Here is a 55662-nt window from a genome sequence, read left to right as displayed (position 1 = left end):
ATCACCATCGACACGTCATGCGCATGGATACCCTGCAATTCGAACGAGATGATGGCGCCCTTGCCGGGCGCGTCGCCGAAGATGCGCAGCGAGTTGATCGCCCGCAGGCGCTCATGCGCGTACGCCTTGAGGTCCGCCTCATGCGCGGCGATGCGCTCGCGGCCGACCTTCTCCATATAGTCGAGCGCGGCGCCCAGGCCGATCGCCTGGACGATCGGCGGCGTGCCGGCCTCGAAGCGGTGCGGCGGCTCGTTGTAGGTGACGATGTCTTCCGTCACTTCCTCGATCATTTCGCCGCCGCCCATGAAAGGCCGCATCTCTTCCAGCCTGTCCTTCTTGCCGTAGAGCACGCCGATGCCCGATGGGCCATAGACCTTGTGGCCGGTGAAGACGAAGAAATCGCAGTCGAGGTCCTGCACATCGATCGGCATGTGCACCGCGCTCTGGCTGCCGTCGACGAGGACAGGAATTCCACGCGCATGCGCGATGCGCACGATCTCCTTGATCGGCGTCACCGTGCCCAGCGCATTGGACATATGGGTGATGGCGACCAGCTTGGTGCGGTTGCTCAGGCGCTTTTCGAATTCCTCGATGTGGAAGGCGCCGAGATCGTCGACCGGCACCCAGACGAGCTTCGCGCCCTGCCGCTCGCGGATGAAATGCCACGGCACGATGTTGGAGTGGTGCTCCATGATCGAAAGCACGATCTCGTCGCCCTCGCCGATCCGCGGCATGCCCCAGCCATAGGCGACGGTGTTGATCGCCGATGTGGTGTTGGAGGTGAAGACGATGTCATCGGTGCTCGGCGCATTGAGAAACCGCCGCACCGACTTGCGCGCATTCTCATAGGCATCCGTCGCGGCGTTCGACAGGAAATGCAGGCCGCGATGCACGTTGGCGTATTCCTGGGAATAGGCGTGCTGGATGGTGTCGAGCACCACCTGCGGCTTCTGCGCCGAGGCGCCGTTGTCGAGATAGACCAGCGGCTTGCCATAGATCTGGCGCGACAGGATCGGGAAGTCGCGGCGGATCGCCTCGACGTCGTATGGTATGGTTTCGATCTTCTGGTCCATCTCGAAGTCCTTGTCGGCCGAAGCCGCGATCCTTCCAGCACCCCTCATCCGTCTTGGCGCTTCGCGCCAATCCACCTTCTCCCGCAAGGGGAGAAGGATAGGCGCTAGCCGTGCGTCGAAAACCAGCCGTCGAGCCGCGCTTCCAGCGCTTCGACCAGCGCCTCGTCGTCCAGTTCCTCGATCACTTCGGCGACGAACGCCTTCACCAGGAGACCCCGCGCCGACTTCTCGTCGATGCCGCGCGCCATCAGGTAGAACAGATGGTCGTGGTCGATCTCGGTGACGGTGGCGCCATGGCCGCAGACGACGTCGTCGGCGAAGATCTCCAGCTCCGGCTTGGTCGAGAACTCGCCGTCATCCGACAGAAGCAGCGTGTTGCAGGCCATCTTGGCGTTGGTCTTCTGGGCGTATTGATGCACATTGATGCGGCCCTGGAAGACGCCGCGCGCCTTGCCGGTCACCACGTTGCGGATCACTTCGGTCGACGTGGTGTGCGGCACGGCATGGTCGAGCACCATGGTCACGTCGGTGTGGGTGTCGCCGGCGAGAAGATTGATGCCGCGCAATTTGAAGTCGGCGCCCTCGCCTGTCGTCCTGACGACGACCTCCTGGCGAACAAGCTTGCCGCCGGCGTTCATCACGAACAGCGTCAGCTTGGCGTCCTTGCCGATATGCGCCTTGAACTGGGCGAGATGCGTGGCCGTGTCCGGCTGTTCCTGCACGATCAGCCAGGTCACTTCCGCACCGTCGCCGACCACGAGCTGGCTGACCGAAGAGGCGAGCGCCACGTCGCCCTCGCCTGCCTGGCGCTCGACGACAATCGCCTTCGCGCCGGCGCCGACACGCGCCAAGAGCCGCACATGCGACTGGCCGCCGGCCTGCAGGTTCTGCAATTCGATCGGCTTTTCCAGCTCGGCCCCGTCGGCGATCTCGACGAAATAGCCGTCGGCGACGAAAGCCGTGTTCAGCGCGCCGATCGCGTCGTCGCTGCCATAGGGATCCAGGCCGGGCGCCACGCTGCCGTCGGTCAGCTTTTCCGACAGGCGCTGCACCGTGACGCCTTCGATCTCCGGCAGCTTCGTCTGCGAGACGCCGTTCAGCACCGGCAGCACGGCCGAGCCTTCAAGAACCGGCGCAAGCGCCTTGACGACGGCGCCGGCCTCGAAAGCCGGCACCGACGTCAGCAGCCGGCGCAGGTCCGTATAATGCCAGGATTCGACGCGGCGCGTCGGCAGGCCGTGCTTGATCGCCTCGATCGCATCGTCGCGCTTGACCATCACCGCGCCGTCGCCGGGCAGCAGCGACAGCCGTTCGCCGAAGGCGTCGATCAGCGCCGTCTCGGCCAAGGTCCGCTGGGGCTGTGCATGCATGTTCATGACTTTTGCCTCGACCGCTCCCATGTCACGCGGCTTGCCCGATCACGCCGGCATAGCCATTGGCCTCGAGATCGAGCGCCAGCGACTTGTCGCCCGACTTGATCACCTGGCCCCTGTAAAGCACGTGCACCGTATCAGGCACGATGTGCTCGAGCAGGCGCTGGTAGTGGGTGATGACGACGATGGCCCGGTCCGGCGAGCGCAGTGCGTTGACGCCGTCCGAGACGATCTTCAGCGCGTCGATGTCGAGGCCGGAATCGGTCTCGTCGAGCACGCAGAGTTTTGGCTCCAATAGCTTCATCTGCAGGATCTCGGCGCGCTTCTTCTCGCCGCCCGAGAAGCCGACATTGAGCGGCCGCTTCAACATGTTCATGTCCATGCTGAGCGAGGCGGCGGCGTCCTTCACCCGCTTCAGGAATTCCGGGATCTTCAACGGCTCCTCGCCGCGCGCCTTGCGCTGCTCGTTCATCGCCACCTTCAGGAATTCCATGGTCGCGACGCCCGGTATCTCCATCGGATACTGGAAGGCGAGGAAGATGCCGGCGGTGGCGCGCTCGGCCGGATCCATTTCCAGGATCGACTGGCCGTTATAGAGGATGTCGCCTTCAGTGACCTCATAGTCCTCGCGGCCGGCGAGGATATAGGAAAGCGTCGACTTGCCCGAGCCGTTCGGCCCCATGATGGCGGCGACCTCGCCGGCTTTCACCGTCAGATTCAGGCCGCGGATGATCTCGGTGCCGTCGTCGACGATGCGGGCGTGCAGGTTTCTGATCTCAAGCATTGTTCTTTTCTCTAGTTAACTCGCCAGGGGGTGAGGGCAAACTTCCCCTGATCGTCCAAGTGGATCCATTCACCGAACTCCATAGCCAAATCGATCACGTTGTGCACATAACTGTGCCGGACCTTAAGATCGCCGGATTTGCTCGCCTCAACGGGATCGACTTGGGTACGAAGCCTACGGCCATTTAGAAAAATTGATCCATCGACAAAGTAGAAGAACGTCATCCTGAAGTTGCCGGTGTAGTCACCACCAAACCGCTCTGCGGCTTGTCCGTGATCATAGTCGAAACCTAGCGATTTCAACCTATCGTACCAAGTAAGACAGGTTCCCTTTGCAGGCAGATAGTTGCTGACAAGGTGCAACGTATCCACGTCAAATCTATCTTCCCGCTTGGTAGCGGATTTGGTAGCCACGCTGGATAAACCACCCAGTGTACCGCTCACGTAGTCGGGCCATTCCCGCCATTCCCCCCACCACGAGGTGCTGTGAAAATAGCTTAGCTCAGATGCGTCTACGTCTGACCGGAAAGCGCAGAATTGACGCCAAATTTCCATGAAAATCCGTTCCCGGCCTCCGAAATCCGAGGCAGGTCTTCCAGCCAGGGACGAAAACCACGCAGCCATAGGAGATTCAACGTCTTGCTGAACCCCTTCCGAGTTTTGCAGTGCCGCCGTTTTACGGCCGAAGAGTTTCACCCCACGCTCCCCTCTAGGCTGATTCCGATCAGCTTCTGCGCCTCGACCGCGAACTCCATCGGCAGCTGCTGGATGACGTCCTTGACGAAGCCGTTGACGATCAGCGCGATCGCCTCTTCCTCGGGGATGCCGCGCTGCATGACATAGAACTTCTGGTCCTCGGAGATCTTCGACGTCGTCGCCTCGTGCTCGAACTTCGCCGTCGAATTCTTGGCTTCCATGTAAGGCACGGTGTGCGCGCCGCACTGGTCGCCGATCAGCAGCGAATCGCAATTGGTGAAGTTGCGCGCGTTGGTCGCCTTGCGATGCGCCGAGACCTGGCCGCGATAGGTATTCTGTGAGAAGCCGGCGGCGATGCCCTTGGAGATGATGCGGCTCGACGTGTTCTTGCCGAGATGGATCATCTTGGTGCCGCTGTCGACCTGCTGATAGCCGTTCGACACCGCGATCGAATAGAACTCACCGCTGGAATCGTCGCCGCGCAGGATGCAGCTCGGATATTTCCAGGTGATCGCCGAACCGGTCTCGACCTGCGTCCACGAGATCTTCGAGCGGTCGCCGCGGCAATCGCCGCGCTTGGTGACGAAATTGTAGATGCCGCCCTTGCCCTCGGCGTCGCCGGGGTACCAATTCTGCACCGTAGAATATTTGATCTCGGCATCGTCGAGCGCGATCAGCTCGACCACCGCAGCGTGCAGCTGGTTCTCGTCGCGCTGCGGCGCCGTGCAGCCCTCGAGATACGAGACGTAAGCCCCCTCCTCGGCGATGATCAGCGTGCGCTCGAACTGGCCGGTGTTCTTCTCGTTGATGCGGAAATAGGTCGATAGCTCCATCGGGCAGCGAACGCCCTTGGGCACGAAGACGAACGAGCCGTCGGTGAACACTGCCGAATTCAGCGTCGCGTAGAAATTATCGGAGGTCGGCACGACCGAGCCGAGATATTTTTTCACCAGCTCCGGATGCTCGCGGATCGCTTCCGAGATCGAGCAGAAGATGACGCCCGCCTGCGCCAGTTCCTTCTTGAAGGTGGTGACCACCGAAACGGAATCGAACACGGCATCGACCGCGACGCGGCCCGATTTGTAGAGGTTGTCGCTGGCTTCCTCGAGCTCCGAGGCATCGGTCTTCTGCACGCCGGCCAGGATTTCCTGCTCCTTGAGCGGAATGCCGAGCTTCTCGTAGACCTTGAGCAATTCGGGGTCGACCTCGCTCAGCGACTTCGGCCCCGGCGTGCTCTTCGGCGCGGCGTAGTAGTGGATGTCCTGGAAATCGATCTTCGGATAGTGGACGCGCGCCCAGGTCGGCTCTTCCAGCGTCAGCCAGCGGCGATAGGCTCCCAGACGCCATTCCAGCATCCAGTCCGGCTCATCCTTCTTGGCCGAGATGAAGCGAATGATGTCTTCGCTAAGGCCCTTGGGGGCCTTGTCCATCTCGATCTCTGTCTGGAATCCATATTTATACTGGTCGACGTCGATCTTTCGAACCCGATCGATCGTCTCCTGCACAGCAGGCATAAGCGTTCTCCATCCACGCCGGGGTCAAGGCCCGGCAGTTTTCAAACTATGGCACCGCCGAAATCGCGTCCCAGGGAGGGACTCGCGGCGGAGTAAGCTCCATATAGTGCGTGTCCGCCGGAAATTCACCCGGCCAGGACAAAACGCACGGCTCTACCAGGCCCTAAAGCCTGAATTCTTGTTCAGGCAGCGGAAATCCGAGAACCGCAAGGCGTTTCTCGCTCCGATGCTCCGCCGTCAGGCGGCTTCTTCCTTGCCCGCGCGGCGGGCGACGATGCCGGCCAGTGCCGCCCGGAACGCCGCGATATCGTCGGCGCCGGTCGCACGGCCGATCGAGACGCGCAAGGCGCCCAGGCTGTCGCCATGCCCCATCGCCTTCAGCACATGGCTTGGCCCGACCTTTCCCGACGAGCAGGCTGAACCCGCAGACAGCGCGACGCCGGCGAGATCGAAAGCGATCTGCGCCGTTTCGGCCTTGATGCCGGGAATAGCGAAGAATGTCGTGTTGGCAAGCCTGAGAGCGCCATTTCCGAAGATTTCCGCGTCCGGCGCGAGGTCGCGCACGATCGCCTCGACCTCGTCGCGCCGGCTCGCGATAGCGTCCATGTCGGGGAGACCGGCCAGCGCGACACGCGCCGCGGCGCCGAAACCGGCGATCCCGGCGACGTTTTCCGTGCCGGCGCGGTGGCTCTTCTCCTGGCCGCCGCCATTGATCAGCGGGCGCGGCATCATCAGGTCGGATGCGGCCACGATCGCGCCGACGCCCTTCGCGCCGCCGATCTTGTGCGAGGACAGGATCAGATAATCGGCATAAGGAATTGACATATCGAGCGGAATCCGCCCGGCAGCCTGCACGGCGTCGACGACCAGCACCCCGCCGGCGGCCTTGACGATCTCGCCGATGCGCCCGATCGGCTGGATAACGCCGGTCTCGTTGTTGGCGGCGTGGATCGCCACCAGCGGCAGACCAGCGGCCTTGTCATGCGCGCCGAGCGCGGCGGCCAGCGCCTCGAGATCGGCAATGCCGTTCGGGTCGACGCCGATCTTCGTCACCCGCGCCGCCGCGAAGCGTCCACCATTCAGGATGCAGGGATGGTCGGCTTCGGAGACGAAGAGATGGCTCATACGGATCGATCCGCGTCCCATCTGCCAGTCGGGCGTAAGCAGCGTCGAGGTGGCTTCGGTGGCGCCGGACGTGAAGACGATATGCTCAGGCCTGGCGTTGACCAGCCGCGCCACGTCGCGGCGCGCGTCCTCGACCAGCCGGCGCGAGGCCCGCCCTTCCGTGTGGACCGATGACGGGTTGGCAGCATCGAGCGCGGCGACCATCGCTGCCCGCGCTTCCGCAATGAGCGGCGCGCTGGCGTTGTAGTCGAGATAGGCGCGGATTGCGGCCATTTTCGCTCAGTTCGTCCTTCCGCCGACTATCCCGCGAGGATAGCGCGTTATTTCCTTGAAATTGCAAGGCAAGCCGTCCTATTTACCCGGCTTGCGGCGCGGGCGGCCGGACCATAGGGTTTCGGCCTCCCAGTTTTGAACAATTCTAAACTAGCTTCTAGGAACACGCTCGCCCGGCGTCAAGGCCACAGAAGATGTGGGGCCGCGGGTGAGTCGGGATCAGGAAAGTTCCGGGCGAGCGCATTCATATGCCATGTGGAGTATTTTATGCCTGAGGTCATTTTCGCCGGTCCGGCTGGTCGCCTGGAGGGACGTTATCAGCCCTCGAAGGAAAAGAGCGCCCCGATCGCCATCGTGCTGCATCCGCACCCGCAATTCGGCGGCACGATGAACAACAAGATCGTCTACGACCTCTTCTACATGTTCCAGAAGCGCGATTTCACCACGCTGCGTTTCAATTTCCGCGGCATCGGCCGCAGCCAGGGCGAGTTCGACCATGGCACCGGCGAATTGTCGGACGCGGCCGCCGCGCTCGACTGGGTGCAGTCGCTGCATCCGGATTCGAAGAGCTGCTGGGTCGCCGGCTATTCCTTCGGCGCATGGATCGGCATGCAGCTCCTGATGCGCCGCCCCGAGATCGAGGGTTTTATTTCGGTCGCGCCGCAGCCCAACACCTACGACTTCTCGTTCCTGGCGCCCTGTCCGTCGTCCGGCCTCATCATCCATGGCGATGCCGATAAGGTGGCGCCGCCGAAGGATGTGCAGGGCCTGGTCGACAAGCTGCACACACAAAAGGGCATCACCATCACGCAGAAGACGATCCCGGGCGCCAACCATTTCTTCGCCAACGATTCCGAGCTGCTGATCCAGGAGTGCGCCGACTATCTCGACCGTCGCCTGGCGGGCGAGCTGGCCGATCCGAGACCGAAGCGGCTGCGCTAAGCGCGGAAGGCCGCCAGTCAGGGCGTCTTAAGGAATCTGGGTTTGATCGACTCCGGCCTCGACCGTATTGGCTGTCGAAGCCCTGCCTCTTGGCGCGCGGAACGGTCCTAGTCGGAATGTCCGCTTGCGCACCGGCAGCTTCGAACCGGTCTGGCCGAAGATGAAGCCGAGCCGGGCAAACACCAGCCCCGATAGCACCGCGAACGCCAGCCCGAGCCCGAAGCCCGCGACCGTGTCGCTGGGATAATGCGCACCGACGAAGATGCGTGTCGAAGCGATGCAGGCGGTGATCGCCAGCGCGATATACCAGCGCCGCGGGAACAACAGCAGCAGGATGCCGAAGACGGCGCCCATCGTCGTGGCATGGCCGGACGGGAAACCGGCAAAGCGCGCGTCCATGGCGAAAGGATGCAGCGACAGGACGCCGAAGCTGTCGAAATAAAGCGGCCGGGCGCGGCCGATTCCGTATTTCAGCACGTTGACCGCAAGACCGGACAGGCCGACGGCGCATAGCACCAGGAACGCGAAACACGTCCAGTTGTAGACGATCATCCGGCCATGCCGGGACAGGCCGCGCCAATCCGTCAGATTGGCGGCGACGAGGCAGAGTGCCGCTGGAATGAGATACCAGCCGCCGAGGCCAAGCTGCGTGAAGAAATCGGTGAAGCGCGCAAAGCCGGAGGACCATTGGCCGCGCATCTCGCCCGCGCTGATATCGAGGCGCAGGAAAGTCGCAACGGTGAGCAATATCCAGGCTATGAGCCAGACGCTCCACAGAATTCGCGGATAGCGTGCCGGCCGCACGGCAAAGCGTCGCCTCACGATCGACATCGTGTCGCGGAAATTGCCGAGCGAGCGGCGGTAGAGGGCAAGGGGCGGCGCGGCGGACATGGCTGGGCGCTTATAGGGACATTCGATGCCCGACGCTATTCATCACGGCGCCACCCGGTAAAGCCCGAGCGACAGCTTGTCTCCCGACGAATAGTTGATGCCGTCAATTTCGGTCAGCCGCTTCGCCGACTTGCCTTGAGCGGTCAGCACGTCGGTAAGCTTCTGCTCGTCCTTGATCGGCGCCAGCCCAAGCGCGCAGGATGGATCGGCGAGCAGATGTTGCCCCACGCCCTCGATGTCGGTCAGCACGGTCTTGGTGCCGACCAGGAAGACCAGGCTCGGCTCCTGGAACTTCGCCGAGGCAAGCACCGTGGTGTCGCAAGGCCGGTTGGCGTCGACAGCGGCCTTGACGGCGGGGCTGAGCCAGATCGGTTTCAGCGACGGCGCGATCACGCCGAACAGCAAGCTGAAGGTGATGCCGGCGCCGACCGCGATGGCCGCGATGCGCGGCAGCGGCACCTGCAACTGCCTGGGGAAGGCAAGATAGCCGGTGACCAGAGCGGCGATCGCCGCCGGTATGCTCCACCAGGAGAAAGTCTTGGCGAGGTAAAGTGGCGCGCCGACGCAGACCACGGCAAGACCGATCGCCACCACGGCGAGGCCGAAGGCCGTCGCCCACCACAGCCATGTCTGCCAGCGCTTCAGCGGCGCGTTGGCCTTGTCCGCCGGCAAGGTGAGCAGCCAGCCGACCAGAAGCGCCATGCCCGGATAGGCCGGCAACACGTAATGCGGCAGCTTGGTCGGGATCGCCTCGAACACCAGCCAGAACGGGATGTACCAGGCCAGGCAGAAGCGCAGCCGCGGATCGTCCCAAAACCGGTTGATAGCCTGGAGCCCGGCGCCGACCGCAATCAGCCCGAAGGGCCAGATGAACAGCGAATAGGTCAGCATGTAGAAGCCGGGCGGCAGGCCGTGCGATTCCTCGCCTTGCGCCACCTTGTTCAGCATGTCCTTGCCGACCGCTTCCTGGAAGAAGGCCCCGCCGCTCTTCCAGGTGATGAGGATAAGCCACGGCAGCACGATCGCCAGCACGATGCCGACGCCGCGCACCAGCTTCATCTTGAGGAGCCAGCGCCAGTCGCGGTCGAAGGCAAAGAGGGCAGCCGCGGTCAGCAGCGACAAAAGCGGTGAAACCGGGCCCTTGATGAGGATGCCGAATCCTTGCGCGATCCAGAAAATCCACGGCAGATGCCCGGGAACCGGATCGTTGCGCTTGGCTGCCCAATACACCTGCGCCAGCGCGCCTTGCGCTATCACGCAGCAAGCGAGAAGCATGGCATCGGTCTTGGCGTCGCGCCCCTCGAAGGCGGTGGCGAAGATCGCCGCCATCATTAGGCCGGCGGCCAGCCCGGCATTGGCGCCGAAGAGTTTTGTCCCGGTCCAGCCGATGCCGACGACAGCGAGCGCGATGCCCAGCATCGAGACCAGGCGATAGACCCAGATCGGCGCCGCGGCCCCCTCGCCGCTCAGCGCGACCGCCGCCGACTGCAGCCAATAGATGCCGATCGGCTTCTTGTAGCGCGTGACATCCTGCAGGCGGATATCGACATAGTCGCCGGTCTCGACCATCTGCTTGGTCGACTGGACGAAACGGGATTCATCGCGGTCGACCGGCGGCAGGCTTGCCAGCCCGCTGACGGTCATGACGATGCTGAACAGAAAGAGGATGAGGGTGTTCCTGTTCATCGCGGGAGCTTTTCCGATCTGAAACTGCGGGATGGCCCCGTCGCGGTGCATGGCGCCGTGTCTTTGCGCGGCGCCTCATTACGCCAGCAAAAAGGGCGAAGCAAGGATCGCGACGTCACCCGGGGCAGACGCAAAACCGGAAACCACTTTTGCTGATCGCGTGTTTGTTGGTTGAAGCGCGATCGGACGCAAAACCGGAAACCACTTTTGCTGATCGCGCTTGGATGCTAAACGCGCGCCTTCATATCAAGCATGGCCAAGCGCCCGGCGACCTCCAGGAAGAAAAAATGTCCGCCTTCAAATCCGATTTCCTGCGCATCATGAGCGAGCGCGGCTTCATCCATCAGATTTCGGATGAATCCGCCCTCGACCAGCTCTTCGCCAAGGAAACGGTGAGCGCCTATATCGGCTTCGACGCCACCGCCAAAAGCCTGCACGCAGGATCGCTGATCCAGATCATGATGCTGCATTGGCTGCAGCAGACCGGCCATCGGCCGATCGCGCTGATGGGCGGCGGCACCTCGATGATCGGCGACCCGTCCTTCAAGGACGAGGCGCGCAAGCTGCTCACCCCGCAGGACATCGACGACAATCTCGTCGGCATCCGCCGCAATTTCGCGCCTTACCTGAAATTCGGCAGCGGCCCGGGCGACGCGGTCATGGTCAACAACGCCGACTGGCTGATGCAGATCAACTACGTCAATTTCCTGCGCGATGTCGGCCGGCATTTCTCCGTCAACCGCATGCTTGCTTTCGATAGCGTGAAGCTGAGGCTCGATCGCGAACAGTCGCTGTCCTTCCTCGAATTCAACTATATGATCCTGCAGGCCTACGACTTCGTCGAGCTCTACAAACGCGTCGGCTGCCGGCTGCAGATGGGCGGCTCGGACCAGTGGGGCAATATCGTCAACGGCATCGACCTCGGCCACCGCATGGAGGGCGTGCAGCTCTTCGCCATGACCACGCCGCTGCTCACCACCTCCTCCGGCGCCAAGATGGGCAAGTCCGCCTCGGGCGCGGTCTGGCTCGATGGCGACATGCTCTCGCCTTACGAATTCTGGCAGTACTGGCGCAACACCGAGGACGCCGATGTCGGGCGCTTCCTGAAGCTCTACACGACCCTGCCGCTCGACGAGGTGGCGCGCCTTGAAAAGCTCGGCGGCTCGGAGATCAACGAGGCGAAGAAGATCCTCGCCACCGAGATCACCGCCATGCTGCATGGCCGCGAGGCGGCCGAGACCGCAAGCGAGACGGCGCGCAAGACCTTCGAGGAAGGCGCGCTCGCCGACACGCTGCCCGGTATCGAAGTAGCCAAATCGGACCTCGAAGCCGGCATCGGCATCCTGGCGCTGTTCGTAAGCGCTGGTCTGGCCGGCTCGAACGGCGAAGCGCGTCGGCATGTCCAAGGCGGCGCCGTACGCGTCAACGACCAGCCGCTGACCGACGACCGGCGCGTCGTCACGCTTCAGGATCTCGGCCCTGAAGGCTTCGTGAAGCTTTCGCTCGGCAAGAAGAAGCACGTGCTGGTGCGGCCGAACTGATCGGCCGAACCTTACTGCGCAGTTTGGGACGGTTGCTGCCTGTACTCGAAGATCGAGCGGAATATGCCTGGCGCGACCACCGATAGCGGATTGATGTTGAGCGTCGGCTTGTTGGCGTTGCCGCGCAAACGGTAGGTGACGCCGATCAGGCCGCGGTCGCGTCCGTTGCCCAGCAACGGCCCGAACAGCGGCAGTTCGCCGAAGATGCGGTTGAGGCCATAGACCGGCATGAAGGTGCCGGTCATGTCCATGTTGTTGTTTGGATCGTAAAGCGTGCCCTGGAAGGTCGTACCGATGCGCGGGCCGCGCAGCAGGCCGTTCGCCAGTTTCAGATAGCCGGAGCCCTTGTCGATCTCGGCAAAGCCACGCTCGAACTGCACCCTGGACGTGTCGATGTTGCTTTTGACGGCTTGGTTCAGGCTGCGTGTATCGCCAGCCGGCGTCGTCGACACGATCGAGGCCAGCTTGGGCTCGTTGACGACATAGAAGTTGCGGGCATCCACCTGTCCCTTCATCGGCCCGTCGCCGGCGCCCGAGAGCGACAGCGTGATCGCGCCGCCTTCCATATGCTCGTAGACATTGAGGAAACGCAGGATCGCGCCGGCATCGGCAGACTTCACCCTGAGCACGCGGCCGCCTTCGCTGGTGGTGTTGTTGATCGTGATCGCGGCGCCCGAGCTTGCCGCGGCGGTGACGTTTAGCCCATTCACCCGCGATCCGGCGGCGCTGTACTCGAGCTTGAGGTTGGAGAGCACCTCGTCATGAAAACCGGTCAGCGATGTCACATCGGCGCTCACCGAGATCGCGTCGCTGCCGGCGCCCTTCGTGGCTGTATCGACATCCGAGGTGAACTGTTTGATCAGCGAGCGGGCGTCGAGCGACGCGCCGCTGACATCGACAGCGTAGCTCTTGCCTGAACGCTTGACCGAAACGGCGATGTCGTCGCCTCTGTTCAACGCGACTTTGCTGAAGCGGGCCGCGGACAGCGAGCCGTTGACCAGCGTCACATTGCCGTCGATCGAGAAGCTTTTTCCGTCGAGAGCGAAATCGGTCAATGTGGTGGTGCTGCCGGACTTCGCCATGTCGAAAGCGACCTTGGCGGGAATGCCGGCGCCCTTGCTCCAGCCCGCCCACGGAATGTCGAGCCTGGCATTGGTCAGGTCCGCCGAAACCTGCTGGGCGCCCTCGCCGCTCTTGTCGATCGCCACCTTGATGGTTCCCGACAGCAGGGCCGACAGTCCAGGCATGCTGGCGTTGCGCGTCTTGTCGTCGAGGACCAGCGTAACCTTGCGGCTTCGCGCCGGCCCGTCGTCGGCGAGCGGCTCGACGAGATCGAGGTCGGCCGGAATGCCGTTGAGCTTGGCCTCGGCGGAAATCACCGCCTGCTTTGGCCCGACGGTGATCGAGCCATCGGCGTCGGTCACGGTCTGGTCCTCGAAAGGCTTCGCCAGCGACAGGTCCCGATAATCGAGCGAAACCAGCCAATCTAGCTTCGAGGTGTCCATGCCCTTGGTCAGCGGAATGTCCGCTCTGACATGGCCGGTGACGGTGCCGGACAGGTCTTCCGGTGCCAGTCCGACATGGCGCATGGCATTGATCGGCTCATAGGAGGCCAGTTCGGCGATCGCCGGCGCCTCGCCCGCCACGTCGATGTCGAGCCCCCCGATCACAATCGGTCGGTTTGCATTCTTGACCGTCAGCGTGCCGCCGCTTGCCGCCACAGTGCGGCCGCTCGGCATATAGACGCTGCCCGAGGAGAGCGCGATATCGACATCGTTACCATGGAACGCAACCGCGCCGACGGCGTCGCGGACCGGCGGGATGCGCCCGGCGGTATCGAAGCGCGATCCTTCGATCTGGAAACGGCCGAATACTTCATCGCCGGTAAGCGGCACGCCGTTGCCGAGGCGCCCCGGCGCGACCTGGAACTGCAGATTGGCGTCGGTCACCGTGCCGCCGAACAAGTTGCCCAGCACCCAAAGCCGCGCGTTGCGGGCCGAGAACCACGGCCACAATTGCTTGACATGCGAGACTGGCATGTCATGCACGTTGAGCGACAGCGATACCCCTGGCGGGCCGTGGTCGATGAAGGCGACGGTGGCCGCGCCCAGCACCTCGCCCGGTCCGCCGGAGCGCACGCCGATCTGCTCGGCAACGAGCTTGCGGCTCTTCGGCTGGTAGACACCGGCGATACGGGCCAGGAACTGAAGCGCCGGTTCCTGCGATTCCGAAGGCGCCAGCGTCGAGCCGTCGCTGGTGAGATCATAGCGGTAGGCGGGCTCCTCCCCCGCAGCTGCCGGCTTCGGCCCGATCGATCCGGCAAAGTTGAAGCTGGAGCGGCTGCTCCTGATCAGCAGCCGGTCGACCGAGATCTTGTTTGAACCGGCCACCAGCGTGGCATCGGCTTCGACATCGGTCGGCAGCAGCCCGCGCTCGCCCAGGTCGAGCACCGAACCGTTGAGGGAGAGCGAAGCCGCGAGGCGCGACGGGTTGTCGCCCGACGCTTCCGAGCCCGAAAGCTTCAATGCGATCGAACCCAGCTTGGCGCCATCGGCCGGGGCGGCCTCGGTCGAACTGCCCTTGCCGGGGGCGCCTTCTATCTCGAGATTGGCGTCCAGCGACGAAATGCGCCTTGCCGTCGCATCGCGCGTCGCCGAGGCGGTCAAAGTCGCGTGCCGGCCATCGACATCGGCATCGTAGGAAACCTGCATGCGTCCCGCGCCTGTCTGCGCGACGGTCGCCGAGGCGATGGTCACGCGCTTGACCGGTCCGGCGTCCGGCAGCTTGAACTCGACATTGCGCAGATCGATCTGTCGCATCGAGTCCTCGCGCACGGCATCAAGCGCGCCGTTGACGCCTGAAAACACCGCCGCCGACACTTTCTCCGGGTCGACAAGGCCATCCGCGTTGCGCAGCGCCGCCGTCCAGTCGCTGCCTCCGGAGGGCATGGCCCCCACCACGATATGGGCATCGGAAAATCTGGCGCTCGTCAGCCGGACGTCGCCCGAAAGCAGCGGCAGAAGGCGCATGCCGAAACGTACGCGTCCGATATCGGCCATCGGCTTGCCGTCGGCCGTCTTCAGGCTGACATCGTTCACCTGCAGGGCGACGAAGCTCGACCCGTCGAGCGTCAGCCGAGCCGGGCCGACGGCGACGTTGACATCGATGCCGGCCAGCTTCTCGATGGCTGTCTCCGCCTCAGTCCGCAGGCGCTCCGTGCCGATGCCGGAGGCGCCGAGGACATAGACACCCGCCGCCGCCAGAAGCATGAGCGCGCAAAACCCGGCAAACACCCGGCCGAGGACGCGGAAACGCCGCCGCACGGCTGCCCGGCCGAGCGGCGGCACGCTGCACGCGGACGGAAGCCTCGCCAGGTCGGTGATCTCGTCACGCCTGAACCTGATCTTCTCGTGCTGCGGTTCTTCCTGATCCAAGCAATATTCCGTTGTGACGAACTCGTCGTGGACGAATCCCCGCCTCACGTTATATCGATGATGTCCCGCGCGTAACCGCAAACAAGGGCATCGATATGGCTGACCTCGAGGTGGGCGACGCAGCGCCGCAATTCGATCTTCCGCGTGACGGCGGCGGCTCTCTCAGCCTCGCGGCGTTCCTGGGCAAGCCAGTTGTACTTTACTTCTATCCGCAGGACGACACCACAAGTTGCACCGCCGAGGCCATCAGCTTCTCGCAGTTGAAGCCGGAGTTCGAGAAGGCCGGTGCCGTGGTGATCGGGCTGTCGCCTGATAGCGCGAAGAAACACGACAAATTCAAGGCGAAGCACGATCTCACGGTCGATCTCATCGCTGACGAGGAGCGCAAAGTGATCGAGGCCTACCGTTTGTGGGTCGAAAAGACGATGTATGGGCGCAAATATATGGGTGTCGAGCGCGCCACCTTCCTGATCGGGAAGGACGGGCGGATCGCCCGTATCTGGCGCAAGGTTCGCGTCAAGGGCCATGCCGAGACCGTGCTGGAAGCCGTTCGCGCGCTCTGAGCGTCGCCAAAGCCGCCAAAGCAATCGACAATTATGGTCGTTACTCGTCAGATGCCTCAGGCTTCGGCTGCCGCCGTGTCCTCCAGGATTTCGAACGATGGCTCACCTGATCGGCCAGCGCGGCAAGATGGCCACGCAAGCCGCGCGCGCCCATCATGGACGACAGCGTGACTGATTGCGTGGCAAAGCGCCGCTTGAAATCCTCGCCGCCGCAGAGAAAATCAATCGTGGCAAGGCCGCGGTCGAACGACCATTGGATATAGTCCATCATCAGTACCATACCCGGCGAGGCGCGCTCGTATTCGGGATCATAGGTGGTGACGAAAGCCATCATCGTGCCGTGCTGCTCGAAATTGATCGAGACGGCGACGATCGTGTTGTCAAGCTCCAGCACGAAGATGCGCAACAGCCCGAGGTCGGCCAGCACCGAAATAAGCGCGGCGAGAACCGGCGAGCCTTTGTCGAACAGATCCGAGGCACGACCATGGCGAGCGAGCCAGAGGCGCTTCAGCGTCGCGACGCGCTCGAGCACCGGTTCGCGCGGGTCCTCCGCATCCAGCAGCCGGAAACGCAATGCACCGCTTTCTTCCATGAACTTGCGGCCGCGACGATAATTCTGCCGGCCCTTCTTGGACAACGTCTCGAACCATTCCGCGCCACCCAGCCAGGAGCCAGCAACACGATAGCTAAGTTCAGTGCGGTGGTTGGGCCGAAGCGCCTTGCCATGAGCCGGTTCCAGCAGGGCATGAACACCGGCATCCGGTAGCAGTCGGTTGAGATAGATCAGGTCGAAGCCACCCTGGTCAAAAACATACTGCCAGAGGCGGAAGATCGCCCGCGGGTCGCTGTCAGGTGCAACCAGCGCGTCGCCATAGTCACTGTGATCCTTCGCCGCCCATTCGAGTACGCGGATGCCGGAACGCCTGAAGGTCGCGAGCGCTATCACGCCATCGAGCCGGTCGCCGTTCCAGGCAAGCCCAATCCTGAGCGCGCGCCGCTCCTGCTGCGGGGTGGTGCGCCACCAGGCCGCGATCCAATCCGGGTGCTGGAAGACAAGCCCGCCAGCCCGCTGCCAGAGCGCGCTCCAGGCCGGTGCGATCTCGGCAAGGCGCGCCGCCGTTGTCACGACTTCGAAGGTGCGTGTCCGCGGGATTGCGAGAACAACAGGAGCGTTCATGGCCGTGTCCCCTCCGAGGCTCGCGAGGTGCGTGACCGTGGCTTTCCGGGCCGGATGCGCCTGGCGATATGTCCCCACATCCGCCTCAGCGGCATGAGGTAAAGGCCTGCAAGCGACTGATAGTCGCGCACATCGCGATCGACCAGTCCGAACTTGAAGTCCTCGTCAGGCCTCGGCACACACAATGTTCCGAAGAGCCGGTCCCAGAACGAGAAGAGCAGCCCGAAGTTCTTGTCGTAGTGGCGCGGATCGACGCTGTGATGCAACTGATGCCAGTGAGGACACAGGATCAAATTGTTGAGCGGGCCGAACGAGATCTTGAAATGCGTGTGCCTGACGAAATCCATCATCAGGATGTTACGCATGACATAGACGTTGACGCCAAAAACGGTCAGTTCGACAAGGTTCAGCGAAATCAGCGACCAGATGCCGAAGCAGAGCCCCACGACGATGCCGTCCCAAGCTCGGTTCATCAACTCGTCGAGCGGATGGACCCGGTCCTTGGTGATCCCGACCATCACCTCGGCCGAGTGATGCACCTTGTGCAGTTCCCAAAGCAGCGGATAGCGATGCTGGGCGACGTGATAGAGGTAATAGGAAATGTCATAGGCCAGGAGCATGCTGACGGTGAAGATCAGAACCGTCACCGGCCCTGCCGGCCCCTGGGTCAGAGGCGGCTGGAAGTGGAACAGTGTCGAAAACAGCCAGTTGGTCCCGTACCCCACCACCGTGACGAAGACGATTCCGGCGGGCAGCATCAGGAAAGGCATCAGGGCCTTCTTCGTGATCCAGAACAGCAGGTCGGCCTTCGCGGAAGGATGGGTGATGACCTCACGCGGGATGGCGAACTCGAAAAACTCCTTCCAGCTCTTCTCCTCGACCGCGCGCCAATAGGCCACAAGCGCGCTGACAAAGGCGGTCAGCAGCAAAAGCCCGGTCGCCAGCAGACTGGTGCCCGAAATCTTGTCGAGGATCTTGCCAACCAGATCGCCCAGCATTCCCACCGCCACGATGAATCCCAAATACCAACACGCCTTTACTCGAAAAACGTCAACTAAACGCAATCGAAGACAGTTAAGAAACCCGAGCCTTGCTCTGCGAGCTACAGGCTGCTCCTGGCAGAACTTTGGTGCTCATCGCCAACGCGACATGGCGTCCGCGTCCTAAAGATTTTCGCGCTACCTCATGCCCGTACTGCGTGCATCCGGCGCCGCGCGGTCGACACGGCAAAACTTTGTTAACCCTAATAATGTGTAATCAGGCTTGTCGTTGGTCCCGTAACGAAAGCTTGGTCCCCGTGAAACCAACCGGTCAGTCAGCTGTCTTCGGCAGGCGTAAGGAACCGCACACGGTCATCATCGCCAGGGGCAACGAGATAAGGCATTTCACCATCCGCCCCTGGCTCGCCGCCTTCATCGGCTCGGCTCTCGCGGCGATCGCCATCGGCTATCTGCTCGCGACTTCCTATCTGGTGTTGCGCGACGACCTGATCGGCGCCACGACGGCAAGGCAGGCGCGCATGCAGCAGGCCTATGAGGACCGCATCTCGGCCCTTCGTGCCCAGGTCGACCGCATCACCAGCCGCCAGCTTCTCGATCAGCAGCTGATGGAGACCAAGGTCAGCGAGCTGCTGGCCCGGCAGACCCAGCTCAGTGAGCGGCACGGACGGCTTGGGCCGATCCTCGAGCGCGCCGAGAACGAGGTCGGCGACACGCCCGTGACGGGCTCAACGGCACCCAAGCCCGACGAGCACGCCGAAGTCACAGGCAGCCTTTCGCAGGCGCCGACCTATTCCGTCGCATCCTTGGACGCCGGCGATACAAGGCCCTTCTCGCTCTGGTCGACACGGTCCGATCCGCTTGACGGCGAAACGGCGGCCGATCGCGCCGACAAGCTGTTCGTCTCGATCAATGCTTCGTTGAAGGCCATCGAGGGCCAGCAGCTTTCGCGCATCGCCACGCTTGCCGACAACGCCTACAAGAATGCCGATGCCATAGCGCAGGCACTGGAAGCGGCCGGCCTGCCCGTCGACGGCGAACTGAACAAGAGCGATGTCGGCGGCCCGCTGGTTCCGCTTGATCCCACCATGGGTTTCGACAGCAAGGTCAAGGAGTTGGACGAGGCGCTCGATGCGCTCGACCAGATCAAGAAAGAGGCGCGCAAGCTGCCGCTCGCCAATCCCGCCCCGGGTCGCACGGTGACCAGCCCCTTCGGCGTGCGCACCGATCCGATCCTGGGCAGCGCCGCCCTGCATACGGGAATGGATTTCAGGGCGCCGATCGGCATGCCGGCCAAAGTCACCGCCGCCGGCGTCGTCACAAGAGCCGGCTGGGCCGGCGGCTACGGCCGCATGGTCGAGGTCGACCACGGCAACGGCTTTGCCACACGCTACGGACATCTGAGCCAGATCGATGTGAGTGTCGGCCAAAAGCTCGCCGCCGGCGACGTCATCGGCAAGACCGGCAGCAGCGGCCGCTCGACGGGTCCGCACCTGCACTACGAAGTGCGCCACGATGGCGAGGCGGTCGACCCGCTGCGCTTCCTCACCGTTGGCAAGAAGGTCGCGCAGTACCTTTGACCGGCTGATCCAAACCGGCGCCGTGCCCGATCTCGATCATCCGATCGACAATCCCGGCATCGATACCGGCCGCCGCACCGCTCGCGCCGGCCAGTCAGGCTTTGACATGGATATCCCGCGGGAATCTCGTCAGCGTCTCGTTGCCGGTATCGGTCACCAGAATGGTTTCGCTGATCTCGATGCCCCAGCCATCCATCCACATGCCCAGGATGGAATGAACGACATTGCCGGGTTGGAGCACCGTCTTGTCGCCCGGTCTCAGGCTGATCGTATGCTCGCCCCAATCCGGCGGATAGGCCACGCCGATGGAATAGCCGATACGCGATTCCTTCTTCAGCCCGTGGCGCTCTATGACTTTGCGCCAGGCAGCTTCGACCGCTTCGGCGGTCATGCCCGGCCGCACCGTATCGAGCACCGCATCCATGCCCTCGATCACCGCCTTTGCCGTGTCCGCGACGCGGGTCGGCGTCTTGCCGAGCTGCATGGTCCTGGCGAGCCCGGCGGCGTAGCGGCGGCAGACGCCGGCAAGCTCGAGCGCGATCGTTTCGTCCTTCCCGAACCGCCTGTCGCTCCACATGATGTGCGGTGCGGACGCGTTTTCGCCGCCGAGGATCGTCGGCGGCAGCGCCGTGATGTCGCCAGCGAAATCCGGGCTGCCGGCAATCTGCGCCGCCTGGATGCCGGCGATCGCATCGCATTCGCGCACGCCCGGCGCGATAACTTCGAATGCTCGCGCGACGGCTGCTTCGGCCAGCATCGAGGCCTTGCGCAGATAGGCGATTTCCGGCGCCGATTTCACCGCGCGGATCCAGTTCACGAGCAGGTCGGCGTCGTGCCATTTCGCATTGGGCAATCCGGCGACGAGCCGCGCATGTGCCTTCGGCGAAAAATAATAGGCTTCGAGCTCGACGCCGATATGGCGGCTGCCCCAGCCCTTGGCGATGATCCACGTCGCGATCCAGTCCATGGGATGCCGATCGGCGCGCTGAACGTGGTCCTCCGGAAATCCGACCACGTTTTCCGGCTTCATCCAGGCCGTCAGCAACCCGCCGGCCGCATCCATGGCGCGGCCTATCCAGACCGGCTCGGCATCCTCGATGGGAACAAGCACGACCTGCGGCGTGTAGAACGACCAGCCGTCATAACCGGTGATGTAATGCTGGTTGGCGACGTCGTTGACGATCAGGAGTTCGATGCCGCGCTTGGCCATCTCAGCGCGGATTTTTCCGAGCCGCTGCTGGTATTCTTCGCGGGCAAAAGGCAGTTCAATCATCTTTTCTCCTCATCGGGATCGATCTGGTCGGGACGAAGCCCTGTCGTCCACCATTGCGGTGGTTTTGACCGGCGACAATCGGCCAGGACGATGCATGGGCAGGGCCTAGCCGAACGGGGAGCGATTGACTCGAAGCAAGTTGTAGGATGATATGTATCACCCGATATCCAGACATGAACCTTCATGACCGTTCATCGCCTCTCGCCGGAAATCCTCAGCGCCATGGAAGGTGCCGTCGGCCGAAACGGCATTGCCGTCGAGCCGGCCGGAATGGCGAAATATCTGGGCGACTGGGCGGGCGACTATCAGGGTAACGCTCTTGCCGTGCTGCGACCTGGTTCGGTAGCCGAGGTGCAGGCGCTGATGCGCCTGTGCAATGAGCTCGGACTCGGCGTCGTTCCACAGGGCGGCAACACCGGCCTGGTCTCAGGCGCGATCGACAGCAAAGGCGGCGGCCTGGTTGTCTTAAGCCTGGAGCGGCTGAACGCCATCCGGCAGATCGATGCGGATAATTTCACGCTGCGTGCTGATGCAGGCTGCGTGCTGCAGACGATCAAGGACGCCTGCGAGGCGCGGGATTGCCTTTTCCCGCTCGCGCTCGGTGCGCAAGGCAGCTGCCAGATCGGCGGCAATGCGGCCACCAACGCCGGCGGCGTCAACGTGCTGCGCTACGGCATGGCGCGCGACCTGATCCTCGGCCTCGAAGTGGTGCTGGCGGATGGCGAGCTGTGGAACGGCTTCTCCGGTCTGCGCAAGAACAACAGCGGCTATGATTTGAAGCAGCTTTTCATCGGCTCGGAAGGCACGCTGGGCATCATCACCGGTGTCGAGGTCAAGCTGTTTCCGAAGCCGGCCAAGACAGAGACCGCCTATCTCGGCCTGGCCTCGTTCGAAGCGGCCGTCACGCTCTTCAACCGGGCACGCCGCGACTGTTCGGACCTGATCTCCGCTTTCGAGATCATCGGCGCCGAATGCATCGAGCTTGCCCGGCTGGTCGACCCCACAACGAGAGCGCCGGTCCCGGCACCCGTCCAGGTGCTGATCGAATTGTCGTCCAGCGCCGCCATCGATCTCAACGGCCTGCTGGCCGGGTTCCTCGGCGATGCGGTGGAGAGCGGCCTGGTGACCGACGCGGTTCTCGCCGCGAGCACCGCGCAGGCCAGGAGATTTTGGGCGATCCGCGAAGGCCTGGTCGAAGGCCAGGCCAAGCGCGGCTATCATGTGCGCACCGACCTGTCGGTGAAGATTTCCGACATCCCGGCCCTGATCGAGCAGGCCCGCCGCTTCGTCGCAAACGATCATCCCGGCTGGATTCCCCTCGCCTACGGCCACGCCGGCGACGGCAACATCCATTTCAACGTGCTGCCGCCGGCCGACCTTGCCGAGGCCGAGACTCGTGCGCGTGGCGCCGAGGTTATCGCCGGGCTCTATGAAATCGCCGCCGGCCTCGGCGGCTCGATCAGCGCGGAGCACGGCATCGGCCGCAGCCGCCGCAAGGAGTTCTGGGCCGGCCTATCGCCGACGCATCGCCGCATGGTCGCGGCGCTGAAGAACGCCCTCGACCCCAAGGGCGTGATGAATCCCGGCTGTCTGTTGCCCGCGACGGAGACTTTTCCATGAAGCAGAGACTGGCCGCCATCGGCACCGTCGAGACATTGCCGCACCGGGTCGCCGCCTTCCTCAGCCGCGAGATCGAATCCGGCGAGTTGAACCCCGGCGCGCGCCTGCCGACCGAGCAGGAACTGTCCGAAAAATTCGGCGTCAGCCGCAACGTGGTGCGTGAGGCGATCGCCCAGCTCAGGGCCGACGGCATGATCGAGGCCCGGCAAGGCATCGGCGCTTTCGTGCTGGCCCCCGAGCAGCGGGCGGCGATCCGCATCGACCGCGAGGCGCTCAAGGACACGCACAACATGGAGCGGCTGTTCGAGCTGCGCTGCATCCTCGAGGCCGAATCGGCAGCGCTTGCCGCGGCGCGGCGCAATCAGGGCCATCTCGATTCGATCAAGGCTGCGCTCGACCGCATGGGCGGCGAGGAGCGTTGGGAAGAAGGCAGCATCGACGCCGATCTGCTCTTCCACCGCGAGATCGCGCGCGCCACCGGCAACAGCTACATCCATACCTTCATCTCGTTCGTCTGCGAGCAGATCCGCCACTCGATCCACTACGCGCGCATGACCAATCCGCTGCACGATCTCGTCGAGATCAATGTCGGCGAGCATGTGCGTATCTTTGAGGCTCTGGTGGCGGGCGATCCGGCGGCGGCGGAAGCGGCGATGCGGGCGCATATCGTTGGCGCCGCCAACCGCGTCGGCGTCAAGCTGCCGCTCTCGAAAGCCAATGGAGCGAAATAGCCATGCCGACGAGCGTCACCCGCATCTCCGATGTCTGCCTGCTGGTCGAAAACATCGAAAGGACGGTCGACTTCTACGTTGAAAAGCTCGGCTTCCGCCTGCGCCGCCGCGCTGAAGGCTTCGCCGATTTCCATGGCGAGGGCGTGACGCTCGCCGCTTGGGAGCTCGACCACATCAACCGGCATACGGGCGTGTCCAACCTGAGATCGCCGCGCCATGCGCACAAGGTCTGCGTCGCCGTGCAGCTCGACACGCCGGCCGATATCGACTGGCTGCATGGCGAACTCAGCGCCAAGGGCGTGCCCTTCTACGGCCCGCCCGAAAACTACGTCTGGAACGCGCGCTGCGCCTATTTCACGGACCCGGACGACACGCTTTGGGAGCTTTACGCTTGGCTCGACGGCGGCCCTGGCGACTACCACGACGAACAGCCGTAGACGACGCCGAGCCGAAGGGAACGGCGCCTGGAGAAGAGACGAGAAAAGTCTGCAACAGGAGCGAAAAATGAGTGGGAACAGGGACTTCGAATTGAATCGCCGCGCTTTCGTGAAAGGCGGCATGGCTGCCGTGGCGGCCGTATCTGCCGGCATGCAGCTGGTGCTGACGCCCGGCGCCAAGGCCGCCGGCAAGGTCGTCATCCAGTATGACTGGCTGATGTCCAACGGCCAGATCGGCGATATCGCGGCCGTCGCCAATGGCTACTTCAGGGACGCCGGGCTCGAGGTCGAGTTCAGCCCCGGCGGTCCGAATGCGTCGACCGTGCCGCCGGTGATCTCGGGCGCCGCGCAGCTTGGCCAGTTCTCGGAAACGCCGCAGCTCTATTCGGCCCGCGCCAGCGGCGTGCCGATCAGGATCATCGCCTGCGGCTTCCGCACCGGTCCTTATGCATTGACGTCCAAGCCCGCAAAACCGATCCGCGGCGTGGCCGATCTCAAGGGCAAGAAGATCGGCATCCAGCCGACGGCGCGCTTCGTCATCGACGAGATCCTGGCCAAGAACGGCATCGATCCGTCGGAGGTGACCATCGTCAATGTCGGCTTCGACAAGGCGCCGCTGGTTCGCGGCGATGTCGACGCGATCGGCGGCTGGATTACCAACACGCAGGCGCTCAGCGTCGTCGGCGACGACCGCATCGACCTCTTGACGCGTGACCTCGGGCTGAGCTCCTACGCCGATGTCTATTTCGCGACCGACGCGGCAATCGAAAAGGATCCTGAGACACTGGCGAAGTTCATCGGCGCCGTCGGCAAAGGCTGGGGCTGGGTCCACGCCAACCCGCAGGAGGCGGTCAAGAAGATGGTCGCAGCTTATCCCGAAATGGATCTCGGCTGGGAGGAAAAGACCGTCAACCTGGTGCTGAAACTCTCCTTCGACGGCGCAACCGCCAAGGATGGCTGGGGTACGTTCGACCCGGCCTCGATCGAGGAGCAATTGGCGCTGCTCGACAAGGTTGGCCAGTATCCGAACGGCCGCCCGGCGACCGCCGATGTCTACACCACCAAGATACTCGAACTCTCGGCCGCCGACCGGCCCAAGCTCGACGCGCCCGCCGCGTGATGCCGGACGCGATCGAAGCGCGACAGCTGGATGTCGGCTATGGCGGCGGCCGGAAGACAGCCGTCAAAGTGCTCGCCGGCCTCGACCTCACCGTCGCGGCCGGTTCCTTCCTGTCGATCCTGGGGCCGTCCGGCTGCGGCAAGTCGACCTTGCTCAGAGTGGTGGCCGACCTGCTCGACCCGCTTGGCGGCTCGATCAGCGTGCTGGGCGAAACGCCGCATACGGTGCGCTCGCGCCGCGATGTCGGCTTCGTGTTCCAGGATTCGACCCTCCTTCCCTGGCGCACGGTGCGCGACAATGTGCGCCTGCCGCTCGGCGTCGGTCAGGGCAGCCTGACGCGCAAGATCGAGGATCGCAGCACGGAACTGCTGGAATTGATGGGGCTCGGCGGCCTCAGTGAGCGCCTGCCGCATCAGCTCTCCGGCGGCCAGCGCCAACGCGTGGCGATCGCGCGTGCCTTGCTCGGTGAGCCCAAGTTGCTTTTGATGGACGAACCCTTCGGCGCGCTCGACGAGATCACGCGCGACCGGTTGAACGACGAACTGCTGGCGCTTTGGCGGCGCAGCGGCACGACTATCCTTTTTGTCACGCATTCGATCGCCGAAGCCGCCTATCTCGGCGAGCGCGTCATCGTGCTGGCCGCCAATCCAGGGCGCGTCGTCAAGGACCTCGACATGCGGCCCTTCAAGCAGGAGGGCAACCGCTGCAAGCGCGAGGATCCGGCGATCGTCGCCGCCATGGCGGACCTGCGCGTCGCGCTGGAGCGCGCATCGTGAGACAGGCGCCGCTCTCCCCGCAAATGACGGTCGCGCTTCCCATCCTGGGCGCGGCTTCGATCCTGCTTGCTTGGCAATATCTTTTGCCGTTGCTCGGCGTGCCGGCCTATATCGTGCCGACGCCGACAGCGATCTTCGGCGTGTTCCAAAAGAATTTTGCGCTCCTCATCGACAATCTGAGGCCGACGCTGATCGAGGCGCTGGCCGGCTTCGTCATCGGCAATCTCGCCGCCGTGCTGCTCGCCGTGCTCTTCGTCCACAGCCGCGTCCTGCAAGCCGCCTATTTCCCGATCGTGCTCTTCTTCAACACCATTCCGATCCTGGCGCTGTCGCCGATCATCATCCTGATCTTCGGACTCGGCATGACGCCGAAGATCGTGATTGCCGCGGTAATCTGCTTCTTCCCGACACTGGTGAACATGATCCGCGGCCTCGATTCGGCGAGCGACAACGAGCACGAGCTGTTCCGCGTGCTGTCAGCGACACACTCGGAGATTTTCTGGAGCCTGCGTCTGCCCCGTGCCCTGCCGATGCTGTTCTCTTCGCTGAGGATCGCGTCGGCCACCGCCGTGATCGGCGCCATCGTCGGCGAGTGGATCGGCTCGGACAAAGGGCTCGGCGCGCTGATCATCCAGGCGACCTTCAACTATCAGTCCGATCGGCTTTATGCGGCGATCGTGCTGTCGTCGTCGCTGTCGATCGCGTTGTTTTGCCTCGTCGTCCTGATCGAGCGGCGAATCATCAAATATTGAGCAAGACGGCGGCCCACGCGCCGTGTGCTCACGCATCGAGATAGGAACATCCTCCCGAGCAGGCATTCATCGCGCATTTATTCGGCCTGCGGTAGGATGCCGGCGTGCAACCAAACCGGGAGACAATTCGTGTCAAAAGCTTTTCACGTCTCGATCCGAACGATGCTGGCCTTCATATGTCTGGCCGGGCTGGTCGCCGTGGCGTCCGCCCTTTTCCCCGCCTCCGCCTCGGCGCAGCAACTGCGGCGATGCGCGAATGAGGGCGGCATATGCCGCTTGCCCTACCCCACCCAAGTGATCTACGGCGCCCGAGGCCGAACCACCGCACGGTTTTTCGACCGTCGGGCTGTGCCCTGCTCGAACCGCCTGTTTGGCGACCCCGCCCCCGGCCGCGAAAAGGCCTGTTATTTCGTGGCGCGCGGTGGCGGCGGCTATGGCGATGACGACGACTACGGGGACGACGATTACGGCTCACGCCCCTACCGTGGCGAATGGGTCGCCTGCGCCAGGGAGGGTGAGTTCTGCGATTTCAGCGGCCGCGCGATGGTCAGATACGGCGCACGCGGCCAGTACACGCAGGATGTTTTCAGGAACGGCGTCAGATGCGGCAACGACGCCTTTGGCGATGACCCCGCTCCTGGCGCTCACAAGCGCTGCTACGTCAGGCAGTAGCCGTGTCTGAACCCGGCGCGCAATAAGGTGGCGGCCCCAGCAAGGGCCGTCGCCGCATTCTGCTTCAGCTTGTCCGGCAGGCTGGTGGGCGATGACGGGCTCGAACCGCCGACATCTTCGGTGTAAACGAAGCGCTCTACCAACTGAGCTAATCGCCCGCTTGAGCGCGGACCTTTAAGCAGTTAGGGCCGCATTCGCAAGGCTAAATGAACAGACGGCGCACCCGTCGGGGCGCGGATTTCCCCAGCCTCGGCGCCGCTGTCAAAAAACCTTCTCCTGATTGCTGTAATGCTTGAATGCCGCGCTTGACACCCGCAGGCGAACCCCTTATCCACCGCCCCAACGACGAACACGCCTGACACGTGCTCGTCAAGTGCGCGGGTGTAGCTCAGTCGGTTAGAGTGCCGGCCTGTCACGCCGGAGGTCGCGGGTTCGAGCCCCGTCACTCGCGCCATTTAACCTCCTGACACAGGTATATTTTCTGAAGTGGCTCTCCTGACACTTGGGGGAAGCGTCGGACCGTGTCGGCGCATCTTGCAGGCAGCCGAATGAGAGTGCTTCGCCGTCACTCCTTGGTCTTTATATCAGCATCTGCTAAAATTTATTTTCGCAGGTGCCGTAATGCGAGCCAACGTTCCGCGCTTTCCCGGCAGTGATGTCGACCCGAGGCGTGATTGCACGCGGGCCAACGCTGGAACTACCGATTGATTCTGCTCGCAGATGGAGGGCCACAACACAGGGAGGACACGATGGTCAGGCCAAGCAAGTGGGTGATAGCGGCTTTGTGGGTTCTTTGGCTTTTAAACCTGCCCGCCCAGGCAAGCAGCCTGGGCGATCTTGTCAAACATGGCGATCTCTCGGGGGTGGCTTCTGCCTTGGATAAAGGCGCTGCTGTCAACGAAGTTGACGGTGTTACGGCGCTCTATATCGCCTGCGAGGGCGGGAATGTGGAAATAGCAAAACTTCTGATCGATCGTGGGGCCGACGTTAACATGCCCGTCAGCTGGCAAAGAACGCCACTCTACGCGGCCAACAAGGGTGGCTATTCTGACGTCGTGAAGCTGCTGCTCGATAACGGCGCCGATCCAAATCAGGTGGCGAAATCGCAAACCCCGCTGCACGTGGCTGCCGAGAAAGGCTGTCTTCATTGCGTGGTCCATCTTGTGGATGCGGGAGCAGACGTCAACGCGCTGACGTCGAATGGAAACCCACCCATACATTTGGCCAAGCTTAGCGGTCACGAAGACGTCGTGGCTTACTTGCGCGCTCACGGCGCGGGACAACCGCCCATCGCGCCTATTTCGGCGCGACTTGCATCGGCAAACGCCGAATCGGGCAAAAGAATTTTCGACGAAACGTGCGGGGCCTGTCATCTTTCAGCGCCGGATCGCAAGATTCCCAAACGCGTCAATCTCTGGGGCGTGGTAGGGAGACCGAAAGCAGCACAAAGCGACGTCCCGTATTCGTCGGCTCTAAGGGAAGCTGGCGGCACATGGACTTTTGAAGATCTCAATTCCTTTATCTCAAACCCGGCATTCGCATTGCCTGGAACAGACATGATTTTCCCGGGCCTGCGAGACGAGAACCAGCGAGCAAACCTGATCGCTTACCTACGGAGCTTGAGCGACAGGCCGTTGCCGCTTCCCGAGAATTGATTGCTCCTGCGAATATGCGGCGCGACTGCGCTTCGGGGAGGCCCGCGCCCTCCTGGCTGAAGAAGACCGGCCGATTGTCGTCGTCGCAGAGCTGGTCGGTATCCAACGTTGGCAAATTTCAGGCGTCAATTCAAAGCGTTGAAGGGGCCTCCGCGCGAATGCCGCAGCAGATTTGCCGTCTGAGATTTTTGATCCCGGAACCATTCCAATCTTGTCCCGTTCAGCCAACGGGCGAAAAGACGGGAGAGATAAGATGGCTGTGAGATGTCGGATTTCCATCGACGATGAGAGGGATGTCGACGAGCTCGCCTTCCAGGAATTGCCGCGGGTTGGCGAAAGCGTGTCGATACCGGTCGAAGGGTCGAGCAGGGACCTTCGTGTGCTTCGTGTCGTGCATGTGCCCGGCAGCGAGCAAGGCGCAACGACGATGCTGGAGCTGACCAGCAGGATTCTTTAGCGCTGCCCCCTCGGAATCACTCGCCCAGCACAACCCCGGAAGCGACAATCTGGGCCGTCCGTTCGGTGAGCTTCTGGCGCTTTACCAGCGTGGGCTTTTCGTAAGGCTTTTTCATCCTACCGTTCCAAATCGGCGCGCAGACAGGACGATGAACGCGCTCGCCTCAGTTGCGTTCCGCAATAAGGGGCCGCTAAAAAGCCGCAAAAAATGGAAGGCGGGAGGTCTCAGGCCCTGGCGAGCAGCGCCTCGACCTCCTGCGATGTCGGCATGGAAGGCGCAGTGCCGGGGCGGGTCACCGAGATGCCGGCGACCGCGCAGGCAAAGCGCACGGCCTCCAGCGGCTCGACGCCTTTTGCCAGGGCGGCCGCGAGACCGCCGTTGAACGCGTCACCCGCTCCCGTCGTCTCGATCACCGGACCGGCATTGACCGCGTCGACATGCTCCGAACGGTTCTTGGTGTGGAGCAAAGCGCCCTTCTCGCCGAGCGTCACGATGACTGCGCCGACACCCTTGGCCAGCAGCGCGTCGGCGGCGCGGCGGGCGTCGTCGATCGAGGAAACCTTGATGCCGGTCAGCCCTTCGGCCTCCGTCTCGTTGGGTGTGACATAGTCGCAGAGCGCGTAGACGCGGTCGGGCAGGCTGGCGGCGGGGGCGGGGTTGAGGATGGTCGTCACCCCTGCCCCGCGCGCGATCTCGAGCGCCTTCAATGCTGCGCCGATCGGCTGTTCAAGCTGGGTAACGAAGACGCCGGCGGACCGGATCAGGTCGGCATGCGCCTCGATGTCGGCGGGCGAGATCAGCATCGCCGCGCCCGGGCTGACGATGATGGCGTTGTTGCCGCTGCCTTCCTCGACAAAGATGTAGGCCGCGCCCGTATAGCTGTCCGGCGTGTCGATGACGGCGCTTTTCACACCTGCGTCCTTCCAGGTCTGCTTCGCCATGTCGGCAAAGGCATCGACTCCGAGCCTGGTCAGGAAGGTGATGTCGGCGCCGAGCTTGCCTGCCGCCACTGCCTGGTTCGAGCCCTTGCCGCCCGGGCCGAGCTTGAAGGAATTGCCGAGGATCGTTTCGCCCAGACGCGGCTGGCGGTCGGCGCGATAGGCTGTGTCGGCGACGAACACGCCCAGGATCACAACAGGCTTCATGATGACGGGCTCGCCTGTGGCCATGTCCTTACTCCGCCTCCGGCGGCACGACGCCCTTGCGGAAGGCAAAGCAGCCATAGAAGCGGCGCTCGCCGGTCTGGATCACGCAATAGGCTTTCTTGGAACGCTCGTAGAAGGCGTAGCGCTCGATCGAGATCATCGGCCAGGGCTTGCCCTCGGCGGCGTCGATCTCCTTCTGCACCTCCCTCTGCACCGGCGGGATTTCGTTTGGTTTGCCGACGATCTCCATGCGCGCTGCCGCATCGTCGACGAAAGTATCCAGCGGATAGAGCGACAGCACCGCCTTCACCACCTCCGCCGCCGTCGCGTCGATACGCAACAGCTTGCCGAGCACCGTCTGCCTGGCCACGGAATCGGACGGGAAATTGGTGTCGGCGATGATCAGGTCGTCGCCATGGCCCATCGCCCGCAGCGCCTGGAGCACATCGGCATTGAGCAGCGGGTTGATCGCTTTGAGCATGGTTTCCTCTTGAAGGGTTGTGTGCGGTTAGAGACGCTTGCCGGTTGCGGCGTCGAAGAGGTGGACCTGGTCGAGACGCGGCTTGAGCTTGAGCGTGTCGCCCGGCTTGAAGTCGTGTCGCTCGCGGAATAGCGCCACCATCTCCCCCTCGCCGAACCGTAGGAACACCAACGTCTCCGAGCCTGTCGGCTCGACCACCGAAATCGTGGATGCGACGCCGTCAGGATGGATTTCCAGGTGCTCGGGGCGCACGCCATAGACCACGGCTCGGCCGTCTGCCGCGGCGATATTGGTCGGCATCGGAAACGCCGAGCCTGCAATGTCGACCACGGGCTTCTCGCCCTTTTTCATGGTGCCCTTGAGTAGGTTCATCGCCGGCGAGCCGATAAAGCCCGCGACGAACAGGTTGGCCGGCCGGTCGAACAGCTCCAGCGGCGCGCCGACCTGCTCGATGCGGCCGTCGCGCATCACGACGATCTTGTCGGCCATGGTCATGGCCTCGATCTGGTCGTGGGTGACGTAGATGGTGGTCGTCTTCAGCCGCTGGTGCAACTCCTTGATTTCGGTGCGCATCTGCACGCGCAGCTTGGCGTCAAGGTTGGAAAGCGGCTCGTCGAACAGGAACACCTGCGGATTGCGCACGATGGCGCGGCCCATGGCGACGCGCTGGCGCTGGCCGCCCGAAAGCTGGCGCGGATAGCGCTTGAGATAAGGCGCAAGGTCGAGGATATCGGCGGCGCGCTTGACCCGTTCGGCGACGATGGCCGGATCGGTGCCGCGCAGCTTCAGCGCGAAAGCCATGTTCTGCTCCACCGTCTTGTGCGGATAGAGCGCGTAGTTCTGGAACACCATGGCGATGTCGCGCTTCGCCGGCGGCAGGTTGTTGACGACGCGGTCGCCGATAGAGATCGTGCCCCCGGAAACGGTCTCCAGCCCGGCCACCATCCTCAAGAGCGTGGACTTGCCGCACCCCGACGGACCGACCAGCACGACGAACTGCCCATCGGCAATATCGACGCTGACTTCATGCAGGACCTTGACGGTTCCGAACGCCTTGGCCACACTGCTGATCGCGACTTGAGCCATCGTCTCCCCTTTATCGTTTGCGGTGAAGCTAGCCATTGCGAACGGCAACGGCAAGTCGGTATCTTATAGATAAAAAGCCAATCTTGTTGACAAGGTAATCGATTACGCGAATAGTGGCGAGTGCCAATCCGAGAGCAGGCCTGTTATCCTGAAATCGGAGATCCGGCGACGCAGGGTGGGGTCCCACGTCCGGTATGATCGAGGAGAACCGAGAGGCGTTTCGACGTCTGAGAGATTGGCACTTCAATTCAAGCGTTGTTGTTCTGGGAGGAACCTGTAGATGAGAGTCGATCTGTATGAAAAACTGATGCGCGCCGGCGCCAGCCGCCGCGATGTGCTGAAGGGTGCGGCCAGCATGGCCGCAATCGCCGCCGCCTCCGGCGCCGGGCTCGGAGCACTGACGAAGCCTGCGGCCGCCGACGACAGTCTGCGCGCGAAAATCCTGCAGATCCCGGGCGTCGGCAAAGGCCAGCCGACGGATGCCGACTTCCAGAAGGTCGGCGAGCTCTGCCTCGAAGCGACCAAGGCCAATGTCAAGGAAGGCGAGTTTGCCGGTGTCGAGCTCACCTTTATGGGCCTCAACAACCAGAACCTCCACAACGTGCTGTTCCGCGGCTTCCTGAAGCCGTGGGAGGCCTATACGGGCGCCAAGATCAGCTGGATCGACCTTGCTCAGGCCGACTACAACGCCCGTCTGCAGCAGTCCATCGCAACCAAGACCGTCGACTTCGACATCATCGAGATGGGCGCGCCTTTCGAAGGCGATGTCTGCGGCAAGGGCCTTACCTCCGAGATGCCCGATTGGGTCAAGAAGCAGATCGATTTCGACGACCTCGTCAACTACCTGAAGCCGCCGGTCGGCACCTGGGACGGCAAACAGTATCGCGTGACGATCGACGGCGACGCGCACAATTTCAACTACCGCACCGACGTGTTCGCGGATGCCGATCTCGCCAAAGCCTGGAAGGAAAGCGGCGCCACGACCGAATGGGGCGTGCCGAAGACCTGGCAGGAAGTGCAGGCCGTCACCAAATTCCTCAAGGGCAAGCAGTTCAAGGGCCAGGACATCTATGGCTATCTGGACGCGCCCAAGCCCTGGGGTGGCTTCGGCTTCTATTTCCTCGGCAGCCGCGCCACAGCTTACGCCAAGCACCCCGACGACAAGGCCTGGCTGTTCGACGCCGACACGATGAAGCCGCGCATCAACAACCCGGCCTGGGTGCGCGCCATCCAGGACGTGATCGACGCCCTGCCGTCCGAACCCGCCGACCAGATCAATGCCGATCCGAACACCACTGCCTTCCAGCAGTTCCTGGCCGGCACCGGCTCGATGATCCCCTGGTGGGGCGACGTCGGCTCGAATGTGAAGACCAATGACTCGTCGGTCATCGGCGATGTCACCGGCTTCTCGATCCTGCCCGGCTCCGACGACGTCTACAATTCCAAGACCGGCAAATGGGAAAAGCTCGCCAGCGGGCCGAACTATGCGCCGAACTGCGCCTATCTCGGCTGGGGCGTCTATGTCATGGCTCGCGTCGATTCCGACGAGAAGAAGAAGAAGGCCGCATGGTCGGCCGCCGCCCATCTCGGCGGCAAGGACCTGTCGATCTGGACGGCGATGTATCCGTCGGGCTTCCAGCCCTACCGCAACTCCCATTTCAACGTTCCCGAATGGGTGGCCGCCGGCTATGACGAGGCCTTCATCACCTCCTACCTGAAATCGGAAGGCGATTCCTACAACCATCCGAACGCTGCGATCGAGCCGCGCATCCCCGGCATCTTCCAGTACTACTCCGCCGCCGAGGACATCCTGGCCAACACCTTTGCCGGCAAGATGAAGGCGCAGGAAGGCGCCGACGCCATCGCCGCGGCCTGGGAAAAGCTGACCGACCAGATCGGCCGCGAGAACCAGATCAAGCTCTACAAAGCCTCGCTCGGCATGTAGGCTGGCTTATGAGACGTCGCGGCCCGGTGGCACATCGTCACCGGGCCGCATTTTTACCGGCTCGGCCGGTTTGATACGTTTACAATTCCTGGAAAAGTGTGAGCGGTTTTCCGTTCGGAATTGCGTAAAAACAAAGAGATGGAGCGGTTCGCCGTTTCCGTGAAACGGTGAACCGCTCTAGAAGGCGAGAGGCGTGGCTGAGCAGACTTCGACCGTGAATGCGTGGCCGGCACATCCGGCCGACCTGATCCCGGCAGGCCGCAAGCGCCTCGGCTGGGGCCTGCTGGCCATTGCAACCCTTGGCCTGCTGGCGATCATCGTCGTGCAGATCCTCTACAAGACCGAGATGTCCACGGTCGGTTTCGACACATGGCGCCCTGTGGTCTACGCCTACATCTTGTGGGGCGCAGCGCTTGGCGCCTGGCAGGTGCTGACGCGCGGCGAGGACGGGCAGCGCGCGCTGTTCCTTTTGCCGGCCCTGCTCTTCACCATCGCCATGGTGATCTTCCCGACGCTGTTCGGCTTCTACATCGCGCTGACCGACTGGAATCTCAGCTCTTTCAGCGGACGCAGGTTCAATGGCCTCGACAATTTCTGGCAGATGCTGGCCGACCCCTATTACCGCAACGCGCTGTTGAACATGGTGCTCTATGTGCTTGCGGTGCTGGTCGAATATGTCATCGCCTTCGGCCTGGCGCTCCTGCTCAATGCGCAGATCCGGGCCCGCAAATTCTTCCGCGTCGTCTTCCTGCTGCCGCTGATGCTGTCGCCGGTCGCGGTATCCTGGATGGTCGGCAAGTCGCTGATGGAGTACCGGTTCGGACCGGCGGCGACGCTGGCGCGTCATCTTGGCTGGAACAATCCCGCCTTCTTCTCCGATCCGATCACTGCCCGCATCTCGATCATGATGCTCGACGCCTGGACCTTCATCCCGTTCATGATGATCATGCTGCTGGCCGGCCTGCAGGCGATGTCGCGCGAGGTGCTGGAAGCCGCCCGCGTCGATGGCGCGACCGCATGGCAGACATTCTGGCAGGTGACCTTTCCGCTGATGCTGCCGGTATCGGTGACAGCCGTGATCCTGCGCATCATCTTCAAGCTGAAGCTTGCCGACATCATCATCACCCTGACCTCCGGCGGACCCGGCGGCGCCACCGATTCCGTGTCGAGCTTCATCTATCGCGAATACCGCGACCGCTCGAATGTCGGCTACGGCACCATGCTGGCCATGGCCTATCTGGTCATCATCATCGTGTTCGTGACCTGGCTCCTGAAATTCGCCAGTCGCTTCGTGCGCAACGTCAACTGAGCGGCATCATGAGCGTCCAGACCACCGACTACACCGTTTCCGAAATCCGCTCGCCGGCGGCCTTCATCGCCAGCCGCGTCTTCATCTATGGCGCGCTTATCTTCTGGGCTTTCGTCTGCCTGTTCCCGATCTATTGGACGATCACCACCTCGTTCAAATCGGCGGTCGACGTCACGCAAGGCCATCTCATTCCCTTCGTCGACTTCACGCCTGACTGGAAGGGCTGGCGCTCGCTCGGCCTGTCGCCGGATTCGATCTCCCAGACTTCGACCGTGCGCGACGAATTCCTCAAACGCTTCATGAATTCGGTCATCACCTCGGTCGGCGCATCGAGCCTCGCCATCATCATCGGCAGCCTCGCCGCCTACGGCCTTGTCCGCTACCGGTACAAGTTCGCCTGGTTCAAGAACGAGGACATCTCCTTCTTCTTCCTGTCGCAGTTGATCCTGCCGCCGGTCGTTCTGGCGCTCCCCTTCCTGGTGCTCTACCGCGAAGTGGCCCTCCTCGATACCCGCATCGGGCTCGTGCTCCTCTACACGCTGATGGTGCTGCCGATCGTCATCTGGATCATGCGCGACCAGTTCAACTCGATACCCGTTGAATTGGAGGAGGCAGCCCTTGTCGACGGGCTGTCGATCTGGGGCGCCTTTTTCCGCATCGTCATGCCGATCGCGCTGCCCGGCATGGTCGCCGCCTTCATCCTGGCGATGGTGCTGTGCTGGAACGAGTATTTCTTCGCCGCGCTTTTGACATCGACCGATGCCAAGACCATCCCCGTCATGGTGGCGAGCCAGACCGGCTCGCAAGGCATCAACTGGTGGTCGATGGCGGCCTTGGCCACCGCCGCGATCGCGCCGCTGGCCATCATCGGCATCGCGCTCGAGCGTTATCTGATCATGGGCATGACGGCCGGCTCAGTGAAGTAGGATGACTTCCCCTTCCCCCCTTGTGGGGAAGGTGGCCGCGAAGCGGCCGGATGAGGGGTGTTCCAGGGAAAGCCGACGTCTCACTCCGCTGGAACACCCCTCATCCGTCCCGGCGCTGCGCCGATCCAGCTTCACCCACAAGGAGAAGGAAGAACCGCGCCTATCGCACCAGAATCGACCGCAAATGGTCGAGGATCATCGCGACCCCGATCTTGCCGAGACCCGCCGAGGCTTCCGCCGCACTTTTCGTGTACCAGCCGGTGTTGTCGGCCAAATGCTTCTCGTCCACCGCTTCCGGGCATAGCGCCAGCATCAGCGAGGTTTCGCCGATGCCAGCATGGTCGAACGGATATTTGCCGTTCATCGCGGCCGGCATCAGCGGGTGCACCTGGACCCAGTTGAAGACATTCTCACCCTGCGCATGGCCGGCATAGTAATCGGCCATCGCGTTCGAGCCCCACCAGCCCTCGCCGCGCTCCTTTTCGAGGAAGCGGAAGATTGCCTGCCGGCCGGCGGTCTTGAAGGCGAGATCGGTCGGCATGCCGGCCGCGAAATTCTCGGTCTGATGATGAATGATGGCGTGAATGTTGCGGAAGCCGATGCGCAGCAGCCCATAGAACAATTCCTCCGCGAATGGCGAAAGCGCCGGGCCGCCGACCTGCACCGAGCCGCTGCCTTCCGGCGCAGCGACGGCGTAGCTTGCCGCGCCGTAGTAGAAGGGCGGCAGGATGACGAGGTCCCTCTCCTTCTCGATCAGTTCCACCGTCTTGATGACGGCCAGCGTGTCCATGCCGACCGCCATGTGCTCGCCGTGATATTCGAGCACGCCGAGCGGCAGCACCACCGGCCAGTTCTCCTCGATTGCCTTGCGTATCTGGTGCGGCAGCATCAGCTCGTAGCGCATCCCCTACTCCATATTGGTATGCCTGGCGCGCATCGCTTCCGGCGTCGCGTTGGTCAGGCGTTTAAGCTTCAGCACCATGATTTCGAACAGAAGAAACAGCGCGCCTTCGAACAGCGAGCCCATCGGCAGCACCGAGCTTCTTGCCTCGCCCTGGTCGCTGGCCATCGTCTGCGCCGGGATGACGAGCGTGAAGTCGGCGAGTTTGGCGGCGCTTCTTTCCGGTTCTGCCGTCAAAAGCAGCACCTTCGCGCCGGCCTCGCGGGCAACCCGCATCAAGGTCAGCACCGTGGCGGTCTCGCCGGGACCTGAGCTCGCCAGGAAGACGTCGCCCTGCCCGAGCGGCGGCGTGGTCATGTCGCCGACGACCGAGACCGGCAGGCCGAGATGGTAGAGCCGCATGGCGAAGCCCTTGACCTGCAGCGCCTCGCGGCCGCAGCCATAGACAGCGATCCTGCCGGCGCCGGCAAGCATTTCGCAGGCGGCGTCGATGCGAGCTTCGTCCGTGCGCGCCAGCACCGCGCCAAGCTCGTCCAGCGCGGTCGCGAACATCCCTGATGCGGCTTTGGTCATGACGGCTCACCTTGCCTGCCGGGGCGTCGCTTGCCTCTACGGAATTGCGGCGCGACCACGAAAGGCTTGTTTTTGTTCATGCTACCATTGCGAAAATCGCTGTCCAACGAGTCTCGGCACTTTTGCTGGGCCACGAGCGTGATAGTGTCATGTCAGACAAATCACTCCGGGACATCGTCAGACATGAAGACACGGCACTTCGACCGCATCGGCAATGGCGGCATCACCTTCACCGAGCTCGGCTTCGGCACCGCGCCGCTCGGCAATCTCTATCGCGCCATCTCCGACGAGGACGCCAATGCCACGTTAGAGGCGGCATGGGCGACCGGCTGCCGCTACTTTGATACGGCACCTCTTTACGGCCTCGGCCTGTCGGAAACCCGCCTCAACCCGTTTCTGCGCGGCAGGAAGCGCGACGACTATGTGCTGTCGAGCAAGGTCGGGCGCATCATGCGGGTCTCTGCACCGGACCAGCGCACCGGCATCGGCAAGTTCTTCGAGACGCCGTCGCGCCGGGAAGTCTACGACTACTCCTATGACGGCGTCATGCGCTCCTTCGAGGCCTCGCTGGAACGCCTCGGGGTCGACCGTGTCGACATCCTCTTCGTCCACGACGTCGACATCTTTACCCACGGCAGCAAGGAAGCCTCCGATGCCCGCATCGAGGAGTTCATGTCGTCTGGCTATTACGGGCTGCTTTCGCTGCGCGACCAGGGCGTCATCAAGGCCTTTGGCGGCGGCATCAACGAGTGGCAGGTGGCACAGACCCTCGCCGAACGCGGCGATTTCGACCTGTTTCTGCTCGCCGGCCGCTACACGCTGCTCGAGCAGGAGGCGCTTGCCACCTTCCTGCCGCTTTGCCAGAAGCGCGGCATCGGCATCGTGCTGGGCGGCCCCTACAATTCCGGCGTGCTGGCGACCGGCCCGAAGCCCGGAGCCTTCTACAATTACAGCGAGGCGCCGAAGGAGATCCTGGATCGCGTGGCGCGCATCGAAGCCGTCTGCAAGCGCCACAATGTGCGCCTGATCGAGGCGGCGCTGCAGTTCCCGCTGCAGCATCCTTCGGTAGTGTCGGTGATCCCTGGCGGCCAGCGGCCGGCCGAAGTTGAAAGCAACCGCGCCCTGCTCGACACCAAAATACCTGCGGCGCTGTGGGCGGATTTGAAACAGGAAGGCCTGATGCGCGCCGACGCGCCAACGGCCTGAAACGGCCTGCGAACAGCCATAAAAAAGAAAAGCCGGGCTTGCCCGGCTTTTCTGTTCTTAAAAGAAAAAGGTCTTAGTTGACCGCGTCCTTGAGGCCCTTGCCGGCCGAGAACTTCGGCACGGTGCGCGCCGGAATCTTCACTTCCGCGCCGGTCTGCGGGTTGCGGCCGGTCGAAGCAGCGCGTTTTGACACGGTGAAATTTCCGAAGCCGACAAGCCGGACATCGCCGCCCTTCTTCAGTTCGCCAGTGATCACGGAGAACACCGCATCGACAGCGGACTGCGCATCAGCCTTCGAAATGCTTGCGGAGTCGGCGACGGCGGACACCAGTTCGTTCTTGTTCATAAAAATTCCCTTCCATGAGAAAACCGGAACTACGACTCATCCGGCAGGAGACGGACTTTAGAAAGAAGCGCTCCGGAACCCAAGCCGAAAACCGCGGAATTCCGGGCTTTTTTCCACTTTTTCGTGGCTTTTCACACGAAAAAAGCCGGGCTTGAAAGCCCGGCTCTCTCTTTGTGCGCTGCAATATCAAAAAATGCTAATGAGCAAGCGACTTTCCAGCATCGTCGCCGCTGTCGACCGGAGCCGGCGCATTGACCGGTTCGACCCACTCGATCGGCTCCGGCATCCTGGTCAGCGCGTGCGCGAGCACCTCGCCGACCCGCGAGACCGGGACGATCTCCATGCCGTTCTTCACATTGTCCGGAATCTCCGCCAAATCCTTGACGTTCTCTTCCGGGATCAGCACCTTCTTGATGCCGCCGCGCAGCGCCGCGAGCAGCTTCTCCTTCAGGCCGCCAATCGGCAGAATACGGCCGCGCAGCGTGATTTCGCCGGTCATCGCCACATCGGCGCGGACCGGAATACCCGTCAGCACCGACACGATGGCCGTGGCCATGGCCGCACCGGCAGACGGGCCGTCCTTCGGCGTGGCACCCTCCGGCAAATGCACGTGGATGTCGCGCTTGTCGAACAGCGGCGGCTCGATGCCGAAATCGATGGCGCGCGAGCGGACGTAGGACGCCGCCGCCGAGATCGATTCCTTCATCACGTCGCGCAAATTGCCGGTCACCGTCATGCGGCCCTTGCCGGGCATCATGACGCCTTCGACCGTCAGCAACTCGCCGCCGACTTCCGTCCAGGCAAGACCCGTGACCACGCCGACCTGATCGTCGGCCTCGATCTGGCCGAAGCGGAAGCGCGGCACGCCGAGATAATCGGCGAGGTTGTCCGCCGTGATCTTCACCGTCTTCTTCTTCGTCCGCAGGATCTCGGTCACCGCCTTACGGCCGAGCTTCATCAGCTCGCGCTCCAGGCTGCGCACACCGGCTTCCCGCGTGTAGGTCTGGATGATGCCGCGGATCGCGTCCTCGCCGACCGAGAATTCGTTCGGCTGCAGGGCATGGTCGCGGATCACCTTGGGCATCAGGTGACGCTTGGCGATCTCGATCTTCTCGTCCTCGGTGTAACCGGCGATACGGATGATCTCCATGCGGTCCATCAGAGGCGCAGGGATGTTCAGCGTGTTCGCGGTCGTCACGAACATCACGCTCGACAGGTCGTATTCGACCTCGAGGTAATGGTCCATGAACGTCGAGTTCTGTTCCGGATCGAGCACTTCGAGCAGGGCCGAGGACGGATCGCCGCGGAAGTCCTGGCCCATCTTGTCGATCTCATCGAGCAGGAAGAGCGGGTTGGACTTCTTGGCCTTCTTCATCGACTGGATGACCTTTCCGGGCATCGAGCCGATATAGGTCCGCCTGTGGCCACGGATCTCGGCCTCGTCGCGCACGCCGCCGAGCGCCATGCGGATGAACTCGCGGCCGGTGGCCTTGGCGATCGACTTGCCAAGCGAGGTCTTGCCGACGCCGGGCGGGCCGACGAGGCACAGGATCGGCCCCTTCAGCTTCTTCTGGCGGCTCTGCACGGCGAGATACTCGACGATGCGTTCCTTGACCTTGTCGAGGCCGAAGTGATCGGCATCGAGCACGTCTTGCGCAAAGCCGAGGTCCTGCTTGACCTTGGAGTTCTTGCCCCACGGGATCGACAAGAGCCAATCGAGATAGTTGCGCACGACCGTCGATTCAGCCGACATCGGCGACATCGAGCGCAGCTTCTTCAACTCGGCCTCCGCCTTTTCGCGGGCCTCCTTGGAGAGCTTGGTCTTCTTGATGCGCGCCTCGATCTCGGCGGCCTCGTCGCGGCCATCCTCGCCCTCGCCGAGCTCCTTCTGGATCGCCTTCATCTGCTCGTTGAGGTAGTACTCGCGCTGCGTCTTCTCCATCTGGCGCTTGACGCGCGAACGGATGCGCTTTTCCACCTGGAGCACGGAGATTTCGGCTTCCATGAAGCCCATCGCCTTCTCCAGACGCTCTTTGACGGAAAGCGTTGCAAGCATCTCCTGCTTCTCGGGGATCTTGATGGCGAGATGCGATGCAACCGTATCGGCGAGCTTGGAATAGTCGTCGATCTGGCTGGCGGCACCCACCACTTCGGGCGAGATCTTCTTGTTCAGCTTGACGTAATTCTCGAAGTCGGTGACGACCGAGCGGGCAAGCGCCTCGATTTCGACCTCTTCCTCTTCCGGCTCGGCGAGCGCCGTGGCGCGGGCCTCATGGAAATCGGCACGGTCGGTGAACGAGACGATCTTGGCGCGCGAGGCGCCCTCGACCAGCACCTTCACGGTGCCGTCGGGAAGCTTCAAAAGCTGCAGCACATTGGCGAGCGTGCCGATGTCGAAAATCGCACCGGGCTCAGGATCGTCGTCGGCTGCATTCATCTGGGTGGCAAGCAGGATCTGTTTTTCCTGACCCATCACCTCTTCCAGCGCCTTGATCGACTTTTCACGCCCCACGAAGAGCGGAACGATCATATGCGGGAACACGACGATATCGCGCAGTGGGAGGACTGCGAAAACGCCGTCGCCGGAAGCCTTGGATATCTTGGCCATTGTCCAACCTTTCATGTCGCGGCCGCTTATTTTAGCCAACCGCGAATCTCATATTAACGACCGAGCGTCGTTCCGCCTACCACCGTTTGTGACGGGAATTTTACAGCACAGAATTCGGCGCCTCGGCCTTCTGCTGTTAGGTGGATGTAACCGAGGCAAAGATCAAGGGTTAACACGGTCGTTCGAGCCCTTCCACTGCTCGCCTCCCCGCCCTTGACAGCAAAACGGCGCCACGCGGGCGCCGTTCCATGAAAATTGTCGGGCGCAGTGCCATTTCAGGCGCTGACATTGCCCTTCTTTTCCTTCTGCTCGGAGTAGATGTAGAGCGGCCGGGCGTTGCCGGACACCACCTCTTCCGAAATCACCACCTCGCGCACACCTTCAAGCGCCGGCAGCTCGAACATGGTGTCGAGCAGGATCGCTTCCATGATGGAGCGCAGGCCGCGCGCGCCTGTCTTGCGCTCGATCGCGCGCTTGGCGATCGCCGACAGCGCGTTCTCGTGGAACGTCAGGTCGACATTCTCCATCTCGAACAGCCGCTGATATTGCTTGACCAGCGCATTCTTCGGTTCGGTCAGGATCTGGATCAGCGCCGGCTCGTCGAGGTCTTCCAGCGTCGCCAGGACCGGCAGACGGCCCACGAATTCCGGGATCAGGCCGAATTTCAGGAGATCCTCCGGCTCGACCTGGCGGAACAGGTCGCCGGTGCGCCGATCCTCGGGCGAAGCCACGGTGGCGCCGAAGCCGATCGAGGTCTTGCGGCCGCGATCCGAGATGATCTTGTCCAGCCCCGCGAAGGCGCCGCCGCAGATGAACAGGATGTTGGCGGTGTCGACCTGCAGGAATTCCTGCTGCGGATGCTTGCGGCCGCCCTGCGGCGGCACGGAGGCGACCGTGCCCTCCATGATCTTCAGGAGCGCCTGCTGCACGCCCTCGCCCGACACGTCGCGGGTGATCGAGGGATTATCCGACTTGCGCGAGATCTTGTCGATTTCGTCGATATAGACGATGCCGCGCTGCGCCCGCTCGACATTGTAGTCGGCCGACTGCAACAGCTTCAGGATGATGTTCTCGACGTCCTCGCCGACATAGCCGGCCTCGGTCAGCGTCGTGGCGTCGGCCATGGTGAACGGCACGTCGATGATGCGAGCGAGCGTCTGCGCGAGAAGCGTCTTGCCGCAGCCGGTCGGGCCGATCAGAAGGATATTGGACTTGGCCAGCTCGACGTCGTTGTTCTTGCCGGCATGCGCCAGGCGCTTGTAGTGGTTGTGAACCGCCACCGACAGCACGCGCTTGGCGTAGGGTTGGCCGATGACGTAGTCGTCGAGGACCTTGAGGATTTCCTGCGGTGTCGGCACACCTTCGCGCGACTTCACCATCGAGGTCTTGTTCTCCTCGCGGATGATGTCCATGCACAGCTCGACGCATTCGTCGCAGATGAAAACCGTCGGCCCGGCGATCAGCTTGCGGACCTCGTGCTGGCTCTTGCCGCAAAACGAGCAGTAGAGGGTGTTCTTTGAATCACCGCCGCCGTTGCTGACCTTGCTCATTTTTCTGTCCTTTCACCGACGCCCGCCGACCGTCTGGCTTTGAGTGACGTCTTCACCAATCTATCGCGGGAATCCGCCACCGCCAGTGTCCCGGCTCACACAGCGCATTCCGTACGAAACACAAATCAGAAAACGCGGCAATGATTCGCAGCAACCCCACGCAAAGCTAAGCCGTCGAAAATCAACATAGCCTTAACGTAGGCAATCCCAACGCCTGAGGGAACAGCCAAATGTGGCCGAAATGCCGCAAGACGCGCCAAAACCGCGTTATGCTGCCATTTGCCGTCGAGGTCAGGCTGAAGCGGTGGCTGTCTCGACCGCCTCGCGGCTGGAAATGACCTTGTCGATCAGGCCGAAGTCCCTGGCCTCGTCCGCGGTCATGAAATGGTCGCGGTCGAGCGTCTTCTCGATCTCGTCATAGCTCTTGCCGGTATGCTTGACATAGACCTCGTTCAAGCGGCGCTTCAGCTTGATGATGTCCTGCGCATGACGTTCGATGTCCGAAGCTTGGCCCTGGAAGCCGCCGGACGGCTGATGGACCATGATGCGGGCGTTCGGCGTGGCAAAACGCATGTCCTTGTGGCCGGCGGTCAGAAGCAGCGAACCCATCGAAGCAGCCTGGCCGATGCAGAGCGTCGACACCGCCGGCTTGATGAACTGCATCGTGTCGTAGATCGCCATGCCCGAGGTGACGACGCCGCCCGGCGAATTGATATAGAGGTTGATTTCCTTCTTGGGGTTCTCCGCCTCGAGAAACAAAAGCTGTGCACAAACCAACGTCGCCATCCCGTCCTCGACCGGACCGGTGATGAAGATGATGCGTTCCTTCAAGAGGCGCGAGAAAATGTCATAGGCACGCTCGCCGCGGTTGGTCTGCTCGACCACCATCGGAACGAGGTTCATGTAGGTTTCAACGGGGTTCTTCATGGACTACCCTTGTAGGAGATGGATTCCGGCACCTTGATATATCAGCAATCGCGCGGAATCGTTCTGGATTGGTTACGACCTAAATAGGATGCCGGCTCACCCTAGCGCAAGGCCGCCTCTCCTAGCCATCTGGTTAAGCCGAATCAAGCGCGGTAGGCCCGCGGAGCACGGCGCGCTCTGGCCTAATGAGACGGGCCCAGTCCCGGCCGGCCCCGTAAGGCGCTCGCAAGGTAGCAATTCCTTAACCACGACGCTTAACGAAAAGCCTTGAAATCGCTGTCCGCCCGCGGAGCTTCCGTTACAGTCCTGCATTGTGAAGACATCCTTTTTCAACGGGGGAATGTCATGATCCGCAAAAGCTCCGCATCGCTGGCGGCAGTCGCGATGCTTGCCAGCGTCTGTGAAACCGCCGCAGGCGGCCGCGCGCTCGAATGCTACGAGCCGATCCACAGGCCGGCACTTTACGATACCCTCTACGAGGACGTGATGCTGAACCCTGGCGGACAGGTGGTCGACTACGACGCGCCGATTTACGGCACCTATCAAGGCGTGGAGCAGATCGCGCCGCCGCGCGTCACCTACGAGACCGCGCCGGCGGTCACACGCACGGTCTACCACACTGTCAAGGTCGACGATGGCGGCTATGCCTGGGAATGGCGCGTCATCCATGGCCGCAAGGTGCTGTGCAAGGTATGGCGAAAGGCCCGCTATGCGCGCGTCGCCGAGACGGTCGTGGTCCAGCCGGAGCGCGTCCGGCGCGTCGTTCAGCCGGCGGAATATGAAGCGGTTGCCCACGAAGTGCTGGTGCGGCCGCAACAAGTCCGCATCCGGGAAATCCCGCCGTCTTACGGGACGGTAGCGCGTAGGGTGGTGGTGCGGGAAGGTTCGACCAGCTGGCGGCGCGTGCACATTCCGCGGCATTGCCAGGATTAGCCGGTACTTCGCCTACGGGTTGCAGCCGGCCGGGCGGTGGTGTCGCGCGCCGGCCGGAGCTGTCCCCGGGTCAGGCGAGGTCGATGTCGAGGATCGCCATTGAGAAATTGTAGTCGCCGTCGTCCTCGTCCTTGAAGACGATGCCGAGGAATTCGTCGCCGACATAGACTTCGGCCGAGTCTTCCTTGCGCGGACGCGCCTTCACCTGCAGCTTGGGATTCTGGAAGACGCGCTTGAAATAGGCGTCCAGCTTTCTGATTTCGTCAGGCTTCAAAAGACTTCTCCGAAATGTCGGCTTAATTCATGGGAACGCGCTTCTGACACGCCGACGATGGCGATGTAAAGGCAAGCCGACAGGATAACACGTGACAACCGGCACTTGAAAACCGTAGCCGGATTCCGGTCACCAGGCGGGCTGACAGTCTCAGATGTCGAAGCTGACCACGTGGTCCATGCTCTGCGACGGCAGGAGCTGGTCCATCTGTCGCGAGGGCTGGTCGCAGCCGGTTTCCCCCACGACCCGCGCCGGCACGCCGGCGACCGTCTTGTTGTGCGGCACGGGCGACAGCACCACCGAACCGGCGGCAATCTTCGAGCAATGACCGACCTCGATATTGCCGAGAATCTTGGCGCCGGCGCCGATCAGCACGCCGCGGCGGATCTTCGGATGACGGTCGCCATTGGCCTTGCCGGTGCCGCCCAGCGTCACGCCGTGCAGGATCGACACGTCATCCTCGATGACCGCCGTCTCGCCGACGACCAGCCCGGTGGCGTGATCGATAAAGATACCCTTGCCGATGCGAGCGGCCGGGTTGATATCGGTCTGGAACACCGACGACGACCTGCTCTGCAGGTAGAGCGCAAAGTCCCGGCGGCCATGGTTCCACAGCCAGTGCGCCAGACGATGCGTCTGGATGGCGTGAAAACCTTTGAAATAGAGCACCGGCATGATGAAACGGTCGCAGGCCGGGTCGCGATCGTAATAGGCCTGGATGTCGACGCGCACCGTCGTGCTCCAGTCAGGATCGTCGTCCAGCATGGCTTTGAAGGTCTGGCGGATGAGATCAGAGCCGATATCCTGGTGATCAAGGCGCTCGGCAAGCCGGTGGATCACCGCTTCTTCCAGGCTCTCCTGGTTGAGGATCGTCGAATAGAGGAAGGCCGCCAGCAACGGATCGCGGTTCACCGCCTCCATCGCTTCGTCGCGGATCGACCGCCAGATCGGATCGACCGGCTGCACCCTGCTGGGGCGGGCAATCGTAATGCTGTTCATCGACGCTCTCCGGCCTTCCTCATTCTCCGGCGGCACATATAGGCCACATCATAGCACGGTTGAACTCAATTTTCCTTAGTGCTTTGTCAAATGGACCTGGTTCACGCAAATTCAAGCGGCGATGGAAAACGAACCCTTGATCGGGAGCGCATTCGAAATCGCCTCGATTGTCGTCTTCCCAAACGTAGGAAACGGGCACAGTCCGGCGTCAGACCTCATTGCGGCAATGCCGTTCCGGCCTGTTCCGCCACCATGTAAGCGGCGTACCAGTCAGGCCAGTTCTTGTCGTACTGTCCGCCAGCGCGTTTCTCATGTTCGCCGTGTGCCGCCGCGGCCCGCCGCAGCGCAGCCGCAAGTTCCGGGGATGAAGTGAACGTCGTGTCGCGCGCATCGACACGCCCGGGCAAGCGCTGGGTGATCTCCTGCAGCAGCCAGCCATTGCCGTCCGGATCGCTGAATGTGACGAACGAGGAATAGCTGCGCCCCTCCGGATGCCGGCCTTTGATCGGCGGCTGGCCGGGGCCGTCGCGGTGGAAGACGTCGCTTGCCTCGACGCCACGCGCCACGAGTTCAGCCCGGGCCGCTTCAATATCGGACACGATCAGATAAAGCACTTTCGCCGAACCAGGCGCGGCCGATGTGAGGCCCGTGCCGAAATGGATCGAACATGGCGAACCCGGCGGCGTGAACTGCACGACCCGGAACGCGTCGCCGACCACGAAGTCGGCATCGAGCCTCCAGCCCAAGCCGGCATAGAAACCCTTGGCTCGATCGACATCGGCAACCGGGATGACGACCGCCTCCAATTTCATGTCGATCGTGCCAGGTCTGGTCCCGCCGGTCATGTCACGCTCCTTGGGTTCGATCTCGGCAGCTTCCCCCCGTCGCGCATTTTGGTCAATCGGATACATATGCTCTTGAAGCCGGCGGCGACTTGCGTTGTCCTGCCAGCGTTAGCCGCCCGGAAAAATTCGTCATGGAAAAAGAGACGCTGATCGATGTTGCGCTGAAAGCCGAGCTTTGCGCCCTCTATCAGGCCGGGGACCGGCACTATCACAACCTCGCCCATATCGAGGCCATGCTGGCGCTGGCTGAAGAATACCGAGACCTACTCGACGACCCGGGCGCCATCGAAGCGGCGATCTGGTTTCATGACGCGATCTATGACAGCCGCGCCAAGGACAATGAGGCAAAAAGCGCAGACCTGGCCGAGAAAAAGCTCGCCGGGCGCGTCGATCCTCCTCGCCTCGCCCGCATAGCGGCGATGATCAACGCCACCGCCACCCATCAATTGCCGCTTTTACGCGACGAGAATGCGCTCAACGATGCGGCGCTTTTGCTCGACATGGATCTGGCGATCCTCGGCGCCGAACCCGCGGTGTTCGATGCTTACGAGAAGGCGGTCCGGCTGGAATATGGCTGGGTGGACGAGCCGATGTGGCACGCCGGCCGCTCGGCCGTTCTGAAGAGTTTCCTCGCCCGTCCGCACATTTTCCATACGACCGAGTTCCGGGATCGGTTCGAGGCGCAGGCCAGGGAAAATCTCGGCCGTTCACTGCAAGCCCTGCAAGACCAGCCCTGATAGGCCCATACTCACGCAGGGCTTTGCCTCTATGCCCAAATTCAAGGCCCTGCGATCGCTATCGAACGTGAACCGTTCTGGGATGGCCGTCACCATGGAAAACAGCTTCCACCAACCCGTCGACGCCGCGCAGGTGCCGCGCTTTGCCGGGCTTTCCACTTTCATGCGGCTGCCGGCCGTGCCGAGCGCGAAGGGGCTCGACATCGCCCTTGTCGGAATTCCCTGGGACGGCGGCACGACCAACCGGGCCGGCGCCCGCCACGGTCCGCGCGAAATCAGGAACCAGTCGAGCCTCATGCGCCGGGTCCACCATGTCTCGGGAACCGAACCGTTCAGCATCGCCAATATTGCCGATGTCGGCGACGTCTCGGTCAACCCGATCAACCTGCTCGACGGGTTGAAGCGCATCGAGGACGGCATTGCCGCGATCGTGGCGGACGGTGCCCTGCCGCTTGCTGCGGGCGGCGATCATTTGACGACGCTGCCGGTGCTGCGCGCGGTGGCCCGCAAGCGGCCGGTCGGCATGATCCACTTCGATGCGCATTCCGACACCAACGACCGCTATTTCGGCGACAATCCCTACACCCACGGAACGCCTTTTCGTCGCGCGATCGAGGAAGGGCTGCTCGACCCGAAACGGATTGTCCAGATCGGGATCAGAGGCTCGATCTATGAACCGGGCGAACACGATTGGGCGACCGCTCAGGGCGTGCGCATCATCTATATGGAAGAATTCGTCCGGCGCGGAGTCGCTTCGGTCATGCAGGAAGCGCGCGATCTAGTCGGCAACAGCCCGACCTATGTGACGTTCGACATCGATTGCATCGACCCGTCCATGGCTCCCGGCACCGGCACGCCGGAGATCGGCGGTTTCACGACACGCGAGGCGCAGGAGTTGGTTCGATTTTTGGACGGATTGAATTTCGTCGGCGCCGATGTCGTCGAGGTCGCGCCTCCCTTCGACGTCGGCGGCATGACGGCGCTGGCCGGCGCGACGATGATGTTCGAGCTGCTGTGCGTCATGGCGAGGTCCCTCGCCGACAGGAGGGCGCAGGGCTAGCGCGACGAGCAGATCGACCATGGTCAGCCCAGCAGCGCCGCGCGCTCAGAGCGGGTTTTCGGCGTAGAACTCGAGCACGCGCTGTTTGAAGCTCTTGTCGCCGACGGCGAGCATGTGGTCCCGTCCCTCGATGTGAAATGCCCTGGCGTTAGGCATGAGGGCGGCAAGCTCGTCCGGCGAGCCGCCGATATCGTCCCTCGTGCCGACGGCGATCAGTGTCGGCTGGGCGATGCGGGCCATGTCATCCTCGCTGAGCAACTCGCGCGACTTTACGATGCAAGCGGCAAGCGCGCGACGGTCGCTGCGCGTCTGATCTGCGAAAGCGCGAAAGGAGCGCCCGCGCGGATGAGTGGTTTGGGAAGGGTCTTCCGCCAGCAGGGCCGCCGCGATCGGATCCCAGTCGCCGACGCCGTCGACCATGCCGATGCCGAGGCCGCCGAACACCAGCGTCGCGACCTTCTCCGGATCGGAGAGCGCCAGGAAGGCCGAGACGCGCGCGCCCATCGAATAGCCCATGACATGCGCGCGCTCGATGCCGAGATGATCGAGCAGCGCGGCCGCGTCGGACGCCATCTTTTCAGGCGTGTAATCGGCCTCGTCATAGCTCTTCGACGACGAGCCATGTCCGCGATGGTCGAAGGCAATCGCCCGGTAGCCGGCGTCGTTCAGCGTCTTGAACCAGCCCGGCGAGACCCAGTTGACATAGTGGCTGGAGGCAAAGCCATGGATCATCAGCACCGGGTCGCCCTGCCCCGAGGCCGGCTGGCGATCGAGATAGGCAAGTTCGAAACCGTCATGGGAAAAGAACTGCATCGGCAGATTTGCTTTTCAGTTGGCGCCAGTACCGATAGCCGGGTGGCGCAACAGATCGCCTTCCTTGATGCCGTCCCTGGCGGCTGTGCCGGCCTTGAGCTCAAGCACGAAGCGCACGGGTTGTCCCGGCGAGATGATCGCTTCGGATTCGGGCTCGCCGCGCTTGATGGCTTTGATCCTGCCATCCTCACCGATGAAGATCAGGTCGAGCGCCATCGGCGTGTTCTTCATCCAGAAGTCCACCTCGTCCGTTCTTTCAAAGACGAACAACATGCCGTGATCGTCTGCCATGGTCCGGCGAAACATCAGTCCCGCCTCGCGTTCGGCGGAGGTATCGGCGATCTCGATGGAGAAGGAACGCTCTCCCGAACCGGTCGACACCACAAGCGGCGTCCGGTCGATCGGCAGCAGCATCGCATCCGCCGAACTTGGCTTCGCAGCGATGAAACAGGCGGCGAAAACGATCGCGGCACAGAATATGCCCGCAGTCAGCCAATTGCGATGAACCATGCGTACCTCGTCCAGACGCTCGTCCTAAACCATGATCCGGACAAGTGGAACCGGTTTTCGGACAAGATGGTCGCGCCGCGGCAAAGGGACTTTTCGACCGCGTCGAGAAGCCCTCAATGCGAGACCGACAAGGTACCCATATCGGGGTGGATTTCGGCGGCCATAAGGCCTTTGTCGCCGCGCCCGAACCGAACGAGCACGACTTGGCCGGGCCGGAGCTCGGTTATGCCGTAGCGCCGCAGCGTCTCCATGTGGACGAAGATGTCTTCCGTCCCCTCGCCCCGCGTCAGGAAGCCGAAACCCTTGGTACGGTTGAACCACTTGACCAAGGCTCGCTCAAGGCCGCTCTCCGGGTTGACGGTGACGTGGGTGCGCTGTTCCTGCTCTGCCGGGTGGACGGCCGTCGAAGCATCCATGGAAAGGACGCGGAAAGCCTGCAAGCCGCGCTCGCCCTGTTTTACCAGGCAGACGACCCGCGCGCCCTCGAGCGCCGTCTGGAAACCGTCCCTTCGAAGACATGTCACATGGAGGAGAATATCACCCGAGACGCCGTCGTCCGGAAGAATGAAGCCGTAGCCCTTGGCCACGTCGAACCATTTGATAGCGCCGGCGATTTCGACAAGCTCGGCGGAGTCGCCGCCATTGTCCCGCTGCAAGGCGTCGTCAAGGCTTCCGTCCCGCCTCGTGAAAGAGGCTTTTTCCCCCATAAGAATGCCCCCTTTTTTCCAACTGAACTGCAACTGATTCTTGCCAAGAGATTAACACTGCGGCTTCCGGGGTGTGCAAGGGCTGACGTGCCTTTTTTCACCGTTCAGCACCGGAAACGCTGAAATGTCCTTTGCCGGCGCTTCCGGAAGCCGAAATCGCAAGGCCTGAAGTCGACCGTGCCGCCGCTATTGTCGGACGATTGCCCTTTCCCCGGACGGCTCCTATGGTGCCTTCCAACCCCAACACTTTGAGGAAGCCGCCATGCGCTATCTGCACACAATGGTCCGCGTCGCCGATATCGACCAGTCGCTCGATTTCTACTGCAACAAGCTCGGCCTCAAGGAGGTGCGCCGCTACGAGAACGAGCAGGGCCGCTACACGTTGATCTTCCTCGCCGCGCCGGAAGACGAGCAAAGCGGCATCCATGAGAAGGCGCCGCTGATCGAATTGACCTACAATTGGGACCCGGAGGACTATAAGGGCGGCCGCAATTTCGGCCACCTCGCCTATGAGGTCGACGACATTTACGCAACCTGCCAGAAGCTGATGGACAATGGCGTGACCATCAATCGTCCGCCGCGCGACGGCAACATGGCTTTTGTCCGCTCGCCGGACGGCATCTCGATCGAGCTGCTGCAGAAAGGCCCGGCCAAGGCGAAGGCCGAACCATGGGCCTCGATGCCGAACACGGGGGCCTGGTAAATCCACCCCGATTTGACCGGGGGCGGCTGGCGTTTCGCCCGGCGCTGCTTATCTATCCGCAATTGGCGCCAGCCTCATCCAGGCTGGCGTTTCTTCATCCGCCAGGAGAATTCCATGCTGACCAGCCGCGCCGATGTCGCCACCGAACATGCCAGCCGCTACCTGCAGCAGCTCTGCAAGCACTGGTCGCATAAATTCCCGGTCGAGTTCGACCCGCAGCACGGCGCCATCCAGCTCTCGATCGGCCGCACCGTGATGGATGCCGACGATCGGGCCCTGCACATCGCTGTGGCCGCCGACGACGAAGCGTCGCTGGAGCGGCTGGAGAGCGTGGTCGCGGACCATATCAAGCGTTTCGCCTTCCGCGAGGAACTAAGCTTCGATTGGCAAAAGGCCGCCTGAGCCGGAGCAATTCCGGGAAAAGTGCCTCGGACAGTCAGCCGCCGGCCTTGCCGGCCATGTCGAGCAGGGCCAGCACGCTGCGCCAGTTGCGCGCCGTGCCCGGCACCTTCAAGGTACGCGGGATGAGGTTGGCGAACACCGATTTGCCGAGCCCGTCCGGCGCATGAAGATAAAGCACGTCGCCCTTGATCTCGAAGCGCTCGGGGCCGGAGCATTTGTCGGCGAGCCGCTTCGTCTCCTCGGCGGTCGGCTCCCGTTCCAGCGCATAAGCGTGCAGCTTGGTCGGCTCGCCGGCGACCTCGGGATAGGGATTGTCCTTCACCAGCCGCTCGAACCAGCCGGCATCGCGCACCATGATGCGCGAATGAAAACCCCACTTCTTCTCGAAGGCAGCCTCGATCTCCTTGGTCAGCGCCGCCGCGTCCCCCTTCTTCGCCCGGAACACGACATTGCCGCTCTGCACATAAGTCGCGACATCGCTGAAGCCGAGACTTTCGAAGAAGGCTTTGAGCTCCGCCATTTTGACGATGCGGTTGCCGCCGACATTGATGCCGGAAAATAGCGCAACGAAAACCGGGCCCTTCATATGATGAACCCCGCCAGCGTCTCGTTGTCGGTGATATCCTGATATTGCACGCCTTCGGCGTCGAAATTGGTCTTCAGCAGGTCGAAATTGCGCCGGTCCTTGGTCTCGATGCCGATCAGCACCGAGCCGAAATTGCGCGCCGATTTTTTCAGATACTCGAAGCGGGCGATGTCATCGTCGGGACCGAGCATTTCGAGGAAATCACGCAGCGCGCCCGGCCGTTGCGGGAAGCGGATGATGAAATACTTCTTCAGCCCCTCGAAGCGCAGCGCCCTCTCCTTCACGTCCGGCAGCCGCTCGAAGTCGAAATTGCCGCCGGAGACGACCGCGACGATGGTCTTGCCCCTGATCTCCTTGCGCGAAAAATCCTTGAGCGCGTCGATCGCCAGCGCGCCGGCCGGCTCCAGTACGACCCCCTCGACATTGAGCATCTCGATCATAGTGGCGCAGAGCCGGTTCTCCGGAACCAGCCGCACGGCATCGGCGGTGAAGTCCTTGAGATGGCGCAACGGCTCGCGTCCGATCTCGGCCACCGCGGCACCGTCGACAAAATTGTCGACCTTGGCGAGCTTGACCCGCTTGCCGCCGGCAAGGCTCTCGCGCAGGCTCGGCGCGCCCGCCGGCTCGCAGAACACGAAACGCGGATCGCGATGCTGGTCGGCGAAATAGTGGGTCACACCGGCGGCGAGGCCGCCGCCGCCCACCGGCAGCATGACGATGTCGGGCACGCGCCCGCCCGGCATCTGGGCCGCGATCTCGTAGGCAACCGTCGCCTGGCCCTCGATAATGTCCTTGTGGTCAAAGGGCGGCACCATATGCGCGCCGGCGGCTTCGGTGAATTCGAAGGCGGCGCGGTAGCAATCGTCGAAGAAGTCGCCGACCAGCCTGATCTCGACGAAATCGCCGCCGAACAGCCGCGTCTTGTCGATCTTCTGCTGCGGCGTCGTCACCGGCATGAACACGACGCCCTTCTTGCCGAAATGGCGGCAGACGAAGGCAAAGCCTTGGGCGTGATTGCCTGCCGAGGCGCAGACGAACAGCTCGGCATTATTGCCGGCGGCGAGCGCCTTGCGGAAGAAGTTGAACGCGCCCCTGATCTTGTAGGAGCGCACCGGCGTCAGATCCTCACGCTTCAAAAGGATGCGCGCGCCTGTCTTCTTGGACAGATAATCGTTCTCCTGCAGCGGCGTTTCCGGAAAGATTTCGCGGATCGCCTCGGCGGCAGCGGCGACGCGAGAAGAGAAGCTGTTCAATAGAAGTCCCTCATTTGGTCTCGGCGGTACGCCAGGACAGCCATATCCCGCGCCTGCAATCTTCCTGCCGCCGTTTTGGCTTTCGCGCAACAGTGCGATGGCCGTCGCCCGACGCTGAGCCAATTTCCGCTGGACACGACTTACTTTAGCCGCACTTCGGCTGTCCGGGAGATTTCCGCGGAGGTGGACGGCCAATCGTGGCCGGAGTGGAATGCCAGTGAAAGTGTCGACGTGCGGTTGAAGACAATTCTGATCATCGCCTTTGCCCTGCTGATAGCAGGCTGCGCGGGCCAGCAGACGCAGGAAATCCTGGGCAGCGTCGTCGTGCCGACGACGGCGACCGAGATCGCCGGCAACCACTCGATCTTCATCGCCACGACCCGCAAGCGCTCCGACGACCCGAACAAGGTTTTTGACGGCGAACGCTCGGCGACCCTCAACTATGCGCGTGTCAACGTCACCGTTCCCCCCATTCACCAGACCGGCCAGATCGAGCGCCGTTCGCGCGGCAAGTCGAACGACCCGACGAAATATTTCATGGCCTCCGAAGTCGTCGGCTACGACACGCAGCCGAAATTCGCCAGCGCCCTCAACACCGACATCGACGCCCGCGGCGGCCGCGTCATGGTTTTCGTCCACGGCTACAACACCGGCTTCGACGATGCCGTCTACCGGCTGACCCAGATCGTCCACGATTCCGGCTATCCGGGCACGCCGGTGCTGTTTTCCTGGGCCTCCGGCGCCAAGACCACCGACTATGTCTATGACAAGGAAAGCGCCGCCGCCGCCCGCGACCAGCTGGAGGTGACGCTGCGGATGCTGGCGCAGACCGGCGCCCGGCGCATCGACATTGTCGCCCATTCGATGGGAACCTGGGTGACGATGGAGACGCTGCGCCAGCTTGCCATCACCGGCGACCGCGATCTCGGCGGCAAGCTCGGCGACGTTGTGCTCGCCTCGCCCGACATCGATGTCGATGTGTTCAAGAGCCAGATGCGCCGCTACGGCAAGCCGGACAAGCCCTTCATCCTGCTCCTGTCGGACGACGACCGGGCGCTGCGGCTCTCCGGCCTGATCGCCGGCGCGCGGCCGCGCGTCGGCGACTATCGGGATGCCGCAGATCTCGCCTCCTATGGCGTCACGGTGGTCGACCTCTCCAAGATCAAGGGCGTCGACAGTTTCAACCACACCAAATTCGCCGACAATCCGATGATGGTGCAGATGATCGGACAGCGGCTGCGCGAGGACGATGGCTTTGCCAGCGATCGTGATGTGACGGACCGCATCCGTCAGCTGGCTGCGCAGTAACCGTATCGGTGCGGGTTCCGCGCCGCAGGGACTTTGAACTGGACCCGGCCGCTCTCTGGCTTTATCGCAGTAGCAAGAGATGTTGCCGCCCTTGGGGGACCCCGGGTGATTGCGCATGTGAAGATCGTTGTCGGCCTTGCCTTCACGCTCGCCCTCGCCGGCTGCGCCGGTCCCACGCATGATCTTCTCAACCGCAAAACAGTTACAGCGCCTGCCTCCGACATCGCCGCCACGCATGAGATCTTCGTCGCCACCACCCGCCAGCAGGCGACCAAGGATCCGCGCCAGGTCTTCGACGGCGACCGTTCGCTGACCACCAGCTACGCCCGCGTCGACGTCACCGTGCCGAAGATCCACCAGGTCGGCGCGATCGAGCGCGCCAAGGGC

General features: G+C 62.8%; 54 protein-coding genes and 2 tRNA genes (2 of these 56 running past the window's edge). 25 read left to right on the top strand and 31 right to left on the bottom strand.

Going from position 1 to position 55662, the window contains the following annotated elements; all coding sequences use genetic code 11:
• The 6 genes from LB525_RS05410 to LB525_RS05385 all read right to left on the bottom strand — a co-directional run.
• Window positions 1-1073, bottom strand: the 5' portion of a protein-coding gene (locus tag LB525_RS05410; RefSeq protein ID WP_224543832.1) for a cysteine desulfurase. Its footprint begins 169 nt before the window's first position; the window shows 1073 of its 1242 coding nt (coding positions 1-1073); it begins with the start codon at window positions 1071-1073; its stop codon lies beyond the left edge, outside the window.
• A 104-nt stretch (window positions 1074-1177) separates the two neighbouring features.
• A complete protein-coding gene (gene sufD / locus LB525_RS05405; RefSeq protein WP_224543831.1) occupies window positions 1178-2449 on the bottom strand; it encodes a Fe-S cluster assembly protein SufD in 1272 nt (423 codons plus the stop codon).
• A gap of 25 nt (window positions 2450-2474) precedes the next feature.
• Complete coding sequence (gene sufC, locus LB525_RS05400; protein WP_224543829.1) at window positions 2475-3230, bottom strand: Fe-S cluster assembly ATPase SufC; 756 nt, start codon at window positions 3228-3230, stop codon at window positions 2475-2477.
• 11 nt (window positions 3231-3241) lie between these two features.
• Window positions 3242-3925: a hypothetical protein gene (locus LB525_RS05395; protein ID WP_224543828.1), complete on the bottom strand. Its 684-nt coding sequence runs from the start codon at window positions 3923-3925 to the stop codon at window positions 3242-3244.
• A complete protein-coding gene (sufB, locus tag LB525_RS05390) occupies window positions 3922-5439 on the bottom strand; it encodes a Fe-S cluster assembly protein SufB (RefSeq protein WP_224543826.1) in 1518 nt (505 codons plus the stop codon). The genes LB525_RS05395 and sufB overlap by 4 nt, the downstream gene beginning before the upstream one ends.
• Before the next feature lie 237 nt (window positions 5440-5676).
• On the bottom strand, window positions 5677-6837 hold the full coding sequence (locus tag LB525_RS05385) for a cysteine desulfurase family protein (RefSeq protein WP_224543824.1): 1161 nt from the start codon (window positions 6835-6837) through the stop codon (window positions 5677-5679).
• 267 nt (window positions 6838-7104) lie between these two features.
• Here LB525_RS05385 and LB525_RS05380 point away from each other — a divergent pair, with 267 nt between their 5' ends.
• A complete protein-coding gene (locus LB525_RS05380) occupies window positions 7105-7779 on the top strand; it encodes an alpha/beta hydrolase (RefSeq protein WP_095765174.1) in 675 nt (224 codons plus the stop codon).
• A gap of 27 nt (window positions 7780-7806) precedes the next feature.
• On the opposite strand, the gene LB525_RS05375 is transcribed toward LB525_RS05380, so the two are convergent.
• Both LB525_RS05375 and LB525_RS05370 read right to left on the bottom strand, forming a co-directional pair.
• Window positions 7807-8670 (bottom strand): phosphatase PAP2 family protein, encoded by an 864-nt coding sequence (locus LB525_RS05375; RefSeq protein ID WP_224543822.1) that lies wholly within the window; start codon window positions 8668-8670, stop codon window positions 7807-7809.
• A 42-nt stretch (window positions 8671-8712) separates the two neighbouring features.
• Window positions 8713-10356, bottom strand: a complete 1644-nt coding sequence (locus LB525_RS05370) for an ArnT family glycosyltransferase (RefSeq protein WP_224543821.1) — start codon at window positions 10354-10356, stop codon at window positions 8713-8715.
• A gap of 287 nt (window positions 10357-10643) precedes the next feature.
• On the opposite strand from LB525_RS05370, the gene tyrS reads away from it, so the two are divergent.
• Window positions 10644-11897 (top strand): tyrosine--tRNA ligase, encoded by a 1254-nt coding sequence (gene tyrS / locus LB525_RS05365; protein WP_224543819.1) that lies wholly within the window; start codon window positions 10644-10646, stop codon window positions 11895-11897.
• 11 nt (window positions 11898-11908) lie between these two features.
• Here the strand turns inward: tyrS and LB525_RS05360 are convergent, their stop codons facing one another.
• Window positions 11909-15331, bottom strand: coding sequence for a DUF3971 domain-containing protein (locus LB525_RS05360; RefSeq protein ID WP_095765172.1), 3423 nt, complete (start codon window positions 15329-15331; stop codon window positions 11909-11911).
• 95 nt (window positions 15332-15426) lie between these two features.
• Here LB525_RS05360 and LB525_RS05355 point away from each other — a divergent pair, with 95 nt between their 5' ends.
• A complete protein-coding gene (locus LB525_RS05355; RefSeq protein WP_224543817.1) occupies window positions 15427-15894 on the top strand; it encodes a peroxiredoxin in 468 nt (155 codons plus the stop codon).
• A 40-nt stretch (window positions 15895-15934) separates the two neighbouring features.
• Here LB525_RS05355 and LB525_RS05350 read toward each other — a convergent pair whose 3' ends face one another.
• Together LB525_RS05350 and LB525_RS05345 are read right to left on the bottom strand one after the other, a co-directional pair.
• On the bottom strand, window positions 15935-17071 hold the full coding sequence (locus LB525_RS05350; RefSeq protein ID WP_224543815.1) for a GNAT family N-acetyltransferase: 1137 nt from the start codon (window positions 17069-17071) through the stop codon (window positions 15935-15937).
• Window positions 17068-18069 (bottom strand): sterol desaturase family protein, encoded by a 1002-nt coding sequence (locus LB525_RS05345; protein WP_224543813.1) that lies wholly within the window; start codon window positions 18067-18069, stop codon window positions 17068-17070. Before LB525_RS05345 ends, LB525_RS05350 begins: the two co-directional genes overlap by 4 nt.
• Window positions 18070-18368: 299 nt before the next feature.
• Between LB525_RS05345 and LB525_RS05340 the strand changes: the two genes are divergently transcribed.
• The gene (locus tag LB525_RS05340; RefSeq protein ID WP_224543812.1) at window positions 18369-19649 is read left to right on the top strand and encodes a M23 family metallopeptidase; all 1281 of its coding nucleotides are present in this window, start codon (window positions 18369-18371) and stop codon (window positions 19647-19649) included.
• Window positions 19650-19743: 94 nt separating this feature from the next.
• Here the strand turns inward: LB525_RS05340 and LB525_RS05335 are convergent, their stop codons facing one another.
• Entirely contained in the window at window positions 19744-20922 is a 1179-nt protein-coding gene (locus tag LB525_RS05335; RefSeq protein WP_224543810.1) for a M24 family metallopeptidase, read from the bottom strand.
• A gap of 183 nt (window positions 20923-21105) precedes the next feature.
• On the opposite strand from LB525_RS05335, the gene LB525_RS05330 reads away from it, so the two are divergent.
• From LB525_RS05330 to LB525_RS05300, 7 genes are all read left to right on the top strand, one after another.
• On the top strand, window positions 21106-22542 hold the full coding sequence (locus LB525_RS05330; protein WP_224543808.1) for an FAD-binding oxidoreductase: 1437 nt from the start codon (window positions 21106-21108) through the stop codon (window positions 22540-22542).
• Window positions 22539-23273, top strand: a complete 735-nt coding sequence (locus LB525_RS05325; RefSeq protein ID WP_224525550.1) for a FadR/GntR family transcriptional regulator — start codon at window positions 22539-22541, stop codon at window positions 23271-23273. The genes LB525_RS05330 and LB525_RS05325 overlap by 4 nt, the downstream gene beginning before the upstream one ends.
• Window positions 23274-23275: 2 nt before the next feature.
• Window positions 23276-23710: a VOC family protein gene (locus LB525_RS05320; protein WP_224525548.1), complete on the top strand. Its 435-nt coding sequence runs from the start codon at window positions 23276-23278 to the stop codon at window positions 23708-23710.
• 67 nt (window positions 23711-23777) lie between these two features.
• Window positions 23778-24830, top strand: a complete 1053-nt coding sequence (locus LB525_RS05315) for an ABC transporter substrate-binding protein (RefSeq protein WP_224525545.1) — start codon at window positions 23778-23780, stop codon at window positions 24828-24830.
• Window positions 24830-25606 (top strand): ABC transporter ATP-binding protein, encoded by a 777-nt coding sequence (locus LB525_RS05310; RefSeq protein ID WP_095765163.1) that lies wholly within the window; start codon window positions 24830-24832, stop codon window positions 25604-25606. The genes LB525_RS05315 and LB525_RS05310 overlap by 1 nt, the downstream gene beginning before the upstream one ends.
• Window positions 25603-26358: an ABC transporter permease gene (locus LB525_RS05305; protein ID WP_224543806.1), complete on the top strand. Its 756-nt coding sequence runs from the start codon at window positions 25603-25605 to the stop codon at window positions 26356-26358. Before LB525_RS05310 ends, LB525_RS05305 begins: the two co-directional genes overlap by 4 nt.
• Window positions 26359-26487: 129 nt before the next feature.
• Complete coding sequence (locus LB525_RS05300) at window positions 26488-27030, top strand: hypothetical protein (RefSeq protein WP_095765589.1); 543 nt, start codon at window positions 26488-26490, stop codon at window positions 27028-27030.
• An 82-nt stretch (window positions 27031-27112) separates the two neighbouring features.
• On the opposite strand, the gene LB525_RS05295 is transcribed toward LB525_RS05300, so the two are convergent.
• A tRNA-Val gene (locus LB525_RS05295) sits at window positions 27113-27188 on the bottom strand.
• 219 nt (window positions 27189-27407) lie between these two features.
• Between LB525_RS05295 and LB525_RS05290 the strand changes: the two genes are divergently transcribed.
• From LB525_RS05290 to LB525_RS05280, 3 genes are all read left to right on the top strand, one after another.
• A tRNA-Asp gene (locus LB525_RS05290) sits at window positions 27408-27484 on the top strand.
• Window positions 27485-27779: 295 nt separating this feature from the next.
• A complete protein-coding gene (locus LB525_RS05285; RefSeq protein WP_224543804.1) occupies window positions 27780-28685 on the top strand; it encodes an ankyrin repeat domain-containing protein in 906 nt (301 codons plus the stop codon).
• Window positions 28686-28938: 253 nt separating this feature from the next.
• Complete coding sequence (locus LB525_RS05280) at window positions 28939-29142, top strand: hypothetical protein (RefSeq protein ID WP_224543803.1); 204 nt, start codon at window positions 28939-28941, stop codon at window positions 29140-29142.
• Between the two features lie 16 nt (window positions 29143-29158).
• Here the strand turns inward: LB525_RS05280 and LB525_RS05275 are convergent, their stop codons facing one another.
• The 4 genes from LB525_RS05275 to LB525_RS05260 form a co-directional block, all read right to left on the bottom strand.
• Entirely contained in the window at window positions 29159-29257 is a 99-nt protein-coding gene (locus tag LB525_RS05275) for a putative RiPP precursor (RefSeq protein WP_208648418.1), read from the bottom strand.
• Window positions 29258-29366: 109 nt separating this feature from the next.
• Window positions 29367-30311 carry a ribokinase gene (rbsK, locus tag LB525_RS05270; protein WP_224525531.1) on the bottom strand — a complete coding sequence of 315 codons (945 nt, stop codon included), beginning with the start codon at window positions 30309-30311 and terminating at the stop codon, window positions 29367-29369.
• A 4-nt stretch (window positions 30312-30315) separates the two neighbouring features.
• Window positions 30316-30768, bottom strand: coding sequence for an RbsD/FucU family protein (locus tag LB525_RS05265; RefSeq protein ID WP_224543802.1), 453 nt, complete (start codon window positions 30766-30768; stop codon window positions 30316-30318).
• 27 nt (window positions 30769-30795) lie between these two features.
• Window positions 30796-31854 (bottom strand): ABC transporter ATP-binding protein, encoded by a 1059-nt coding sequence (locus LB525_RS05260; protein ID WP_224543801.1) that lies wholly within the window; start codon window positions 31852-31854, stop codon window positions 30796-30798.
• Window positions 31855-32134: 280 nt separating this feature from the next.
• Between LB525_RS05260 and LB525_RS05255 the strand changes: the two genes are divergently transcribed.
• The 3 genes from LB525_RS05255 (at window position 32135) to LB525_RS05245 (ending at window position 36034) form a co-directional block, all read left to right on the top strand.
• Window positions 32135-33799: an ABC transporter substrate-binding protein gene (locus tag LB525_RS05255; RefSeq protein WP_095765158.1), complete on the top strand. Its 1665-nt coding sequence runs from the start codon at window positions 32135-32137 to the stop codon at window positions 33797-33799.
• A gap of 193 nt (window positions 33800-33992) precedes the next feature.
• Window positions 33993-35108: a carbohydrate ABC transporter permease gene (locus tag LB525_RS05250; protein WP_224543800.1), complete on the top strand. Its 1116-nt coding sequence runs from the start codon at window positions 33993-33995 to the stop codon at window positions 35106-35108.
• A gap of 8 nt (window positions 35109-35116) precedes the next feature.
• Window positions 35117-36034: a carbohydrate ABC transporter permease gene (locus LB525_RS05245; protein WP_140542613.1), complete on the top strand. Its 918-nt coding sequence runs from the start codon at window positions 35117-35119 to the stop codon at window positions 36032-36034.
• Window positions 36035-36194: 160 nt separating this feature from the next.
• Here LB525_RS05245 and LB525_RS05240 read toward each other — a convergent pair whose 3' ends face one another.
• Both LB525_RS05240 and hxlB read right to left on the bottom strand, forming a co-directional pair.
• Window positions 36195-36938: a creatininase family protein gene (locus LB525_RS05240; protein WP_224543799.1), complete on the bottom strand. Its 744-nt coding sequence runs from the start codon at window positions 36936-36938 to the stop codon at window positions 36195-36197.
• A gap of 3 nt (window positions 36939-36941) precedes the next feature.
• On the bottom strand, window positions 36942-37508 hold the full coding sequence (gene hxlB / locus LB525_RS05235; RefSeq protein WP_224543798.1) for a 6-phospho-3-hexuloisomerase: 567 nt from the start codon (window positions 37506-37508) through the stop codon (window positions 36942-36944).
• A 183-nt stretch (window positions 37509-37691) separates the two neighbouring features.
• Between hxlB and LB525_RS05230 the strand changes: the two genes are divergently transcribed.
• Window positions 37692-38714 carry an aldo/keto reductase gene (locus LB525_RS05230; protein ID WP_224525512.1) on the top strand — a complete coding sequence of 341 codons (1023 nt, stop codon included), beginning with the start codon at window positions 37692-37694 and terminating at the stop codon, window positions 38712-38714.
• Between the two features lie 73 nt (window positions 38715-38787).
• Here the strand turns inward: LB525_RS05230 and hupB are convergent, their stop codons facing one another.
• The 4 genes from hupB to LB525_RS05210 all read right to left on the bottom strand — a co-directional run bounded on the left by hupB (window position 38788) and on the right by LB525_RS05210 (window position 44145).
• Entirely contained in the window at window positions 38788-39060 is a 273-nt protein-coding gene (hupB, locus tag LB525_RS05225; RefSeq protein WP_027166452.1) for a DNA-binding protein HupB, read from the bottom strand.
• A 196-nt stretch (window positions 39061-39256) separates the two neighbouring features.
• Window positions 39257-41668, bottom strand: a complete 2412-nt coding sequence (gene lon, locus LB525_RS05220; protein ID WP_224543797.1) for an endopeptidase La — start codon at window positions 41666-41668, stop codon at window positions 39257-39259.
• Between the two features lie 275 nt (window positions 41669-41943).
• On the bottom strand, window positions 41944-43218 hold the full coding sequence (gene clpX / locus LB525_RS05215) for an ATP-dependent Clp protease ATP-binding subunit ClpX (RefSeq protein ID WP_040981372.1): 1275 nt from the start codon (window positions 43216-43218) through the stop codon (window positions 41944-41946).
• Window positions 43219-43509: 291 nt separating this feature from the next.
• Entirely contained in the window at window positions 43510-44145 is a 636-nt protein-coding gene (locus tag LB525_RS05210) for an ATP-dependent Clp protease proteolytic subunit (RefSeq protein WP_095765152.1), read from the bottom strand.
• Window positions 44146-44490: 345 nt separating this feature from the next.
• On the opposite strand from LB525_RS05210, the gene LB525_RS05205 reads away from it, so the two are divergent.
• Window positions 44491-45078 carry a hypothetical protein gene (locus LB525_RS05205; protein WP_140840249.1) on the top strand — a complete coding sequence of 196 codons (588 nt, stop codon included), beginning with the start codon at window positions 44491-44493 and terminating at the stop codon, window positions 45076-45078.
• 70 nt (window positions 45079-45148) lie between these two features.
• On the opposite strand, the gene LB525_RS05200 is transcribed toward LB525_RS05205, so the two are convergent.
• The 3 genes from LB525_RS05200 to LB525_RS05190 all read right to left on the bottom strand — a co-directional run bounded on the left by LB525_RS05200 (window position 45149) and on the right by LB525_RS05190 (window position 47196).
• The gene (locus LB525_RS05200; protein WP_027166457.1) at window positions 45149-45352 is read right to left on the bottom strand and encodes a DUF3126 family protein; all 204 of its coding nucleotides are present in this window, start codon (window positions 45350-45352) and stop codon (window positions 45149-45151) included.
• 150 nt (window positions 45353-45502) lie between these two features.
• Window positions 45503-46351, bottom strand: a complete 849-nt coding sequence (cysE, locus tag LB525_RS05195) for a serine O-acetyltransferase (protein WP_095765150.1) — start codon at window positions 46349-46351, stop codon at window positions 45503-45505.
• Window positions 46352-46566: 215 nt separating this feature from the next.
• Complete coding sequence (locus tag LB525_RS05190; protein ID WP_224543796.1) at window positions 46567-47196, bottom strand: VOC family protein; 630 nt, start codon at window positions 47194-47196, stop codon at window positions 46567-46569.
• Between the two features lie 131 nt (window positions 47197-47327).
• On the opposite strand from LB525_RS05190, the gene LB525_RS05185 reads away from it, so the two are divergent.
• Both LB525_RS05185 and speB read left to right on the top strand, forming a co-directional pair.
• Window positions 47328-47933 (top strand): hypothetical protein, encoded by a 606-nt coding sequence (locus tag LB525_RS05185; protein WP_224543795.1) that lies wholly within the window; start codon window positions 47328-47330, stop codon window positions 47931-47933.
• A 94-nt stretch (window positions 47934-48027) separates the two neighbouring features.
• Window positions 48028-48993 (top strand): agmatinase, encoded by a 966-nt coding sequence (gene speB / locus LB525_RS05180; protein ID WP_224543794.1) that lies wholly within the window; start codon window positions 48028-48030, stop codon window positions 48991-48993.
• A gap of 45 nt (window positions 48994-49038) precedes the next feature.
• Here the strand turns inward: speB and LB525_RS05175 are convergent, their stop codons facing one another.
• The 3 genes from LB525_RS05175 to LB525_RS05165 all read right to left on the bottom strand — a co-directional run bounded on the left by LB525_RS05175 (window position 49039) and on the right by LB525_RS05165 (window position 51023).
• Window positions 49039-49806 carry an alpha/beta fold hydrolase gene (locus LB525_RS05175; RefSeq protein ID WP_224543792.1) on the bottom strand — a complete coding sequence of 256 codons (768 nt, stop codon included), beginning with the start codon at window positions 49804-49806 and terminating at the stop codon, window positions 49039-49041.
• Between the two features lie 15 nt (window positions 49807-49821).
• Window positions 49822-50316, bottom strand: coding sequence for a DUF192 domain-containing protein (locus LB525_RS05170; RefSeq protein WP_224543790.1), 495 nt, complete (start codon window positions 50314-50316; stop codon window positions 49822-49824).
• Between the two features lie 113 nt (window positions 50317-50429).
• The gene (locus tag LB525_RS05165) at window positions 50430-51023 is read right to left on the bottom strand and encodes a cold-shock protein (protein WP_095765583.1); all 594 of its coding nucleotides are present in this window, start codon (window positions 51021-51023) and stop codon (window positions 50430-50432) included.
• A gap of 262 nt (window positions 51024-51285) precedes the next feature.
• Here LB525_RS05165 and gloA point away from each other — a divergent pair, with 262 nt between their 5' ends.
• Together gloA and LB525_RS05155 are read left to right on the top strand one after the other, a co-directional pair.
• Window positions 51286-51726, top strand: a complete 441-nt coding sequence (gene gloA / locus LB525_RS05160) for a lactoylglutathione lyase (RefSeq protein ID WP_224543788.1) — start codon at window positions 51286-51288, stop codon at window positions 51724-51726.
• Between the two features lie 114 nt (window positions 51727-51840).
• Window positions 51841-52128: a DUF2218 domain-containing protein gene (locus LB525_RS05155; RefSeq protein WP_224525489.1), complete on the top strand. Its 288-nt coding sequence runs from the start codon at window positions 51841-51843 to the stop codon at window positions 52126-52128.
• Between the two features lie 34 nt (window positions 52129-52162).
• On the opposite strand, the gene LB525_RS05150 is transcribed toward LB525_RS05155, so the two are convergent.
• A complete protein-coding gene (locus LB525_RS05150; protein WP_224543786.1) occupies window positions 52163-52714 on the bottom strand; it encodes a DUF1697 domain-containing protein in 552 nt (183 codons plus the stop codon).
• Complete coding sequence (gene ilvA / locus LB525_RS05145) at window positions 52711-53967, bottom strand: threonine ammonia-lyase IlvA (RefSeq protein ID WP_224543785.1); 1257 nt, start codon at window positions 53965-53967, stop codon at window positions 52711-52713. The genes LB525_RS05150 and ilvA overlap by 4 nt, the downstream gene beginning before the upstream one ends.
• A gap of 231 nt (window positions 53968-54198) precedes the next feature.
• Here ilvA and LB525_RS05140 point away from each other — a divergent pair, with 231 nt between their 5' ends.
• Entirely contained in the window at window positions 54199-55275 is a 1077-nt protein-coding gene (locus tag LB525_RS05140) for an alpha/beta hydrolase (RefSeq protein WP_140840540.1), read from the top strand.
• 105 nt (window positions 55276-55380) lie between these two features.
• A protein-coding gene (locus LB525_RS05135; protein WP_224543784.1) for an alpha/beta hydrolase crosses the window boundary here: on the top strand, window positions 55381-55662 show its 5' end (the start). Its footprint extends 879 nt past the window's final position; 282 of the gene's 1161 nt are visible here — the first part of the coding sequence; its start codon is at window positions 55381-55383; its stop codon lies off the right edge, out of view.

Origin of the sequence: Mesorhizobium sp. CA16, from assembly GCF_020165175.1 — a bacterium.
Classification (GTDB): domain Bacteria; phylum Pseudomonadota; class Alphaproteobacteria; order Rhizobiales; family Rhizobiaceae; genus Mesorhizobium.
This window is presented reverse-complemented; position numbering and strand designations above follow the sequence as displayed.

What these genes read in the sequence shown, in the direction of transcription:
- sufD (WP_224543831.1), bottom strand. Translation starts at nt 2,449, where the DNA reads ATGAACATGCATGCACAGCCCCAGCGGACCTTGGCCGAGACGGCGCTG.
- sufC (WP_224543829.1), bottom strand. Translation starts at nt 3,230, where the DNA reads ATGCTTGAGATCAGAAACCTGCACGCCCGCATCGTCGACGACGGCACC.
- sufB (WP_224543826.1), bottom strand. Translation starts at nt 5,439, where the DNA reads ATGCCTGCTGTGCAGGAGACGATCGATCGGGTTCGAAAGATCGACGTC.
- LB525_RS05385 (WP_224543824.1), bottom strand. Translation starts at nt 6,837, where the DNA reads ATGGCCGCAATCCGCGCCTATCTCGACTACAACGCCAGCGCGCCGCTC.
- LB525_RS05380 (WP_095765174.1), top strand. Translation starts at nt 7,105, where the DNA reads ATGCCTGAGGTCATTTTCGCCGGTCCGGCTGGTCGCCTGGAGGGACGT.
- LB525_RS05375 (WP_224543822.1), bottom strand. Translation starts at nt 8,670, where the DNA reads ATGTCCGCCGCGCCGCCCCTTGCCCTCTACCGCCGCTCGCTCGGCAAT.
- LB525_RS05370 (WP_224543821.1), bottom strand. Translation starts at nt 10,356, where the DNA reads ATGAACAGGAACACCCTCATCCTCTTTCTGTTCAGCATCGTCATGACC.
- tyrS (WP_224543819.1), top strand. Translation starts at nt 10,644, where the DNA reads ATGTCCGCCTTCAAATCCGATTTCCTGCGCATCATGAGCGAGCGCGGC.
- LB525_RS05355 (WP_224543817.1), top strand. Translation starts at nt 15,427, where the DNA reads ATGGCTGACCTCGAGGTGGGCGACGCAGCGCCGCAATTCGATCTTCCG.
- LB525_RS05350 (WP_224543815.1), bottom strand. Translation starts at nt 17,071, where the DNA reads ATGAACGCTCCTGTTGTTCTCGCAATCCCGCGGACACGCACCTTCGAA.
- LB525_RS05345 (WP_224543813.1), bottom strand. Translation starts at nt 18,069, where the DNA reads ATGCTGGGCGATCTGGTTGGCAAGATCCTCGACAAGATTTCGGGCACC.
- LB525_RS05335 (WP_224543810.1), bottom strand. Translation starts at nt 20,922, where the DNA reads ATGATTGAACTGCCTTTTGCCCGCGAAGAATACCAGCAGCGGCTCGGA.
- LB525_RS05330 (WP_224543808.1), top strand. Translation starts at nt 21,106, where the DNA reads ATGACCGTTCATCGCCTCTCGCCGGAAATCCTCAGCGCCATGGAAGGT.
- LB525_RS05325 (WP_224525550.1), top strand. Translation starts at nt 22,539, where the DNA reads ATGAAGCAGAGACTGGCCGCCATCGGCACCGTCGAGACATTGCCGCAC.
- LB525_RS05320 (WP_224525548.1), top strand. Translation starts at nt 23,276, where the DNA reads ATGCCGACGAGCGTCACCCGCATCTCCGATGTCTGCCTGCTGGTCGAA.
- LB525_RS05315 (WP_224525545.1), top strand. Translation starts at nt 23,778, where the DNA reads ATGAGTGGGAACAGGGACTTCGAATTGAATCGCCGCGCTTTCGTGAAA.
- LB525_RS05310 (WP_095765163.1), top strand. Translation starts at nt 24,830, where the DNA reads ATGCCGGACGCGATCGAAGCGCGACAGCTGGATGTCGGCTATGGCGGC.
- LB525_RS05285 (WP_224543804.1), top strand. Translation starts at nt 27,780, where the DNA reads ATGGTCAGGCCAAGCAAGTGGGTGATAGCGGCTTTGTGGGTTCTTTGG.
- LB525_RS05280 (WP_224543803.1), top strand. Translation starts at nt 28,939, where the DNA reads ATGGCTGTGAGATGTCGGATTTCCATCGACGATGAGAGGGATGTCGAC.
- LB525_RS05275 (WP_208648418.1), bottom strand. Translation starts at nt 29,257, where the DNA reads ATGAAAAAGCCTTACGAAAAGCCCACGCTGGTAAAGCGCCAGAAGCTC.
- rbsK (WP_224525531.1), bottom strand. Translation starts at nt 30,311, where the DNA reads ATGGCCACAGGCGAGCCCGTCATCATGAAGCCTGTTGTGATCCTGGGC.
- LB525_RS05265 (WP_224543802.1), bottom strand. Translation starts at nt 30,768, where the DNA reads ATGCTCAAAGCGATCAACCCGCTGCTCAATGCCGATGTGCTCCAGGCG.
- LB525_RS05260 (WP_224543801.1), bottom strand. Translation starts at nt 31,854, where the DNA reads ATGGCTCAAGTCGCGATCAGCAGTGTGGCCAAGGCGTTCGGAACCGTC.
- LB525_RS05255 (WP_095765158.1), top strand. Translation starts at nt 32,135, where the DNA reads ATGAGAGTCGATCTGTATGAAAAACTGATGCGCGCCGGCGCCAGCCGC.
- LB525_RS05245 (WP_140542613.1), top strand. Translation starts at nt 35,117, where the DNA reads ATGAGCGTCCAGACCACCGACTACACCGTTTCCGAAATCCGCTCGCCG.
- LB525_RS05240 (WP_224543799.1), bottom strand. Translation starts at nt 36,938, where the DNA reads ATGCGCTACGAGCTGATGCTGCCGCACCAGATACGCAAGGCAATCGAG.
- hxlB (WP_224543798.1), bottom strand. Translation starts at nt 37,508, where the DNA reads ATGACCAAAGCCGCATCAGGGATGTTCGCGACCGCGCTGGACGAGCTT.
- LB525_RS05230 (WP_224525512.1), top strand. Translation starts at nt 37,692, where the DNA reads ATGAAGACACGGCACTTCGACCGCATCGGCAATGGCGGCATCACCTTC.
- hupB (WP_027166452.1), bottom strand. Translation starts at nt 39,060, where the DNA reads ATGAACAAGAACGAACTGGTGTCCGCCGTCGCCGACTCCGCAAGCATT.
- lon (WP_224543797.1), bottom strand. Translation starts at nt 41,668, where the DNA reads ATGGCCAAGATATCCAAGGCTTCCGGCGACGGCGTTTTCGCAGTCCTC.
- clpX (WP_040981372.1), bottom strand. Translation starts at nt 43,218, where the DNA reads ATGAGCAAGGTCAGCAACGGCGGCGGTGATTCAAAGAACACCCTCTAC.
- LB525_RS05210 (WP_095765152.1), bottom strand. Translation starts at nt 44,145, where the DNA reads ATGAAGAACCCCGTTGAAACCTACATGAACCTCGTTCCGATGGTGGTC.
- LB525_RS05205 (WP_140840249.1), top strand. Translation starts at nt 44,491, where the DNA reads ATGATCCGCAAAAGCTCCGCATCGCTGGCGGCAGTCGCGATGCTTGCC.
- cysE (WP_095765150.1), bottom strand. Translation starts at nt 46,351, where the DNA reads ATGAACAGCATTACGATTGCCCGCCCCAGCAGGGTGCAGCCGGTCGAT.
- LB525_RS05190 (WP_224543796.1), bottom strand. Translation starts at nt 47,196, where the DNA reads ATGACCGGCGGGACCAGACCTGGCACGATCGACATGAAATTGGAGGCG.
- LB525_RS05185 (WP_224543795.1), top strand. Translation starts at nt 47,328, where the DNA reads ATGGAAAAAGAGACGCTGATCGATGTTGCGCTGAAAGCCGAGCTTTGC.
- speB (WP_224543794.1), top strand. Translation starts at nt 48,028, where the DNA reads ATGGAAAACAGCTTCCACCAACCCGTCGACGCCGCGCAGGTGCCGCGC.
- LB525_RS05175 (WP_224543792.1), bottom strand. Translation starts at nt 49,806, where the DNA reads ATGCAGTTCTTTTCCCATGACGGTTTCGAACTTGCCTATCTCGATCGC.
- LB525_RS05170 (WP_224543790.1), bottom strand. Translation starts at nt 50,316, where the DNA reads ATGGTTCATCGCAATTGGCTGACTGCGGGCATATTCTGTGCCGCGATC.
- LB525_RS05165 (WP_095765583.1), bottom strand. Translation starts at nt 51,023, where the DNA reads ATGGGGGAAAAAGCCTCTTTCACGAGGCGGGACGGAAGCCTTGACGAC.
- gloA (WP_224543788.1), top strand. Translation starts at nt 51,286, where the DNA reads ATGCGCTATCTGCACACAATGGTCCGCGTCGCCGATATCGACCAGTCG.
- LB525_RS05155 (WP_224525489.1), top strand. Translation starts at nt 51,841, where the DNA reads ATGCTGACCAGCCGCGCCGATGTCGCCACCGAACATGCCAGCCGCTAC.
- LB525_RS05150 (WP_224543786.1), bottom strand. Translation starts at nt 52,714, where the DNA reads ATGAAGGGCCCGGTTTTCGTTGCGCTATTTTCCGGCATCAATGTCGGC.